Source organism: Nocardioides sp. NPDC023903 (genome assembly GCF_040639295.1).
Lineage (GTDB): Bacteria > Actinomycetota > Actinomycetes > Propionibacteriales > Nocardioidaceae > Nocardioides.
In genome coordinates, this window is the sequence record NZ_JBEZZS010000041.1 from 1 (window position 1) to 48,680 (window position 48,680).

The following is a 48,680-nucleotide window of genomic DNA, read 5'->3' on the forward strand; positions in this document are numbered from 1 at the left end:
GAGCATCTCCAGCACGGCGATGTCGCGCATCCCGACCGGCGTGCCGTCCTCGGCTGCGGTGATGGCGGCGGCGATGAGGGACTCGACCTCATCGGGGCGCAGTACGGGCGGAAGCGTCCGGTGGGCCTTGGGCGAGCCGAGCGCGGCGCCGGCGTCGACCTGCGCCCGGCCGGTCCGGACCAGCCATCCGCAGAAGACCCGGGCCGCGGTGGCCCTCCGGGCCAGGGTCGTACGTGAGTGGCCGGTCGTCTGCTGCTTGGCCAGCCAGCTGCGCAGCGTGCGCAGGTCGATCGTCTCCGGCTCGGTGCGGCCCATGCGGCCGGCGTGGTCGAGCAGGCTGCGGATGTCGCCCAAGTAGGCCCGGACCGTGTGGTCGGAGAGGCCGCGCTCGGCGCTGAGGTGTCGCTCGTAGTCCCCGAGCAGCGCGGCGTAGACCTCGGGGATCTCCGCTTCTGCGGACTCGCCTTTCGGGTCTGCGTCGGGATCAGCGCTCACCGGCCCAGGATAGGTCTTGGGCCAGGGCGTGTCTGGCAACTCGGCGTCGAGTCGAGCGTCGTCCAGCGCGTGGCCTGGCAAGGCGGAGGAGGGAGGCGGCCCGGTGTTGGCCGTCGACCGACGACAACGCCGCCAGGGCGCGTGATGGGCGGCGGTCGGCCGGCGCATCCGAGTTGCTAGACACGCCCTAATCAGGTGCGAGCCGCGCCTGGGGCCAACTGCCACCCCTCGGGGAACCGCTCGGCGAGACCGAGCGCCTCGAGTCGCGACAGCGCGGTGCCGGCCGTCTTCGGGTGTAGGCAGGCCGACCTCGCGATGGCGAGCTGTGACGAGGGGCTGCTCACCGGGACCGCGTCGAGGACCTGTTTCTCGGTGGAGGTGAGCGAGTCGCGGCGGCGTACGGGACCTCGGGGCTCCTCGGGGACGGCCTCCCCCATGTCACCGACGAGCTCGCGTACGTCGAGACCGTCGGTGACCAGGACGCCTTTGCCGCTGCGTACGAGCTCGTGGGTGCCGACCGAGGTCATCGCGCCCACCTGACCCGGCACCGCCATCACGGGCGTGTTGATGCTGTAGGCCCAGTGGGAGGTGTTGAGGGAGCCGCTGCGCGCTGCCGCCTCGACAACCACGGTGCCCCGGGCGAGGGCGGCGATGATCCGGTTGCGGGAGAGGAATCGATACCGGGTGACCGGGAACCCGGGCGCGATCTCCGAGATCACCGCTCCGCTCTCGGCGATCGCATCGAGCAGGCGCCGGTTGCGCAGCGGGTAGGGGACGTCGACACCACCCGCGAGCACGGCGACGGTGCTCCCCGGCGGCCCGGTGAGGGCGCCCCGATGTGCGGCCGCGTCGATGCCGACCGCAGCCCCGGAGACCGTCACGAAGTCGTTGACCGCGAGGTCCGCCGCGATCCGGGCCGCGGCGTCGGCTCCGTAGGCCGTCGCATCTCGGGAGCCGACGATGGCAACCGACCGGTCGAGGTCGCTGAGCAGGAGCGGTCCCCGCACCCACAGGCCGAGAGGGGTGCCGGTGCGGTATTGAAGAGGCTCCTGACCGGCGAGCCGCTCGACCTGAGTGGGCCACTCCTCGTCGCCGGGGATGACGTAGCGGAACCCGGCGTTGGTCGCCCGCTCCAGGTCGCGGTCGGGGTGGATCTGCGCCAGCCGCAATCTCGCTTCGAGCCCGTCTTCGCCGAGATCGGGATCCTCCTCGGCGAAGCGCCGGTAGACCTCGGTCGCAGTGGATCCGACCATGCAGGTGTCGAGCAGTGGCGTGCCGGGTTCGATCAGCTGGGTCAGCGCGATCCGGGCCAGGCGCTCGCGCTCGAGGTCGGTGAAGGACGGTGCGACGGGCGCCGCGGTCATGCCGACCTCCCTTCGAAGGTCGACACCGTGAGGGAGCCGCCGTTGCGCAGCGCGAGCGCCGTCTCGGTCTCGGTGACGCCCGGCCAGTCGACCCCAGCGAGGTCGGCGACCGTCCATGCGAGGCGATGCACCCGCACCGCGCCGCGACGGGTCAGGGCACCGGAGAAGATGCGCGAGTCGATGAGCGCCTCGGCCGACGGTGGCAGCGGCCAGTTGTCGCGTAGCGCGATCCCGCTGGCCTGGCCGTTGAGCCGCCACCCGAAGTCGGCGTAGCGCTCGCGTTGGCGGCGCCTGGCCGCCGTGACCCGTTCGCGGATGTCGGCACTGGTCTCCGAGCCCCACGGATCATGGTTCTGCTCGGACATCGGCCGCAGCGTGCGGATGATGTCGATGCGGTCGGTGATCGGTCCGGAGACCTTGCGCTCATAGGACTGGCGCTCGTTGGACCGGCAGATGCAGCCGTCCTTGGTGATCGAGGCGTCGAAGTTGCCGCACGGACACGGGTTGGCGGCGAGCACGACGAGGGCGCGCGCCGGGAGCGTCACGGACTCCTCGCCGCGCGACACCGTGATGTCGCCGCTCTCCAGCGGCTCGCGCAGGCACTCGATGACGTCGCTCTTGAACAACGGGAACTCGTCGAGGAAGAGCACGCCGGCGTGGGACAGCGAGACCTGGCCCGGGCGGACCCGACCGGTGCCACCGCCGACGATGCCGGGCTTGGAGGCGTCGTGGTGCGGGGCCGCGAACGGCGGGCGGGTCAGCAGCCCCCGGTCGACGTCGAGCACCCCGGCCAGCGACTGCACCGCCATCACCTCCAGCGACTCCTCACGGGAGAGATCGGGCAGGATCGTCGGGATCCGCTCGGCGATCGAGGTCTTCCCGCAGCCCTTGGGCCCCTTGAGCAGCAGGTGGTGTCCACCGGCGGCCGCGACCTCCACCGCATAGCGGGTCTCGGGCATACCGCGCAGGTCGGACATGTCCATGTCGTCGAGCCTGCGGTCGCCCCGCCAGCCGAGCAGGCTGCCGCCGGTGCCGGTCGCGACCGGCGGCGCGTCGGGCACCGGCTCGCCGCGCAGCTCGGCGACCACTTGGCCTAGCGACCGGAACCCCAGGATCTCCATCCCGGGCACCATCCGCGCCTCGGCCACCTGTGGCTCCGGCACCACCACCCGGGCGATCCCGGCGTGGGAGGCGGCGAGCACCATCGGGAGCACGCCGGAGGTCGGCCGCAGCCCACCGTCGAGCGCCAGCTCACCGATGAAGACCGTGCGTTCCAGCCCGATCGTCTCGAGCTCGCCGCCGGCTGCGAGGATCGCCAACGCCATCGCGAGGTCGTAGTGCGAGCCGCCCTTCCGCAGGTCGGCCGGCGAGAGCAGCACCGTGATCCTCTTGGTCGCGGGCCACTCGAGGTCTGAGTTGATGATCGCCATCCGGACCCGGTCGCGCCCCTCGGCCAGCACGCTGTCGGCACGGCCGACCAACGTCACCCCCACCAGGCCGGGCGAGACATCGGCCTGCACGTCGACCAGGTGGCCGACCGCGCCGCGAAGAGCGACGCCATGAGCTCGCGCGTATCCCATCACAGGCCCCTGACGTGCTCGACCAGCGCCGAGCCACGGGGTGCGTGCATCACCGCGACCAGATCGATCCGGATCCCCGGAGCGCGCACGTCGTGCTGCTGCAGCCAGGCGATCGCCAGCCGCTTCAGCCGGTCGAGCTTGGTCTTGTCGACCGCCTCGTGCGGAGTGCCGCACCCGTCATGGCTGCGGGTCTTCACCTCGCAGACTACGAGGGTGTCACCCTCGCGCAGGACCAGGTCGATCTCCCCATCGGCACATCGCCAGTTGCGGTCGAGCACGGTCATGCCCGCCTCGACCAGATGCCTCTCGGCGACTGATTCGCCGTAGTTTCCCAGCGCGATCCGCGCCGGCGCCGTTGAACTCATCATGGACCTCCTGTTCTTCGGCTTCGAGGTCCAGACTCATCGCAAGCACCGACAATCCGGGCTGGTTCCGGGGCGCCTGGGGATAACCCAGGATCGAGATCGCCCTGTGGACAGCAACTGGCCCGAGATCAGCCGACCGTCAGTCCAGCGGCTGGTCGATGTCGGTCGGGTTGAGCGTCTCGACGTTGACGTCCTTGAAGGTGAGCACCTTGACCGCCTTCGCGAATCGGGCCGGCCGATACATGTCCCACACCCAGACGTCGTTCATCGACACCTCGAAGTAGACGTCCCCCGAGTCCGTACGCGCTCGCACGTCGACCTGGTTGCACAGATAGAAGCGGCGGTCGGTCTCGACGACGTACTTGAAGATGCCGACCACGTCGCGATACTCGCGGTAGAGGGTCAGCTCCATCTCGGTCTCGTACTTCTCGAGATCCTCCGCGCTCATGCTTTAAGACTCTAGAGCCAACACAGGCGAGGAGCCGGGAAGACTCCACGAGCGGCGGTGATATGCCGACGGCCCCAGGCGCTCCAGCGCGGCGATGTGGGCGGGCGCGGAATAGCCCTTGTTGTCTGCCCACGCGTAGTCGGGATACTCGTCGTGGAGCGCGACCATCAGCGCGTCGCGGGAGGTCTTCGCCAGGATCGAGGCGGCGGCGACGGCGGCACACTTCATGTCGGCCTTGATCATCGTCGTCACCGGCGGCACCTCGACCTCCTCCACCATCTGGGAGACCTCACCGAAGAGCCCCTCCTGCACCGGCGGAGTCAGATAGTTGTGGTTGCCGTCGAGCAGCAGCGCGTCGGGACGTACGTCCAGGGCACTCAACGCTCGCTGACCGGCCAGCCGCATCGCGGCCATGATCCCGACCTCGTCGATCTCGGAGGCCAGCGCGTGTCCGACAGCGGAGTCGACGGCCCAGCGGCGCACCTTCGGCGCGAGCATCTCGCGAACCTCAGGGGTGAGCAGCTTGGAGTCGCGTACGCCCTGGGGCGCTGTGCGGGTCGCCTCGGTGATCACCACGATCCCGATCGAGACCGGCCCGCAGAGCGCGCCGCGCCCCACCTCGTCAACCGCACCGAGATGCGTGACGCCGTCGCGCAGCATGGACCGCTCGACTCGCAGGGTTGGCGCAATGCTCACTGTGACGGCACGTCCTCGAAGCTCTCGGGCCGGTGGATCCACTTCGCCCGGTCCAGCGGCCAGCCCAGCGCGACGACCTTGCCGACCACGTTGTCCTCCGGCACCCAGGGCACCAGCGCGCAGTCGGTCTCGTTGGCCGTGCACATGTGTACGGTCGAGTCGGCCGAGTTGGCCCGATTGTCGCCCATCACGAACAGCGACCCCTCGGGCACCGGACCGGCCTCCCAGTGGCGGTTGCCGGGCATCGGCCCGAAGCACTCGCCCTCCTTGTTGGGGCGGCCGCACTTGGTCTGGGAGGGCCGAGCGTACGGCTCCTCGATCGGGACGCCGTTGACGATCAGCCGACCCTGCTTGTCGCAGCACTCGATGACGTCGCCAGGGACCCCGATGACACGCTTCACCAGGTGTCCGCCCTCGGGGTAGAGACCGATGACCGCGAGCGTCTTGCCGAGAATGTTGCTGGGGCCTGCCGACTCGTCGACACCGAGCCAGGAGCCCGGGTCGGAGAAGACCACGACATCGCCGCGCTGCGGCGTGCCCGAGAGCCAGTAGGACGGCTTCTCCACCAGCACCCGGTCGTCGGTCGCCACCGACGGGCCGCCCTGAAGCCCAGGCTCCATGGACTCCGAGGGGATGTAGAAGGCCTGCACGAAGAGAGCCTTCACGACGATCGCGACCAGCACGGCCAGCACGACCAGGACGATGCCCTCCTGCCAGGCCGAGAGGCGTGGCTTGTGCTCCTCCTCGCGGCGTGGGCCGTTGGTCGGGCCCGGCCGCTCAGAGGCCCAGCGCGGGGCCTGAGGCGAAGACGAGAACGACCGCGATCCCCCCATATCGGGCCCGTCCCAGCGGGCCTGGGGCCCGACGCCGACGGAAGGATCGCGGTCGTTCGAAGTCACGCGGTGAGTCTAGAGACTCCCTCCACAACGAGCCTCATCGACTCGCTACGGTTCAGGGGCCTCTCAGGCTTCGCGGCGCTCCTTGATCTTCGCCTTCTTGCCGCGCAGGTTGCGCAGGTAGTAGAGCTTCGCGCGACGGACGTCACCACGGGTGACGACCTCGATCTGCTCGAAGATCGGGGAGTGCAGCGGGAAGGTGCGCTCGACACCCACGCCGAAGGAGACCTTGCGGACGGTGAAGGTGCGGCCGATGCCGGAACCGTGGACGCGGATCACGACGCCCTGGAAGACCTGGACGCGGGACCGGTTGCCCTCGACGACCTTGACGTGCACCTTGACGGTGTCACCGGCGCGGAACTCCGGCAGGTCGTCGCGCTTGGCGACGTTGCCGACCTCAGCGAGTACGTTGCTCATCATTTTCTCCTCACGCTCGCCACAGGCCGATCGCGGTCATCCATGCCCTGGTCAGGGCGATCTTTGGCGGTGGTCCAGCCACGCTGGCCGGCGGCGTACGGTTCCCCCTGTGGCAGGAGCCCGTCGCGACACCTCCGGGTGTCATCTTCGGAGCGTGCTTCGGCCGACTGGACCGGCCCACAAGTCTGCCACAGCGCCGTGGACCGCCGGGAATCGAGACGTACGCGGCACCCGCGCCCCGTGCGAGGATGCCCCCGTGACCGACACCGACTGGCCACCGCACACCTACGTGACGCGCCCCTACAAGCAGCGGATCCCGCGCGGTCCGCGCGTGGACCGGCTGCTGCGCGAGGTGACCGTGGCGCTGCCGCCCCACATCGCCGACCTCGACCTGGCGCTGGAGCGGCCGGTGGCGGCGATGACGACCGCCAGCGCGGGCGCGCTACGTCATCTCGACCTGGTCCACGGCCGGACGATGGACGGGCTCAACCACCTGCAGCTGCGCACCGAGGCGATCGACTCCTCCAAGATCGAGCACGTCGAGGCGAGCCTGGCCGACTACGGTCGAGCCCTGCTCGGCATCGGCGCCAACTCCTCGGCGATCTCGATGGCCTCAGCGACGCAGGCGATGCAGCGGCTGATCAGCGAGGCCGACACGACCCGCAAGATCACCTTCGACGCGATCCTGCGCGCCCACCGGGACCTGTTCGTACGCCACCCCGACGAGGCGGCCAACGCCGGCCGGTTCCGCGTCGTGCAGAACTGGGTCGGCGGCTCCGACTACGCGCCCCGCGACACCCTCCACGTGCCGCCGCCACCAGAGACGGTCGTCGAGTACATCGAGGACCTGGTCGCCTTCGCGAACCGGGACGACCTCTCCCCCATCGCGCAGGCGGCGATCGTGCACGCCCAGTTCGAGTCGATCCACCCCTTCATCGACGGCAACGGCCGGATCGGGCGGGCGCTCATCCACGCCGTGCTCCGGCGACGCCGCGCCTCCCGCCATCTGGCCGTCCCGATCGCCTCGGCGCTCGTCGCCCACCGCGACCGCTACTTCGCCGCCCTCAACGACTACCGGGCCGGCACCGCGTCCACGATCATCGCCATGCTCGCAGCCTCGACGACGATCGCGACCACCGAGTCGTGGAAGACGGCCGAGACGCTGGAGAGCATCCGGCGCGGCTGGGGCGAGGCGGCCGGCGACCCACGGCCCGGGTCGGCTGCGTACCGTCTTCTCGACCTGCTCACCGAGGAGCCCATCCTCAACGCCGAGCTGGTCACCAAGAGCCTCGGGATCGAGGACCCCACCGAGACGATCGACGGCCTGGAGCAGGCCGGGGTCCTCACCCGCGCCAAGCGCACCCGCCGCTCCCCCGTGTGGGTCGCGCCGGCGGTTCTTGCCGAGGTCGAGGACCTCAGCGCCCGCATCCAGCACCAGGCCAGGCAGCTTCCGTACGGTCCACGCTGAGGTACGCCACGAGGCCCGCCCCGGCGAACCGGGACGGGCCTCGTAGAACCCTGAAGAGGTCAGCCGACCTCTTGGTAACCGGGCTCGTGGATGGCGAGGTCGATACCGGCGACCTCGTCCTCCTCCTTGGCGCGGAAACCGATCGTCTTCTCGATCGCCATGCCGACCACGTAGGCGACGATGAACGCGAAGGCGATCACGGCGAGCGAGGAGCCGAGCTGCTTGATCAGCTGGTCGAAGCCGCCACCGAAGAAGAGGCCGGTGCCGCCGACCTGGGCGAAGAAGCCGATGTAGATGCAGCCGATGAAACCGGCGACCAGGTGGATGCCGACGACGTCGAGGGTGTCGTCGAAGCCGAGCTTCCACTTCAGCTCGACGGCAAGGCAGCACACGACGCCGACGAGGAGGCCGAGGAGGATCGCCCAGATCGGCGCGATGTGGGCACACGCCGGGGTGATCGCGACCAGACCGGCGACGACACCGGAGGCGGCGCCGACAGCGGTGGACTTACCGTCCTTGAACTTCTCCACGATGATCCAGCCGAGGAGACCTGCGGCCGGGGCGATCAGGGTGTTCAGGAAGATCAGCGTGGTCTGGCCCTGGGTGGTGCCCGGGACGCCGGTGTTGAAGCCGAACCAGCCGAACCAGAGGATCGCGGTGCCGATCAGGACCAGCGGTACGTTGTGAGCAGCCGTCTCCTCCTTGGAGAAGCCGACCTTGCGCTGACCGAGGACGAGCGCCAGCGCGAGCGCGGCCGCACCGGCGGCCTGGTGGACGATCGTGCCACCGGCCCAGTCGAGCGCGCCCCACTTGCCGATCCAGCCGATGTAGTCGCCGTCGGCGTTGAGGGCCCACACCCAGGCCTGGCCCGGGAAGTAGACGACGGTCGCCCAGATGCCCGCGAAGAGCAGCCACGGCCAGAATTTCGCCCGGTCGGCGATCGAACCCGAGATCAGCGCCACGGTGATGATGGCGAACGAGCCACCGAAGGCGAGGCCGCCGAAGAAGTTGGTCGACTCCTCGACCGGCGTACCGTCGTCGAACTCGGTGACCAGGTCGCTGAAGGCGCTGGTCAGGCCGAAGTCCTGGAACGGGTTGCCGAAGAAGTTCGTGATGCCGGACTCGGAGATGGTTCCGATGCCGCTGAAGCCGTAGAGCACCCACAGCAGGGTGATCAGGCCAAGGGAGCCGAAGCTCAACATCATCATCGACACGACACTCTTCGACTTCACGAGGCCGCCGTAGAAGAAGGCAAGACCAGGAGTCATGAAGAGCACGAGTGCCGTACACAGCAGCTGCCATGCAAGATCGGTAGTCATTCGTACCTCATAGGGTCGGGGTTCGGATCGCGTGAGCCGAGCACACGTTTCGCCGGATCCTGTCGAGCCCTCGTTTCGGTAACAAACTCTTTATGTTACAGACACGTAACAGGCCACTGATGTATGTGACTTGTTATCTACTTGCTCGCCTGGGTTTGGTGAGGATCACAGCTCCGGGCGGCGCGTCGAGGTCCCGGCGCAGCCGGAAACCCGCCTTCTTGTAGATCTTCTGGTTCCGCTCGCTCTTCGCTCCAGTGAAGAGCGAGTAGGTCGTTGCGGTCGCCGGGGCCACGGCCTGGATGTGATCCAGCAGCTGACGCCCTAGACCTCGTCCCTGCATGTCCGGGGCGGTCATCAGCCGGCCGATCTCCCATACGTCGCCCTCGAGCCGGGCACGGACCGAGCCGACCAGCCGCCCGGCGGAGCGGACCACGTAGACGTCCTGCGTCTCCAGCGCGCGCTCGGTGTCCTCCAGCGACTCGTGCAGCGGCGGGATCGCGACGCCGGGGTTGTCGTGCATCTCCTGCACCCAGCAGGCGAGCTGCAGCGTGTGCAGCTCGGGGACATCGGCGCGTACGGCGGGCACGATCTCCCACTCGGTGGCGGCCTGGGAGGCGTGGAGCAGGTCGGGGCGGCGTACGGCGGTCCGGGCCACCGCCTGGTCGTGGCGCCACTGGGCGATGCGCTTGTGGTCACCACTGAGCAGCACCTTCGGGACTTCGAGGTCACGCCAGGAGGAAGGCTTCGTGTAGACCGGGTACTCCAGCAGGCCGTCCTCGTGGGACTCCTCCACGAGCGACTCGGCGTTGCCCATGAACCCGGGGAGCAGGCGTACGACGGCCTCGGTGATCGCCATCGCGGCGACCTCTCCCCCGTTGAGCACGTAGTCGCCCAGGGAGATCTCGCGGACCTCGGCGCGGGTCGCGGCGTGGTCGAGCACACGCTGGTCGATGCCCTCGTAGCGGCCGAGCAGGAAGACCAGCCTCTCCCGGGTCGACAGGTCGCGAGCCAGGGCCTGGGTGAACGGCTCACCGCTCGGCGTCGTCACGATCACGGTCGCGCCGTCGATCGCCAGCTCGTCGAAGGCCTCACCGAACGGCTCGGGCTTCATCACCATCCCGGCGCCACCGCCATAAGGCGTGTCGTCGACGGTGCGGTGGCGGTCACGGGTCCAGGCACGTACGTCGTGGACGTGCATCTCCAGCAGCCCCGACTCGATCGCCTTGCCCGGCAGGCTCAGCCGGAGCGGCGCGAGATAGTCGGGGAAGATGGTGAGGTAGTCGAGCCTCACCGGGCGTCGTCCTCGTCCTCGGCGAAGGGCGTGACCAGGCCGGGGCGGTCGGCGATGACGACCTTCCTCTCGGCGAGGTCGACGACCGGCACCAGCGCCTTCACGAACGGCACCAGCGCATCGCGGCGGTCAGGAGTACGGATCGTCAGTAGGTCCTGCGCTCCGCCGTGGACCAGCGCCTTCACCGTGCCCAGCTCGCGGCCCTCCTCGTCGAAGGCGGTCAGGCCGACGAGCTGATGGTCGTAGTACTCGTCGGGGTCCTCGGGAGTCTCCTCGGCCGGGACGTCGGCGAAGAGCAGCGTGCCGCGAGCGGCCTCGGCCTCGTTGCGGTCGGTGATCTCCTCGAAGGCGACCTGGAGCACCTGCCCGTGCCAACGGGCGCCCTCCACGGTCAGCTGCTTGGCGGCGTACGCCGATCCCTTCGGCGGCTGCGCCCGCAGCACCGTGCCCTCGGCGAACCGACGGTCGGGCTCGTCGGTGCGCACCTCGACGGTCACGAACCCCCGGATGCCATGCGGCTTGCCGATCCGTCCGACCAGCACCTCGATCAACTCCACAGGAGTGACATTAGGGGCTGCGGGGCGCGGTGCAGGAATCACCGGTTAACCGGTGATTCCTGCACTTCTCAGGCGTTGCATTGCCAGAGAAGTGCAGGTTTACCCGGTTAACCGGGTAAACCAACGGGCGCCACCCCCGAAGGAGTGACGCCCGTTGTGCGTTGATGCAGCCGGTGCTCAGCGACCGCCGTCGACATCGACGAAGTCGATCCGTGCGCCGCCCTTGCCGGCCAGCGCAGAGATGACCGTACGGAACGCGGTGGCGGTGCGGCCGCCGCGGCCGATCACCTTGCCGAGGTCGTCGGGGTGGACCCGGACCTCGAGGACGGAGCCGCGACGAAGCTGCTTGTCGCGCACGCTCACCTCGTCCGGGTTGTCGACGACTCCTCGGACGAGGTGCTCGAGAGCTTCGGCGAGCATGCTGCTCAGGCCTCGGCCTCGGCGGCCGGGGTCTCCTCGGCCTTGGGCTCCTCGGCCGGAGCCTCCTCGGCCTTGGGCTCCTCAGCCTTGGGCTCCTCGGCCTTCTTGGCGGACTTCTTCGTCACGGCCTCGGCACCGGCGGAGGCGTGAGCCTCGGCGAGGGCCTTGTTGAAGAGCTCGAGCTTGTCGGGCTTCGGCGGGGCGACGCGGAGGGTGCCCTCGGTGCCCGGGAGGCCCTTGAACTTCTGCCAGTCGCCGGTCACCTTGAGGATCGCCTCGAGAGCCGGGGTCGGCTGGGCGCCGACGCCGAGCCAGTACTGGGCGCGCTCGGAGTCGACCTGGATGAAGCTCGGCTCCTCCTTGGGACGGTAGAGACCGATCTCCTCGATGACAGCGCCATCGCGCTTCTTGCGCGAGTCGACGATGACGATGCGGTACTGCGGAACCCGGATCTTGCCCAGGCGCTTCAAGCGGATCTTGACAGCCACTGTTGGTGGTATTCCTTTGGAATCGAATATGGGTGAAGAGGCCCGTGTCGGTGTGGGGACACCCGTCAGGCAACTTCGGCGGGCACTGTTGCGCTGGGTGAGAGGGTCCCTGCGCACAGGACACACAACTCAGTTTGCCAGAGGTGCCCGGAAGCGGCGAAATCTCAGGCGTAGACCTTCCCCCGGAGTACGACGGCGGTCGGCCGGGCGAGGACGGTGAGATCGTCGAGGGGGTTGGTGTCGTAGACGACGAAGTCGGCGGGGTCGCCCTCGGCGAGGCCGGGGTTGTGGCCGAGCCACTCCCGGGCGCGCCAGGAGGCGGCGCCGAGGACGACGTCGGCCGGAAGACCGAGCCGGTGCATGGCGACGACCTCCGTGGGAAGTACGCCGTGCAGCTGGTCCCCCGCGCCGTCGGAGCCCGCGTAGAGGGCGACGCCCGCCTCGTACGCGCTCATGATCGTCTCGCGACGCCGGGCGTAGAGGTCCTCCATGGTGGCGGCGTACGTCGGGAACTTGGGTGCCGCGGCCGCGGCGAGGTCGGGGAAGATCTCCAGCTGGGCGACGGTGGGTACCAGGGCGGTGCCCTGCTCGGCCATCGCCTCGACGAGGTCGGGGGTCAGGCCCGTGCCGTGCTCGATGCAGTCGATCCCGGCCTCGATCAGGCCGGGCAGGACCTCGTGGCCGAAGCAGTGGGCTGTGACCCGCGCGTCGTTGTCGTGGGCGACCTTGATCGCCTCGGCGAACGACTCGGCAGGGAAGGACGGCTTCAGGTCCCCCTCGGCACGGTCGATCCAGTCGCCGACGAGCTTGACCCAGCCGTCACCGGAGCGGGCCTGCCGCTCGACGGCCTCGGCCAGGCCGTCGGGCTCGACCTCGTCGGCGTAGTTGCGCATGTAGCGCTTCGTACGTCCGATGTGGCGGCCGGCGCGGATCAGCCGAGGAAGGTCCTCGCGGGACTGCACCCAGCGGGTGTCGGCGGCCGAGCCAGCGTCGCGGAGGAGCAGCGCGCCGGCGTCGCGGTCGGCGATCGCCTGGGCCTCGGCGGTCTCCTGGTCGACGGCGCCGTCGGGCCCGAGCCCGATGTGGCAGTGGGCGTCGACGAGACCGGGCACGATCCAGCCCGACGCGCCGGTCTCCGCCCCCGACGGCCGCTCGTAGGTGATGCGGCCGTCGAGGACGTAGAGGTCCCGCACCTCTCCATCGGGAAGGACCGGGCCGGAGAAGCGCAGAGCAGTCATGTGACGCAGGTTACCTAGTTGCCCGGCACCTTCACGCCAGCAGCCTCGAGGATCGGGAAGTGCTGGGCGAGCGGGATGACCTGGCCGGTGACGACGTTGCTCTCGTCCCAGCCGATGGAGGTCGGTACGCCGACGAGCTCGCCGTCGTCGTTGACCGCGGCGCCACCGGAGTTGCCGCTGGAGATCCGGGCGGTGACGTCGAAGACGGCCCGCTCCTCCCCCTCGAAGGAGAGGATCGTCGCCACGTTGCCCTCGGCGACGGTCGGCGGCTGGAAGAGCACGCCCTCCTTGTCCGCGAAGCTCTCCTTCGGGAGCATCGGGAAGCCGATCGTGGCGATGAAGTCGCCGCGGTCGACCGCGTTGGAGTCGCCGAGCGAGATCGTCGGCAGGTCCAGCGAGGACGGGTTCACCGGGTTGCCCTCGGCGTCGGCGATGATCTGCACGACCGCGCTGTCGACCTCGCCGTCGGACTCGATGACCTTGGCGACGTAGTCGGGCTCGCCGACCTTGTAGCCCTCGGCCGGGTCGGTCAGGTGGATGTTGACGACCTCGGGCGAGACCTCGCCCTTGGCGGCGTACTCCGGGATCTTCGCCGGGTCGGCGACGTGGGCGTTGGTGAGGATCTTGCCGTCCTCGGTGACGATCGACCCGGATCCCATCGCGATGGTGTCCTCGGTCGGCGCGTAGGTGATCCAGACGGCGGCCCGCTGGGCGCTGTTGAGCTCGTCCTTGGTCAGGCCGGTGTCCTGGGCGGCCGACTCGCCGCCGGGCACGACGAACATCGCAACCACCAGCCCGATGACCACGACCGCGGCCGCGGCGCCGATCCCGCCCCACAGCAGCAGCTTGTTGCGGCGCTTGGCGGCGGCGCGGGCGACCTCGACCTCGGCCGCGTAGATCGGGATGACCTTGAGGATCTCGCCAGCGACCGGGTGACCGAGGCGGATCTCGGTCTCCTCGTCGATCTCGTGCCTGACCAGCGGCTTCCCCTTGAGGAAAGACCCGGTCTGGGAGCCGTTCTCGAAGGTCCAGCCGCCTGGCGTGGCCACCAGCCGGGCGTGCTGGCGCGAGACGCCCTGGTCCTCGAGTACGACCGAGTTGTCGGCCGCGCGGCCGATGGTCACCGTGACCGGGTGGCGGAAGCGGTGCTCCTTGCCCTCGGCGACCAGCAGCAGGTCGGGTCCGGTCGGCTGGGTCGGCGGCTGCCCGGGAGCTGACGGGCGTGCCATCCCGGGAGCGATCGTCATCTCGGAGATGTCGTCGGGCCCCGCGGGCGCCGGGGGCGCGGGCGGCTGATGGCTGAACGCCGCCGGGGCCGCTGCCGGCACTCCCGAGGGCGGGGCCGCGGTGGCGCCCGGCATCGCCGGCGGAGGCGGCGGCGCCGGCGCCTGCGCGCGCGGGGCACCCGCCGCCACCGGTGCGTCGTCGAGGGTGACCGTGATCGTCGAGCCCGGCCCCACCGGTCCGAGCTGGATCTCTGTCGCCCCGGTCAACGGCACCTCGGTGACGCGGCTGCCGGAGACGTACGTCCCTCCGGCGGAGCCGACGTCGACCAGCTTCCACCCGGACGGGTCCGGGCGCAGCTCCGCATGAGCGCGGGAGACCGAGGAGGACGAGAGCACCACGTCGGCATCAATCGAACGCCCTATTCGGACGATCTTGTCGGGCGGGAAGCTGAGCGCACGTCCCGATACGTCTACGCGAAGCGTCTGCATGCACGAATCATGCACCGAAACGGCCCGATCCAAGCGTCGCGAATCGAAGATTCGTCGAACTCGGACCGGGCCATTTCTCTATCGGTGGGTCTTCAGGCCGTGTCCGTACGCAAACAGCGGGTCATAGTCGGAATCGCCGATGTTGATTGGCTCCTGGTCGACCGTGCGGGGCCAGGTCACCGGGAGCTTTCCGGTGAACGGGCGCTTGCCGAAGAGCACGTCGGCGACACCCTTGCCCTCGCTGCCGGGCAGCCAGGAGGCCACCAGAGCGTCGATCTGCCCGAGAAGTGCGGGCGGGATGATCATCGGACGCCCGGAGACGACGAGCACCGTGCAGGTCGCCGCAGCCGCGCAGACCGTCTCGATCGCCGCAGTGTCGGCCTCGCTGAAGTGCATCGTCAGCGCCGGCCGCTGCACGCCGTTCTCGCCCGGGTCGTAGCCCCAGCGCGGGCCGCCGATGTCACCGAAGCCCTCGGCGTACGGGTGCTCGCCGACGACCACCACACCGTGTGCCCCGGCCGGGACCGGCGCGGAGGCGTCGGGCGAGTGGGTCACCTCGCCTCGGGCCGCGGACTCGATTCCGTCGAGGATCGTGTCGCCGGGGATCTGGTGGGTCGAGTTGCCCTGCCAGGTGATCGTCCAGCCACCGGCCTGGTCACCGATGCTGTCGGCCTTGCTGCCCGCGACATAGACGTCGTCGCCACCGGAGAGCGGCAGCGTGTGCCTGTTCCGGAGCAGGACCTGCGACTTCGCCACCGCCTCGCGCGCGACGCGACGGTGGGCGGCGCTGCCGATCTCGTCGATGTTGCGCCGGTCGGTGAACGGCTTCTCGAAGAGGCCGAGATCGAACTTCGCGGTGAGGATCCGGGAGACCGCGTCGTCGATGCGGGCCATCGGGACGTCGCCGCTCTCGACCGCCGTGGTCAGCGTGTCGATGAACTGCGGGTAGCCGACGGTGTCACCGGAGAACGGCTCCATGAACATGTCGACGCCGGCGTTGACCGAGATGGCCACCTGCTCGGCGTACGTCCCCGGGATCTGGTGGATCGCCCGCCAGTCGGAGATCACCAGGCCGTCGAAGCCCTGCTTCTCCTTCAGCCAGCCCGTGACGAGCTCCTCGTGGGCGTGCATCTTGAGCGGGTTGCCGAGACCGTCCTCGGTCCAGTCGACACTGGAGAAGGACGGCATCACCGAGCCGACGTCGTGCTTCTTGATGGCGGTGACGTACGGCGAGAGCGCCAGCTTCTCGAACTCGGAACGCGAGGCCTGGGTGATGCCCTGGTCGATGGTGTAGTCGCCCTCGCCGGTGCCAAAGGTCGTGAAACCGTCGCCGGCGAAGTGCTTCGCGGTGGCCAGGACGCGGTCGGGATCGTCGAGCTCACCCTTGTCGCCCTGGAAACCCTCGATCATCTGCGCCATCTGCGCGGCGAGCTTCGGGCTCTCCCCGAAGGATTCGTACGTCCTCCCCCACCGGTCGTCGCGGGCGACGCAGATGCACGGGGCGAAGGTCCACTGCGGCCCGGAAGCGCGGGTCTCCTCCGCGGTGATGTGCCCGATCCGCTCGGCGAGCTTCGGGTCGCGGGTAGCGCCGAGACCGATGTTGTGCGGGAACACGGTCGCGCCGTTGAGGTTGCCGTGACCGTGGACCGAGTCGACGCCGTAGAGGAGCGGGATCCCCAGCCGGGTCGAGAGCGCCTGCTCCTGGAAGGCGTCGACCGTGTCGGCCCAGGCCTCCGGGGTGTTCTCGGCGGGGGTCGAGCCGCCGCCGGACAGTACGCTGCCGAGCCCGAGCTCGGCGATCTGGCCGGGGTTTCCGGCGACGTCCGCGCGCTCGGCCTGGGCCATCTGGCCGACCTTCTCGGCCAGCGTCATCCGGGCCAGCAGATCGGCGACGCGGGTCTTGGTGGCGAGGCGTGGGTTCTTGTAGGGCAGTGCGTGGTCCGACCGCGTGAGTGCATCGGTCGTGGACACGGTGGGTGACGCTGCGGTGGACGCTGGGGCTACGAGGAGCGTGGCGCAGAGCAGGCCGGCGAGAGCCGAGGCTCCGCCGATCGCGCCGCGCTGTCTGTGTGATCGCACGGGACAGGCCTCCTGAGAGTGATCTGTCGGCACCTCGGCGTTGGGGTGCCGCGGCTCGTGAGAGCGCTCCCAGCGTGACGGCGATCACAATCACGGTCAATGGCTACGCGTGCGTAACCCCGTGATTTCCTCAGATCTGGTCAAGCAACCAGGACGGTCCCAGGGCCGTGGCGCCGCCACAACGGGCCTGGAGCAGCCGGTCGGCGGTCACCAGTGTCACCCTGTCGCCCTTCTCCAGCGCCTCGCGGACGACACCGACGATCGCGGCGTCGCCGTCCTTGGGTGCGTGGACCGTGTGCACGTGGGCGTCCTTGCCGGGACGTACGCCGCCCTTGGCCTGTCCCTCCAGGACCAGGACGATCCGGTCCTGCGGGAGATCGGCGACGAGCAGCGCCTCGTGCAGCCGGCGCGCCGCGCCGGCACGGTCCTTCCACCAGCCGTCCGGGCGGGCGCCGACGACGTTGGCGCCGTCGACGACGAGCACCGTGCTCACCTGGAGGGGCCTCTTACTTGAGGAACTTGGAGAAGTCCGTGGGCAGGTTGAGCTCTGCCGCGGCCTTCTCGTAGTCGATCTCCTCGCCACCCGGCATACCGAACGGGTTGGCTGCGGCCGGCTTCTTCTCGGAGTCCGCCTTCGCCTGCTGGGCGGCCTTGGCCGGGTTGCCGGACTTGCGCGCGCCCTTGCCCTTCTTCTTCTGGGCCACCTGCTTGGCGCCGGCGCGCTTGCCGAAGCTGGCACCGGGCGCGCCGGGCATCCCGGGCATGCCGCCACCGGAGGCGAGCTGCTTCATCATCTTCGACGCCTCGGTGAAGCGCTGGATGAGCTGGTTGACGTCGGAGACCTGGCGGCCCGAGCCCTTCGCGATGCGGGCGCGGCGGGAGCCGTCGAGGATCTTCGGGTTGGCGCGCTCGGCCGGGGTCATCGACTGGATGATCGCCTGGATCCGGTCGATCTCGCGCTCGTCGAAGTTGTCGAGCTGCTCGCGGAACTGGCCCATGCCCGGCAGCATGCCCATCAGCTTCGACATCGAGCCGAGCTTGCGCAGCTGCTGCATCTGCTTGAGGAAGTCCTCGAGCGTGAACTCGCCGGTCGCGATCTTGGCCGCGTCCTTCTCGGCCTGCCCCTGGTCGAAGGTCTTCTCGGCCTGCTCGATCAGGGTGAGCATGTCGCCCATGTCGAGGATGCGGCCGGCCATCCGGTCGGGGTGGAACAGGTCGAAGTCGGTCATCTTCTCGCCGTTGGAGGCGAACATGACCGGCTTGCCGGTGATCTGGACGATGGAGAGCGCCGCACCACCGCGGGCGTCACCATCGAGCTTGGTGAGGACCACGCCGTCGTAGCCGACGCCGTCGAGGAAGGCCTGCGCGGTGTTGACCGCGTCCTGACCGATCATCGCGTCGACGACGAAGAGGACCTCGTCGGGGTTGACCGCCGCCTTGATGTCGGCGGCCTGCTTCATCAGCTCCTCGTCGATGCCGAGGCGGCCGGCGGTGTCGACGATGACCACGTCGTGGAGCTTGCGCTTGGCCTCCTCGACGGCGTCACGAGCGACGTCGACGGGGTTTCCGACACCGTTGCCAGGCTGGGGCGCGTAGACGGGGACGCCGACGCGCTCACCGTTGACCTGGAGCTGGTTGACCGCGTTGGGGCGCTGCAGGTCGGCGGCCACCAGGAGCGGCGCCTTGCCCTGCTCCTTCAGCCACAGCGCGAGCTTCGCGGCCAGAGTGGTCTTACCGGCACCCTGCAGACCCGCGAGCATGATGACGGTCGGGCCGGTCTTGGCGTAGCGGAGCCGGCGGGTCTCGCCACCCAGGATCGTGACCAGCTCGTCGTTGACGATCTTGACGATCTGCTGAGCGGGGTTCAGCGCCTGGCTGACCTCCTCGCCGCGCGCCCGCTCCTTGACCCGGCCGACGAACTCGCGCACCACCGGCAGCGCGACGTCGGCCTCGAGCAGCGCGATGCGGATCTCGCGTGCGGTGGCGTCGATGTCGGCATCGGTGAGGCGGCCCTTGCCCCGAATGTTCTTGAACGTCGTGGCGAGCCGGTCGGAGAGCGTGGCGAACAAAGCGGTCCTTCAGCAGAGTGGTTGTCCTGCCAAGACTAACGAACTGTTGTGTGTGGGGTGCTATTCGGCAGGCGCCATCGGGGGTACGACGCTCACCGAGCTACCTCGGTCAGCTCTCGAGCGCCGCGCGGACCGCATGGGCCGCCTCGGCCGCCCGATGCTCGGCGAGGGCTCCGGCCGAGGCCTCCTGGAGGTAGAAGACGTCGACGGCCTGCGGGCCGAGGGTGGAGATGTGGGCGGAGCGGACGGCGATCTCCATCCGCGCCAGCGCGACGGCGACGGTGTAGACGACCCCCGGTCGGTCGATGGTGCGCACCTCGAGGACCGTGGCCTTGCTGGATGCCTCGGGGCGTACGACGACCGAGGGCTCGTTCCTGCGCGCGGCCGCGCTCGGCGCCAGCCGGGTCGCCGGGTCGAGGCGGCCCTCGGTGATGGCGGAGAAACGGGTACGCAGCACCGCGGCGTCGACATAGGAGTCGTCGAGGTCCCACACGCTGACCCCGAAACCTCCCTGCTGCCAGGCACGACATGCCCGGACCGGCAGCCGCGCGACCGCGAAGGTGGCGGCCAGGTCGGCGAGCAGGCCGAGCCGGTCGGGCGCGATCACCCACACCCGGGCGCCGTCGGCGAGCGGCTCGGCGCGGAAGGAGGTCGAGCCGGAACGTACGCTCTCGGGGATCTCCACCGCGGCCTGCGGCCGCTCTCCCGCGGCAATGCCGGTGTCGAGGACGCGCGCGGCCCGGTGGGCGAGGTCGAGGATGAGCCGCGACCGCCAGCTGGTCCAGGCCTGGGTGTTGGTCGCCCGCGCGTCGGCCTCGGTGAGCGCGGTGAGCAGGGCGAGCGCCTCGGCGTCGCCCATCGTGTCCACCACGAGGTCGACGGTCGCCGGGTCGTCGGGGTCACGGGTGGTCGCGGTCGTGGAGAGCAGCAGGTGCCAGCGCACCAGCAGCGAGATCAGGTCGACCTCCTCCTCCGGGAAGCCCATCCGGGTGGCGATCCGTCGGGCGATCGGCTCCCCCGCGACGCTGTGCTCGGTCAGCGACCCCTTGCCGATGTCGTGGAGCATCGCCGCCACGAGCAGCACATCCGGTCGGGCCACCCGCGGCAGCAGCGCGACCGCCTCGATGCAGGTCTCGATGGTGTGCCGGTCGACGGTGAAGCGGTGGATGATCGAGGCGTGCGGGAGGAGCCGGATGCGCTCCCACTCGGGCAGGATCCGGGAGACCGCGCCGGTCTCCTCCAGCGTCTCCCAGACCGCGAGCAGCCCACGCCCGGCCCCGAGCAGCCGTACGAAGAGGTGCCGCGCCTCCTCCGGCCACGGCTCGGCCAGCGCCGGGGTGTCCCGGGCCAGTCGCGCGGCGGTCGGCGGCGCCAGCGCGACCCCGTGCTCGGCAGCCAGCGCCGAGGCGCGCAGCAGCATCAGCGGATCCCGCGACGGGCGCGCTCCCGGCCCGAGCACGACCTCACCCGAGGCCAGCGCCAGACCGTTGCCGAGCGGCGCGAGCTTCGGGCGGCGCGGCGCTCCGGGTCGCGAGCGTTCCAGGACCCCGTCCACCCGTCGCCACGCCAGGCGGGACAGGTGGGTGAGGCGGCGGCCGATGGTGCGTACGTGGGCCTGTGCGGTGCGGGCGTCGGCCAGCTCGAGCCGTTCGGCGAGCTCGTCCCACATCTCCGGCACGACCCGGTCGGTGGCCCGACCGCCGATCTCCTGCACGAGATCACGTACGTCGAGCAGGGCGCGGCGGGACTTCTCCAGGTCGACCGCGGGCACGTCGACCAGCCAGGTCGCCACGATCGCCTTGATCACCACCGCGTCCCGCAGCCCGCCGTACATCTCCTTCAGGTCCGGCACCGAGGCGTGGGCGAGCTCACCGGCGCGCCGGTGTCGCTCCACGCTCATCGTCCTCAGCTCGGGCAGCAGGGCCCGGGCGTGCTTGCGCCAGTGCGCCAGCATCGTCGTACGCAGCCGCAGCACGAGCCCGCGGTCGCCGGCCAGGTGCCGGATGTCGAGCAGCCCCAGGGCGACCCGGAGGTCGCCGGTCGAGGAGGAGAGCATCTCGGAGAAGGACCGCACCGAGTGGTCGAGCTTGGGCGCGGTGTCCCAGAGCGGATACCAGACCTGCTCGGCCACCGAACCCGGCGCGACGGCGTCGTCGTGCACCAGGACCACATCCCAGTCGGAGAAGGGCGCGAGCTCCCCGCGCCCGTATCCCCCGACCGCGACGAGGGCGACCCCGACCTCGGGGCCGCCCGCCGCGGCGTACGCCTTGGCGCACTGCTCGTCTGCCTCGGCTGTGCGCTCCGCCCGGCCCTCAGCGGTCACGCTCAGCCTCCTTCATGGATTCAGATCGCGGCGTCGTCGCGGTCGCCGGTGCGGACGCGCACGATGGTCTCCAACGGGGAGACCCAGACCTTGCCGTCGCCGATGCGCTCGGTCTTCGCCGAGGTCTCGATGGCGCTGACCACGGACTCGACCTCCTCGTCGGGCACGGCGATCTCGATGCGGATCTTCGGCACCAGGGCGACGTCGTACTCAGCGCCGCGGTAGACCTCGGTGTGACCCTTCTGCCGGCCGTAGCCGGAGACCTCGGAGACGGTCATGCCGGTGACACCGACAGCTTCGAGGGCGACGCGGACGTCTTCCCACTTGTGGGGTTTGATCACTGCGGTGACGAGCTTCATTTCTCTCCTCCGGTGGGATTCGATGGACCGGCACTCGGACTGAAGCCTAGTCAGAGGGCCTCGGCATCACGTGCACCGGTCCGTACGCGGACAACGGACTCGATCGGGCTGAGCCAGACCTTGCCGTCGCCGATCCGTCCGGTCTGTGCGGTCTTCACGACGATGCCGACGACGTCCGCGGCATCCTCGTCCTCCACGACGATCTCGATGCGGATCTTCGGCACCAGGGCGATGTCGTACTCCGCACCGCGGTAGACCTCGGTGTGACCCTTCTGCCGGCCGTAGCCGGAGACCTCGGAGACGGTCATGCCGGTCACGCCGAAGGCCTCGAGGGCCTCGCGCACGTCCTCCCACTTATGGGGCTTGATCACTGCGGTCACGAGCTTCACGAGAGGGCGCCTCCAGAGGTCCTTGATCCTGTCATCTTCGCCGCCACCTTCACCCGGGGACGTTTCGACACCCCGAAGCGTCTGTTTCCACTGTGTAACAGACCATTTCCCTGTACGTCGCCGAAGCATCGAAACAGCCCGCAAATCACCCGTGCCGAAGCCGCGCGGCGCCACCAAAGGTCGCTACCCTCGTCGCATGTCGCACTACGCCGTCGAGATCGACCTCGATCACCGCAACACCAGCCATGTGCAGGTCCTCGACCTGGCTGAGTCCGCCGCCGCGGCGGGCGGCGGGAAGCGGGTCCTCGATGTCGGCTGCTGGACCGGTGAGATCGGCCGGATCCTCACCGAGCGCGGCTGCACCGTCACCGGCATCGAGATCGACCCCGAGGCGGCGAGCCTGGCCGAGAAGGTCCTGGAGCGCGTGGTCGTCGCCGACCTCGACGCGACTCCGCTGACCGAGATCGTCGAGCCCGGCTCCTTCGACGTGGTGATCTTCGCTGACGTCCTCGAGCACCTCGTCGACCCGCGGGCGGCGCTCGAGCAGGCCCGTGACCTGCTCGCCCCCGGCGGCCGGGTGGTCATCTCGATCCCCAACGTCACCCACGGCTCGGTCCGCCTCGCCCTGCTCCAGGGCCGCTGGCAGACCACCGACACCGGACTCTTGGACCGCACCCACATCAAGTTCTACTCACGCGAGGGGCTGCTGCAGCTCTTCACCGAGGCTGGCTACGCGATCGAGGACCTGCGCGGCACCACCGCCGACCCGCTCAACGTCGAGGTCTCGGTCGACCCCGGCCTGCTTCCCGAGGTGGCCGTGGAATGGGTACGCCAGCAGCCCGACGCGCTGGTCTACCAGTTCCAGCTGTCCGCCCGACCGCTTGCCGACGGCGAGTCGGCGCCGGCCGCGCCCGAGCTCGTCCAGGCCGCCCCGGCCGACGAGGTCCGGCTCCGCGACGTACACACCCAGAAGTTCGAGGAGGTCACCCGCTCCCGGCTGGCCACCCGCGACCACATCCTCGGCATCCAGGCCTCCGCCAACTCCGCCCAGGCGCGGGTCGGCACCCTGTCCAAGCAGCTGCGCGAGGCCCGCGAGGTCAACCGGCGCCGCCGCGAGCGCATCGAGCGGCTGCGCGGCAAGGTCGGCGCCCTCGAGGCCGACCTGACGTACGCCACCCGCCACCCGGTGCGGAACTTCGGCCGACGAGTCGTCCGCCGCCTCCGCCGCGCGGCCCAGAGCTGACCCCGGCGGATCGCCGAGTCGGCTCATCCTGACCAAGATCTCCTCCGAGTCGGCTCGTTACAACGCGCCGACTCGGCGGATTTTTCGGTCAGTTTGCGCCGACTCGGCGATCAGAGCCGGGTCAGCGGACTCCGTTGGAGTACGCCTCGCGTACATGCTCGTAGTTGCCCCAGCGGTTGTTGATGAAGTCCTTCTCCCAGTCGTGGACCGCGTTGTCGCGGCTGATCGACTCGAAGTGGAAGAGGGTGACGTCGTGGAGCCAGACCAGGCGCAGACCCAGTGAGCGGCGCACCTTGAGGCACAGGTCGACGTCGTTGTAGTTGACCGGCAGCCGCTCGCTGAAGCCACCGGCGTCGAAGAAGACCTCGCGCCGCATCGCGACGCAGGCACCGGTCAGCGCGGAGGTCTCCCGGTTGATGTGCAGCTCGCCGTGGTTGCCCCGCTCCTCGGGGCGCGCGCGGTAGTAGGCGTGGGTGATGGTGCCGCTGCCGTAGACCAGGCCGGCGTGCTGGATGCGGTAGTCCTCGAAGAGGAGCTTCGGGCCGGTCATGCCGACGTCCGGCTCGCGCAGCGGCGCGATCAGGTTCTCGATGACGCCCTCGGAGTAGGCCTCCATGTCGTCGTTGAGGAAGACCAGGACGTCACCGGTCGCATGCGCGGCGCCGACGTTGCACTTGGCGCTGAAGCTGAACTTCTCGGTGAACTCGACGAGCTTGATGTCGGCCCCCTCGATCGCCCGCAGCGCCGCCAGCACCGGGGCCGGGGTTGGGGTGTCATAGACGATCACGAACTCGACGTTGCGGTGCTTGGTGGAGGCGACCACGGAGCGTACGGTCTCGACGACCATCGCGCGCTTCTCGCCCCACACGATCGCGCTGGTGCCGATGGTCGGGATGATCACGCTGACCGGGGTGTCCAGGTCGGGCTCTCGCTCGACCCGGTAGAGCCCGGGCGAGACTCCGTGCGAGGCCGTGGCACGGATCCCGAGCCGGTCGAGGTGGGCCTGGACGGCGCGTACGCCGGCGTCCCAGGCGTACGGCTTGGCCTGGTTGTCAGCGGCGGCGGAGCCCGGCACCTGGCGCCAGTGGTAGAGCGCGCCGGGAACGTGGACGATGCGCCGCGCGCGCTCGCTGACCCGCAGGACGAGGTCATGGTCCTGGGAGCCGTCGAAGCCCTCCTGGAAGCCGCCGACCTCCTCCACGACCGAGCGGCGGAACACCGAGAAGTGGGTGCAGTAGTTGTGGTGGCGCAGCCGCTCCGGGGACCAGTCGGGCTTGTAGTAGGCGTCGCGGAGCTCGCCGGCGTCGGACATCAGGTCCTGGTCGCTGTAGGCGTAGTCGAGGTCCTCGAACCGGTCGTAGGCGCGGACCATCTTCTCCAGCGCGTTCGGCTCGAGTACGTCGTCGTGGTCGAGCAGCGCGATCAGCTCGCCGGTCGCCTCGGCCAGCGACGAGTTCGAGGCGGCCACGATGCCGCCGTTCTCGGCACGCTCCACGATGCGTACTCGCGGCTCCTTCGCGGCCAGCTCGCGCAGCCGCGGCAGCACCCAGGGGGCCGGCGAGCGGTCGTCGCTGAGGACCCACTCCCAGTCCTCGTGGGTCTGGCCGAGAACCGACGCGATCGTGTCCTCGAAGGCATCGGCGGGCGGGTTGTAGACGGCGGTGATCAGCGATACCCGGGGCGATGGCATGGTCTTCAGCCTATGACCCTCCACGAAGGTTCGCGGAACCCGACACGGGGCGCGCGACCGTTTGGGGGATGGTCGACACCTCAACTTCTCGGAGGGTTCACCGAGTGTCTGGAGGGAGACGGCAGCCGCCCCGGAGGGAGGGACGGGGGCGGCTGCCGAGTCAGGTGTGGCGTACTTCAGAGGCGTACGTCAGTAGCGCAGCGCACGCAGGTAGGAGTAGCCGACATCCGCGGTGTGGAGCGGGCTGATCTCCGGGGTGTCGTTCTCGACGATGTACTCCTCGACCTCGTGGGCCGCGAAGACCTTGGCGAAGTCGATGAAGCCGGTGCCGAGGTCGACGTGGTCGCCGGTGGTGGGGTTGCGGTCCTTGACGTGGTACTGCCGCACCCGCTGCGGGCCCGACTTGATGGTGTCGATCGCGAAGTCGACGGCATCGTCGTTGGACAGGCCCTGGTTGACCCCGCCCGTCACGGCCCAGTAGATGTCGATCTCGAGGTGCACCAGACCCGGGTCCAGCTCGGTGGTGAGGATGTCCCACGGGGTCACCCCGCCGCCGAGATCGGTCGTGAACTCGTGGGCGTGGTTGTGGTAGCCGTACGCGATCCCGTAGCGCTTCGCCGCCGCCGCCTCGACGTTCATCTGCTCCGCCCAGGTCTGCCAGTCCGAAAGCGAGTTGGAGGCGAGGTAGGGCACCACCATGTAGCGCTGGCCGAGGGTCGCGGCGTTCTGCAGCTTGGTCTGCAGCTCGGCGGGGGTCGCGCTGATGCCGTCGTGGGACGAGGAGGCGCGGATGCCGAGGCCGTCGTAGAAGGCCCGCAGCTCGGCCGCGGTCTTGTCGAAGTAGCCCAGCGCCTGCTCCACCCGCGGGTAGCCCATCTCGGCGATCGAGGTCAGCGTCGCGTCGAAGCCCGGGTCGCCCCACAGGGCGTCGCGGACCGTCCACAGCTGGATGCTGATCCGGCCCGGAGGCACCCGGCACCCGCCCCGCTTGGCCGCCACGGCAGCACCGGCCGGCGAGAGCAGACCCGGCACGGCCGCCAGTGCGGCACCGCCGGCGACGGCGCCCAGGGCGCCCTTGAACATGGAGCGACGGCTCAGGCCGCGCTCCTCCAGCGAGCGGCGCAGCGCGCTCTCACCATCGAATCCGTAACACATGGGGGTTTCCTCTCGGGGTTGTCGAACTCTCGGTGGTCGAGTCAGTCGGTGGTGCTGAAGGCGGAATCGAAGGAGGCATCAGGGGCGTCGAAGGCGAGCCGGCGGACGAACTCGAGCGCCTCGGGGGCACCGACGAGGCGGTCCATGCCAGCGTCCTCCCACTCGACCGAGATGGGGCCGTCGTAGCCGATGGAGTTGAGCATCCGGAAGCACTGCTCCCACGGGACGTCGCCGTGGCCGGTGGAGACGAAGTCCCAGCCGCGGCGCGGGTCCGCCCAGGAGAGGTGGGACCCGAGCCGGGCGTTGCGGCCGTTGCCGGTCTGCATCTTCGTGTCCTTGCAGTCCACGTGGTAGATCCGGTCGCGGAAGTCCCACAGGAACCCGACCGGGTCGACCTGCTGCCAGACCATGTGGCTGGGGTCCCAGTTGAGCCCGAAGGCCTCCCGGTGGCCGATCGCCTCGAGCGTCGCGACGGTGGACCAGTAGTCGTAGGCGATCTCGGAGGGGTGGACCTCGTGGGCGAACCTCACCCCGCACTCGTCGAAGACGTCGAGGATCGGGTTCCACCGGTCGGCGAAGTCCTGGTAGCCGGCCTCGATCGCCTCCTGGGAGACGGGCGGGAACATCGCGACGTACTTCCAGATGGAGGAGCCGGTGAAGCCGACGACCGTCTTGACCCCGAGGTTCTTGGCCGCCCGGGCGGTCATCTTCATCTCCTCGGCCGCCCGCTGACGTACGCCCTCGGGGTCGCCGTCGCCCCAGATCTTCGCGGGCAGGATGTCTTTGTGGCGCTGGTCGATCGGGTCGTCGCAGACCGCCTGGCCCTTGAGGTGGTTGGAGATCGCGAAGACCTTGAGGTTGTGCTTCTCCAACAGGTCCAGCTTCGCCTGGACGTACGACTCGTCCTCGGCGGCCTGCCAGACGTCGAGGTGGTCCCCCCAGCAGGCGATCTCGAGGCCGTCGTAGCCCCACTCGGAGGCGAGGCGGCAGACCTCCTCGAACGGCAGGTCGGCCCACTGTCCGGTGAAGAGCGTGATCGGTCGGGTCATGGTGTTGTTGTCCTTCCTCAGGAGAGCAGTTCAGGGGAGCAGGGATGCAAGCAGGTCGCGGACCTCGGTGGCCTCGAACCGGTCGCGTTTGACGGAGGCGTCGGAGCAGACGAGCACCGGGCCGTGCTCGGGGTCGTCCGGCAGCCGGCCATGGCTGCCGGAGACCGGGGCGGGGTCGAGCGGCACCACGCTCATGGCGTAGCGCAGCCCGGCCGTCTTGCGGGCCAGCGTGGTGGCGGCACGCAGCTTGACCCAGCGGTCCTCGGGGTCGAGGAACAGCTCGGCGGGGTCGTAGCCGGGCTTCTTGTGGATCTCGACGCCGCGCGCGAAGTCGGGCGCGTTCGCGTCGTCGAGCCAGTAGTAGTAGGTGAACCAGGCATCCGGCTCGGCCACCAGGACGAGCTCGCCGGCGCGCTCGTGGTCGAGTCCGTACGCCGCCTGGCCGGCGCGGTCGAGGACCGCGGCCACCCCGTCGAGACCTTGCAGCAGGTCGCGCACCTGGTCCAGGTCGGCGGGGTCCTTGATGTAGACGTGGGCGATCTGGTGGTCGGCGACCGCGAAGGCCCGCGACGTCCACGGGTCGAGCAGCTCGCCGGTGGCGTTGTGGTGGACGTGCAGGAGGCCCTCGCGGCGCAGCAGCCGGTTGACGTCGACCGGGCGGGTGGCTCGGGTGATGCCGTACTCGCTCAGCAGCACGACGCGTACGCCTGCGGCCTCGGCGTCGTCGAGCAGCGGCGTCAGGGTGGCGTCGACATCGCGGGCGGCCTGGACCGCCTGCGGGCTGTCGGGGCCGAACCGCTGCAGGTCGTAGTCGAGATGCGGGACGTAGACGAGAGTGAGGTCGTGGTCGGGCATGACCTTGCGGGCGGCCGCGACGATCCAGGCCGAGCTCTTGATCGAGGCCGTCGGACCCCAGTAGGTGAACAGCGGGAACGGGCCAAGCTCCGAGGTGAGGGTGTCGTGGAGCTCGGGCGGCCAGGTCCAGCAGTCCGGCGACTTCTTGCCGTCGGCGTGGTAGGCCGGGCGCGGGGTGACGGTGGTGTCGACGTCGGCGCCCATGGCGTACCACCAGCAGATGTTGGCGACCTTCGCGCCGGGCCGCCGGCGGCGTACGACGTCCCACAGCTTCTCGCCCTGCACCAGCGCGTTGTGCTGGCGCCACAGGAGCACCTCGCCGAGGTCCCGGAAGTACCAGCCGTTGCCGACGATGCCGTGGTCGCGCGGCAGTGCGCCGGTCAGGAAGGTCGACTGGACCGAGCAGGTGACCGCGGGCAGCACCGTGCCCAGCTCGGCGGTGAACCCCGACTCCCCCACCTGCCGCACCCGCGGCATGTGCTGGAGCAGCTCGGGGGTCATCCCGACCACGTCGATGACCAGCAGCTTCTCACCAAGGTTGTAGCTCATGCCGATGCCTCCTGCAGCTGTTCGAGACCGGCCTCGAGGAGCCGGTCGCCGGTCCAGGCCAGCTCGGCCGCAATGCCCGCGACCAGGCCGGCGTCACCGTCCGGGCGGACCTGCTCGGGCAGTACGCCCCAGGTGTAGGTCTCGACCTCGAGGTGGTCGGTGTGCGCCACCGGGCCGCCGAGAAGCGCGTCGAGCGTGCCCGCGAGGTGGTCGCGGGTGCTGCGCAGCGGCGGGGCCGGGTCGGCGTGGAGAGGTACGTGGAAGTGCACCCGCCACGGATGCTCGGCCGGCAGCGGACGATGGCCGGCGAGCGCCTCCGGCAGGTCGTCACGGCTGTCCACCCGCGCCCCGCGCGGCTCGCGGGTCTGGTGCAGGAAGCGGTCCTCGGCGTAGGAGGCCAGGGCCTCCCGGGTCGCCGGGTCGCTCGGGTCGTCGGCGTGCAGCGCCGCGGAGACCTGGACCTTGACGACCGGCAGTCCGGCCACCCGCAGCCGGTCGAGCGCCTCGGTGGCGTCCTCGAACTGGGTGGCGAGGTGGCAGGTGTCGACGCAGATCCCGAGGTGGTCGGGGGCCAGCCCGGCGAGCCGGGTGACCGCGTCCCGGGTCGTCTCCACGACACAGCCGGGCTCCGGCTCGAACCCGACCCGGATCAGCCGGCCGTGCTCGGCCTCGATCCCGGCCAGGCCGTCGGCGAGCTCGCCGATCAGCTCGCGGGCCGCCCGGTCGCGGTCGGTGAACCACGGGGTGCGCCATCCGAGCGGGAGGGTCGAGATGCTGCCGCGTACGGCATCGTCGGGCAGCAGCGCCGCCAGCACCCGGGCGCAGTCGAGGGTGTAGTCGAGGCGGCGCCGGGTCGACCAGTCCGGGGAGTAGACATCGCGCTTCACGACCGGGGCGTGGAACCCGGCGTACGGGAAGGCGTTGAGGGTGACGACCTCCAGGCCGTGGCGGTCCAGGCCGGCGCGCAACCGGTCGAGCGTGGCCGGGTCTCCGGCCAGCTCGTGCGCCGTTGCGGCGGGCAGCCACAGGCCCAGGCCGAGCCGCTGCACGCCGAGCCTTGCGCGTACCTCGCCGGCGTAGCGGCGGAGCTGGTCGAGGATGCCGTCGACGTCCTCGGCGGGGTGCACGTTGCTGCAGTAGCCGAGGTGGACGACCGTGCCGTCGCGGTGCCGGAACCTCATGCCCGCTCACCTCGCAGCAGCGAGTTGCCGGCGAAGGTCGCGCCCTGGTCGGCCGCAGGTACGTCGAGCAGCAGCCGTCCGCTCTGGCCGAAGAACTCCACCGGGTTGCGCCAGAGCACCCGGTCGACATCGTCCTCGGTGAAGCCGGCCGCCAGCATCGCCTCGCCGGTCGCCCGGGTGCGCAGCGGGTCGCTCTTTCCCCAGTCGGCGGCGGAGTTGACCAGCACCCGGTCGAGACCGCGGCGCTGGAGGATTGCGACCATCCGGTCGGGGTCCATCTTGGTGTCGGGATAGATCGAGAAGCCCATCCAGGCGCCCGCCTCGTCGACGACGTCGACGGTCACCTCGTTGAGGTGGTCGACGACGACCATCCCGGGCTCCATCCCGGCCGCCTCGACGAGGTCGAGGGTGCGGCGGGTGCCGGCCAGCTTGTCGCGGTGGGGCGTGTGCACCATCGCGGGCAGCGCGAACTCGCGGGCCAGCTCCAGCTGGCGGCTGAACGCCTTCTCCTCGTCCTCGGTCATCGAGTCGAAGCCGATCTCGCCGACCGCGACGACCCCGTCCTTGGCGAGGTAGCGCGGCAGCAGGTCGAGCACCGGAGTGCAGCGCGGGTCGTTGGCCTCCTTCGGGTTGAGCGCGATCGTGCAGTGGTGGGCGATGCCGAACTGCGAGGCCCGGAACCGCTCCCAGCCGACCAGCGCGTCGAAGTAGTCGACGAACGAGTCGACGCTGGTCCGCGGCTGGCCGAGCCAGAAGGCCGGCTCCACCAGGGCGCGGACGCCGGCGGCGTACATCGCCTCGTAGTCGTCGGTCGTACGCGAGCTCATGTGGATGTGCGGGTCGAAGATGCGCATCAGGACTCCCGAGCGGTCTGGGTGGGGACGGGAAGGAAGGGCAGGGCGTCGGCGGGCACCTCACGGCCGGCCGCGCGCCGCTCGGCGGCGTAGTCGGCGACCATCCGGCGCAGCTCGTCATCGGATCCGTCGGGTCGGTCGAGGCCGGCCACCAGGCGAAGAGGTACGCCGACGAAGAGGCACTTCAGGACGGCCTGGCGCCACGCGGCGGGATCGAGACGAGCGGCGTACGTCCCCAGGGCGGCCGCCACCAGGCGCGGGTCGTTGGTGCGCAGCGCGTCGTGAAGCAGGTCGACGGCGCGGTCGCCGATCAGGTCCTCGAGGTGGCCGAGGCCGAGCAGGACCGCCCGCCGCTCGTCGGCGTCGCCGAAGCGGTAGAGGTCGTGCACCTCGGTGCTCAACGTGTCGCCGTCGCCCGCCAGGCCACGGCCGAGCGCCATCAGCAGACTCACGCGTACGTCGTCCTCGACCCGCTCCGCGCCGGGCTCCGGCGAGGTGCCCGGCGTGCGGCCGATCTCCCTGGCCGCGGCCGGGAAGCGGGTCCTGATCCGGGTGGGGTCGGCTTCGATCTCGGCGCACCACTCGGCGAGGAGCTTCTCGTTCATGCGCCCACCTCCTCGGGTCGGGGAAGGCCCTCGAGGGTCTCGCGCAAAAACGCCAGGGAGCGCTCGGCGACGACCGGGGCGGCGTGGGACTGGCGGGGCAGCTCGAGCGCGGCCAGCCCGGTGTAGCCGATCTCGACGAGGGTGCCGAGCGCGGCGGCGAAGTCGACCTCGCCGGTGCCGAGCTCCAGGTGCTCGTGGACGCCCTCGACCATGTCGTCGACCTGCACGTTGGCCAGCAGTGGACCGGCCAGTCGGATGGTCTCGGCCATCCCCCGCGGCTCGTTGCACACCACGTGACCGAGGTCGAGGGTGACCCGCAGCAGCTCCGGGTCGTCGAGGCGCGCGCGCAGCTCGAGCACGGAGTCGAGGGTGTCGACGAAGTGCCCGGGCTCGGGCTCGACGGCGCACACGACGCCGCGGCGGGTGGCGAGGTCGAGGACGCGCCACACGCCGTCGCACAGCCGTCCCCAAGCGCGGTCCTCGTCGACGCCGTCCGGCAGGGTGCCCGACCAGAACGAGACCGCCTCGGCGCCGAGGTCGGCGGCCACCTCGACCGCCCGGTGCAGATAGTCGACCCGGCGGCTCGCGTCCGGGCCCGGGTGAAGCAGGGTCGGGTAGTGCTTGCGGAGCGGATCGAGGATGTAGCGAGCGCCGGTCTCGATCACGACCGACAGGCCGAGCTCGTCCAGCCGGCGGCCGACCTGGGCGACCCGGCCGGCCAGGTTCGGCCGGAAGGGGTCCAGGTGAAGGTGGTCGAGGGTCAGCGCGACCCCGTCGTAGCCCAGCGCGGCCAGGAGGCTCAGCGCGTCCTCGAGCCGGTGGCTGTGCATGCCGTTGGTGCCGTAGCCGAACCGCAACGTGCTCGTCGCGCTCATGTCGGTGACACCACCTTCGAGGCGGCCTTGACGATCGGGCCGGCGGCCAGCAGCGCGACCGCGGCCAGCGGCGAGCGGCGGGCGACGAGCGCGGCCTGGAGCGGGATCATCCCGCGGATCCCGGCGCCGGTGGCCCGCCGGACCGTACCGGCATCCGGCGATGAGACCGCGGCGAGCTGGGCGGAGCCGACAATGTGTGCGTACGTCGCGGCGAGGGCGACGGGGAGCGCCGCCCGCCCGTGGCCGGCCGCCGCGGCCGCGGTCAGGACCGTGACGCCGCCGGCCAGACTCGCGGTGCGCGGCTGAGTGCCATGGACCTCGCCCCGGCTGAGCAGGGTGACCCCTGCGGTGTGGGCGGCGAGCAGACCAGCCGGCACCAGCCCGGCCCGCGTACGTCCGCTCGCACTCGCCCCGAGGAGCACATCGAGACCTCGGGCCGCGGCCATCGCGACCGGCCCGGCCGAGGTGTCCTTCAGGACGGTGTCGTAGGCCCACACCGTCCCGGCCAGGGCGGCCGCTGTCACCGCGGCCGGACGCCCTCCGGCGAGTCCGGCCAGCCCGACACCCGCTGCGGTCAGCCCGACGGCCACCCCCAGCGCCTGCCGCGGGCTGACTCGGCCCGACGGGATCGGCCGCTCGGGGCGCTCGACGGCGTCGAGGTCCCGGTCGGCCCAGTCGTTGAGCGCCATCCCGGCCCAGTAGAGCGCCACCGAGGCGGCCGGCATCGCGACCGCGCGCGCCCGCAGCGGACCGGCCGCGGCCGCCCCGGCCAGGGTGTCCCCTGGCACGGTAAGGGCCGCCGGCAGCCGGACCAGCTCGGCGAAGGCTCGGGCGCGAGACGTCATGCGCCCACCCGAGCGCACCACGCGACCAGCTCTTCCCACTGCGTGCCGAGCCGGTGCTCGGTGGAGCCCGCCGGGTCCTTGAAGAAGAACCCGAACGGAAGCGGTCCGCTCTCACCGACCTCCTGCGCGCGCAGGACGAGCCGGGCCAGGTCGAGCACCAGGGGCGCGGCCAGCGCCGAGTCGCAGCCGCTCCAGGTGAACTGAAGCGACATCCGCACGCCGAGGAACCCCTCGAAGGAGACGTGGTCGATGGCGGTCTTCCAGTCGCCGTGGTCGGGGACGTAGTCGATGTGCATCGGCCCCTCCACCGGGTGACCGAGCATCGCCTCCAGCCCCTGAGCCTTGGTGACCAGCTTGCTCTGCGCGTTGGCGGGGTCGGCGAGCGTGGCCCCGTCACCGCCACCGAGCATGTTGTAGGAGGCCCAGGCGTTGACCTGCAGCGCCCGCGTCGAGAACATCGGCGCCAGCGCCGACTTCAGCAGCGTCTCCCCGGTCTTCCCGTCCGAGCCCGCCCACGGGAGCCCGGCCCGCTCGGCGAGGGTGACGAGCACCGGCAGCCGTGGTCCCGGACTGGGTGTGAACGAGACCACCGGGCAGCCGGCCCGGTAGGCGGCCAGGACGTAGACGGAGCTGGCCGGCAGCGGGGACTCCCCCGCGGCCAGCGCCGCGTCGAGGACGTCGGGGTCGGCGAGCGGTCCGCCGTCCGCGACCTCAGCCGGCGGCTCGGTGCTCGCCACATCCACCACGACCACCCGCTCGAGCCCGTGCTCCTCGCGGAAGGCCACGAGATCGGCGGTCAGGCGTTCGACCGCAGCGCCTTGCGGCTCTGCGCCCGCCGGGTCATAGCCCGTACGCAGCCGCCCCTCGACCTCTTCCAGCTCACCGGCGACCGCCGGCAGGATCCCGGCGGGAACGACCCCGCCCGCGGCGAGCCGCTCGGCCCGCTTCAGCAACGGGTCCGCCCGCAGGTCGTGCCCACCGATCACCAGGTCGTCCAAGGAGGGCAGCCCGGCGGCGGCGATCTCCGGCTGCTCGGCGACCAGCCCGACGCGTCCGGCGAGCCCGGCCCGGACGGCCAGCGCGCCGACGGTCGTCGTGACACCCACCGAGCCGCAGGCACCGACCAGCCAGAGCCCGACTCTCCCGCTCATCTGTCCGCCTCGCAGCGGAACCGCTCGACCCCGGCGACCATCTCGATGCCGCCGAGTACGTGGGAGAGGAACTCCGGCTCGATGAACGACTCCGAGGTGTGGCCCATGCCGGTGTAGAAGGCCCGGCCGCCGTCGTAGCGGTGGCACCAGGCGATCGGGTGCGGGTCGCCCATGGCGAACCGGCCCGGGTTGTAGCTGGTCTCGTCGAGGTCGGCGAGGACCCGGATCGAGTCGGCCGGACGGTCGCGGAAGCTGTACCACTCGTCCCAGCGCGTCCACCTCTTCGGCAGCTCGGCCGTCGCGGCGGTGTTGTGCGCGTGCACCTTCACCGTCGCGGTCTGCTGGGCGGGGTGACCGGCGAAGTAGGCACCGACGAGGCCGCCGTACCAGGGCCAGTCGTACTCGGTGTCGGAGGCGGCGTGCACGCCCACATAGCCGCCACCGTCCTGGATGTAGCGCTCGAACGCGGCCTGCTGCCCCGCGTCGAGCACGTCACCGGTGGTGGAGAGCCACAGCACCGCCTCGTACGCCGCCAGGTCGGTGTCGTTGAACACCGCCGCGTCCTCGGTGGCGGTCACCGTGAAGCCGTTCTCGGCCCCCAGCTTCTCGATCGCCGCGATGCCGTCAGGGATGGAACCGTGCCGGAACCCGGCGGTCTTGGAGAACACCAGGACGTCGTACGTCCCGGCTGCCTCGCTCACGTCGGAGCGGTCGGCACTCGCGGCCGGCGCCGGTGACAGGCCCGGGGCGAAGGCGGCCACCGCCACCAGCCCGACTCCCGCAATCAATGTCCGGAACCTTCTCGATCCGTGCTTCATGTGCGTATCCCTTCTGTGCTCAACGGTCTGAACAGGCTGGAATCGGCCGAGCGGCCCCGGGTGGATCAGGTGGGGATCTCCTGCCACGTTCTGGTGTCGGAGCTGGTCTCGACCGCGGCGAGAACGCGCTGCACCTGGAGTCCGTCGGCGAACGTCGGCGTCGGCTCGGTGCCCTCGCCGAGCGCCCGGACGAGGTCGACGACCTGGTGGGTGAAGCCATGCTCGTAGCCGAGGCCGTGGCCCGGCGGCCACCAGGCCCCCACCCACGGGTGCTCGGGTTCGGTGACGACGATCCGGCGGAAGCCGCCCTCGGCCTCCGGCAGTGTCGCGTCGTGGAAGTGCAGGACGTTCATGTCCTCGAAGTCGAAGGCCAGGCTGCCCTTCGACCCGTTGATCTCGATCCGGATCGCGTTCTTGCGGCCGGTGGCGAAGCGGGTGGCCTCGAAGGAGCCGACCGCTCCCCCGGCGAACCGCGCCAGGAAGAGCGCGGCGTCGTCGACGGTGACCGGACCGCGTTCGGCACCGGCGGTGGCGGAGAGCCCGGAGGAGGTCTCGGCCACCGGGCGCTCCTTGACGAAGGTCTCCAGCATCCCGGAGACCTCCAGGATCCGGTCACCGGTGATGTGCTGGGTCAGGTCGATGACGTGGGCGCCGATGTCGCCGAGCGCACCCGAGCCGGCCTTGGTCTTGTCGAGGCGCCAGCTCAGCGGGGACTCGGGGTCGGCCAGCCAGTCCTGGAGATACTGTGCCCGCACATGGTGGATCTCCCCGAGACGACCGTCGGCGACCAGCTTCCGGGCCAGGGCGATGGCGGGCACCCGGCGGTAGGTGAACCCCACCATCGCGCGCACTCCACGCTCGGCGGCCACCGCGGCGGCCGCGGCCATCCGCTCGGCCTCGGCCACGCTGTTGGCCAGCGGCTTCTCGCACAGCACGTGCTTGCCCGCCTCGAGCGCGGCGATCGCGATCTCCGCGTGGGTGTCGCCGGGCGTGCACACGTCGACCAGGTCGACGTCGTCGCGGGCGATCACGTCGCGCCAGTCGGTGACGCTCTCCTCCCAGCCGAACCGGGTGGCGGCCTCGGCCACGCGAGTAGCGTCACGGCCACAGAGGACCTGCATCCGCGGGGTCAGGGGAAGGTCGAAGAAGCGGTGGGCACTTCGCCAGGCGTGGGAGTGGACGGCACCCATGAAGGCATAGCCGATCATCCCCACCCCGAGCGTGGCGTTCTGCTCGGTCATCGGAACTCGATCCTGTGTTTCGGTGGTGTCGCTCCGCGCCCGAGCGCGGAGCGATCTTGCGGTCTGACTGGGTCGGGCTCGATCAGGACTCGAAGGCCGTGGGGAGGAACTCCTCCACGTTCTCCTTGGTGACGACAGGCGCGTCCAGCTGGATGGTGCGCGGCACGGTCACCTCGACCAGGTCGGACATGGCCTTGTCCTGCGCCAGGAGCCGGGCGAGCTTGATGCCGTCAGCGGCCTGGGTGGAGGGGTAGATGACCGTCGCCTTGAGGACGCCCTTGTCCGACTCGATCTCGCGCATCGCGTTGGCCGAGCCGGCGCCGCCGACCATCGTGAACTCGTCGCGACCGGCGTTGTTGATCGCGGCGAGGACGCCGACACCCTGGTCGTCGTCGTGGTTCCACAGGAAGTCGAGCTTCGGCGCGGCCTGGAGCAGGTTGGAGGCCGCCTTCTCGCCGCCCTCGACGGTGAAGTCGGCGGCGACCCGGTTGTCGACGTCGAGGCCGCACTCGCCCAGCGCGTCCTTGAAGCCCCGGCTGCGGTCCTGGGTCAGCGGCAGCGAGTCGATGCCGGCGATCTCGGCGACGACGGCGTCCGTCTTGCCGTCGGCCTGCCCACAGACGTACTCACCGGCCGAGACACCCATGCCGTAGTTGTCGCCGAGCACGGTGACCCGGGCGGCGTTGGGGTCGTTGAACTCACGGTCGACGTTGATGACCGGGATGCCGGCCTCCATCGCCTTGAGCGCCACCGGCGTCATCGCGGCGCCGTCGAAGGGCAGCAGCACGATGGCGTCGACCTTGTCGTTGATGAAGGTCTCGACCTGGCTGATCTGCAGGCTGACGTCGTTGGTGCCCTCCGCCAGGCGCAGGTCGACGTCCTCGTAGGAGTCGGCGGCGGTCTTGGCCTGCTCGCTGATCGCACCCATCCAGCCGTGGTCGGCGGCGGGGGCCGAGAAGCCGATGACGACCGTGTCGCCCTTCTCGTCGTTGGAGCCGGCCTTGGCGTTGGAGGTGCCACCGACGTTCTCGGACTTCTCGGGGGTGTTGCTGATGCACGCCGAGAGGGCGAGCACCGAGAGGCCTGCGACGACGATTTTTGCTGTGGACTTCAGTTTCATGGAAGTGCTCCTAGATCGTGCGAGGTGGAGAAGGGATTGGTCCGAGAGCCGTGGACGGCTGGCTGGATGGCGTCGGGCGGTCATGACCCTGGCTGTCGTGAGAACCGCTTCTGCAGCAGCACGGCGGCGATGATGATCAGGCCCTTGGTGAAGGCCTGAGCGGAGATCGAGAGGTTGTTGATCACGAACACGTTGGTGAGGGTCGTGAAGATCAGCACCCCGAAGACGGTGCCGACGATGGTGCCGCGCCCGCCGGCGAGCAGGGTGCCGCCGATGACGACCGCGGCGATGGCGTCGAGCTCGTAGAGCCCGCCGTGGGTGGCGCTGCCGGTCGTGGTGCGGCTGACCAGCATGATCGCGGCGATGCCGCAGCAGACCCCGACGAGCACGTAGAGGAGCACGGTGTGGCGGCGTACGTTGATGCCGGCCAGGCGCGAGGCCTCCGGGTTGCCGCCGATGGCCAGGGTGCGCCGGCCGAAGGTGGTGCGGTTGAGCACGACCCAGCCGATCACGGCCACGATGACGAAGATCCAGACCAGGACCGAGATCCCGAAGATGTCGCGGGAGAACGCGTCGGTGAAGCCCGGCACGCTGACGATCTGGGTCTTGCGCGCCGAGATGATCTCGGCCAGACCGCGGGCGCTGGCCATCATCGCGAGCGTCGCGATGAACGGCACCACCCCGCCGTACGCCACCAGCAACCCGTTGATCAGACCGGCACCCGCGCCGACCAGGAGGGCCGTGGTGACGATGAAGATCCAGTGATAGTCGTTGGCCATCGCCTGCGTGGCCAACGTGGTGCACCAGACCGAGGAGAGCGCGACCAGCGCGCCCACCGACAGGTCGATCCCGCCGCCGGTGATGACGAAGGTCATCCCGATGCTGACCACGCCGATCACCGCGGCCAGGCGCAGGATCGTCATCACGTTGTCGACCGAGGCGAACCGTTCACCACCGGTGGCGATGCCGATCACGGCCAGCAGGCCCAAGGCCAGGACCAAGCCGAGGTTGTGGCCCGCGCCGCTGCGCAGCAGCTGGCCCAGACCACGGGGCTCGGCCCGGCGGGCCGCCTCCTTCTCCACCCGAGCCGTGTCCTCCTGGGCCACAGCAGCGTTCGTTGGCGTGTCGCTCATGCGACCTCTCCTTCCATCACGAGGTCCAGGACCTTCGACTCGTCGATCTCGGTGGCGGGTCCCTCGTGGACGACGGAGCCCTCGCTGATGACGAGGACCCGGTCGGCGAGACCGAGCACCTCCTCGACCTCGCTGGACACCACGACCACGGCGACACCTTCGTCGGCCAGGCGGCGGACGAGGTTGTAGATCTCGCTGCGTGCCCCGACGTCGACGCCCCGGGTGGGCTCGTCGAGGAGCAGCACCTTGCAGTCGCGCAGCAGCCATCTGGCGAGCACGACCTTCTGCTGGTTGCCGCCCGACAGGTTGCGGACCGGCCGGTCGACCCCGGCCGGACGTACGTCGAGCGAGCGGCTGAGCTCCTCGGCGGCGCGGCGCTCGGCGCCGCTGTCGAGGAAACTGCCCTTGGAGAACCGGTTCAGGGACGAGACCGTCACGTTGCGGTAGACCGCCTGGTCGAGCAGCAGCGCCTGGCTCTTGCGCTCCTCGGGGGCGAGGCCGATCCCGGCAGCCACCGCGGCGCGTACCGAGCCACGGCGCAGCCGGCGGCCGTTGACGGTGACCGTGCCCGAGCTGGAGCGGCGGGCGCCGTAGACGGTCTCGAGGATCTCCGAGCGGCCGGAGCCGACCAGGCCGGCCAGACCGACGATCTCGCCGGCGTGGACGCGGAGATCGATATCGTGGAAGCGGTCGCCGGACAGGCCGGTGGCCTCGAGCACCGGCGTGCCGTCCCGACCGGGTGCGATCGCGGGGCGCTCGGGGAAGACGTACTCGATCTGGCGGCCGGTCATCAGTGTGATCAGCTCCCGGGTCGGGGTCTCCTCGACCGAGAGCCCGGTGGCCACGGTGCGGCCGTCCTTGAGGACCGTGATCCGGTCGCCGATCTGGCGGATCTCCTCGAGGCGGTGGGAGATGTAGATGATCGCGACGCCCTCCGCGGTGAGGCCGCGCATGACCCGGAAGAGGTTGTCCACCTCCTCCTGGTCGAGAACCGCCGACGGCTCGTCGAGGATGAGCAGGCGGGTGTCGTGGGACAGCGCCCGCGCCATGCTGACGATCTGCTGACCGGCCGGCGAGAGGTCACCGACCAGGCGGTTCGGGTCGACCTCGCTGTGGCCGAGCCGGGCCAGGAGCGTACGCACCCGCTGGGTCGCCTCCGCGCGGCGGCTGAACCCGGCGGTGGCGAGCTCGTGGCCGAGGAAGATGTTCTCGGTCACGGTGAGCCCGGGCACCAGGTCGAGCTCCTGGTAGATCGTCGAGATGCCGCGCTTCATGGCGGCGACCGGCGTGGTCAGCCGGACCGGCTCGCCCTCCCAGAGGATCTCCCCCTCGTCGGGCTGGTACGCCGCCGAGAGCACCTTGATGAGGGTCGACTTGCCGGCGCCGTTCTGTCCGAGCAGGCAGTGCACCTCCCCCGCGCGGACGTCGAGGTCGACGCCGCCGAGGGCGAGCACGCCGGGGAACCGCTTCACGATCCCGGTCATCTCGAGCAGTACGTCACCCCCGTCTGCGCTGGCGGCGGGGCCGTCCGGCGACGGCTTCGGGGTCTGGGTCATCGGGTTCCTCCGTGCAGTTCGGCGAGGGCGGTGGGGTCGGAGAGCAGCGGCTCCAGGGAGACCAGTGCGCCGCCGCGAACCGCGGCGGTCGGGCCGAAGGCTGAGATCGCGACCCGGGTGCCACCGGCACGCGGCGCGAGGACGTCGGCGGCGAGCCGTGCCTCGACGGCCGGGCGCAGCCACTCGCCGAGCACGGCGAAGTAGCCGCTGAGTACGACGGTCCCGGGGTTGAGCGTGTTGACGAGGATGGCGGCGCCGGTGCCGAGCCAGGTCCCGACCTCGTCCAGCGCGGCCAGGGTGCGGCCGTCGGCGAGCCGGGCCCGCTCGACCAGGGTGGCGAGTCGCTCCTCCAGGGTCAGTACGGGGTCGCGGACCGGGTCGTCGGGGTCGGTGGCCGCCTCGAGGAGCGCCCGCAGGCCGACCACGGTCTCCCAGCAGCCGGTGCGGCCGCAGCCGCACAGACGCCCGCGAGGGTCGACCGGGAGGTGGCCGATCTCGCCGGCCCAGCCGTGCCGGCCCGGGGCGACCCGGCCACCACTGACGATCGCACCGCCCAGGCCGACCTCGCCGTAGAGCACCACCATGTCGGCGCGGTCGGCGTCGGTGGGGTCGAGCTCGGCGGTGGCGGCGAGGGTGGCCTCGTTGGCCACACGCACTGGCGGGACCGGCGCGGCCGTGGCCGCGAGCCGGCGGCGTACGTCCTCGGCGGCGTCGATGTCGCGCCAGCCGAGGTTGGGAGCGAGAGTGACGCGCTGGGTTGCGGTGTCGACGAGGCCCGCGACTCCGACGGTGATGCCTGCGACGGTGGCGCCGGCGGTCCGTGCCTCGGCGAGGGCGTCGTCGACCAGGCTGGCGAGCTCGGCCAGCACGCCCTCGGGCGGAAGGCTGCGGCCGTCGATGCCGCGGCGGAACTCGGCGATCACGGACCCGGCGAGGTCGACGGCGACGACGGCGAGGTGGTCGACGTTGATCTCCGCGCCCACGCCGCACACCGAGCTGCCGACGAGCCGGACCTGGACGCCGGGGCGGCCGGCGCCGCGGCGGTCGGCGTCCTCGCAGGAGACCAGCCCGAGCTCGGCGAGCTCGTCGACCAGTCCGGTCGCGACGGTGCGGGTCAGCCCGGTCTCCACGGCGAGGCGTCCTCGCGAGCGCGGCCCGCGGTCGCGCAGCGACCGCAGGAGCAGGCCCATGCGGGCGGCCCGGACGGCGGCCGGGTCGGCGGTGGCGGAGACCCGCACGGTGATGTCTGCGTCGCGCACGGGTGCCTCCTGTCCGGGGTGTGGTCGCCCATCACGGGCGCAGCCTGTGATGGCAGTCACAGAATTCGGTGACTGAGAGACAAACTAGTGACCGCGCTCACGTTGTACAACCCTTTCGCGGCGGTTTCTGCAAAGTTTCTGTCGAACTTTGAAAAGTTATTGGACAAAGTAGTCGAAAGGGGCACCCGGCCAGAGTTGGCCGGATGCCCCTTTCGGGTCGATCGCGAGGGTCACTCGCTGGGTGCGATCACCACCTCGTCGGTGCCGGTGAGCGCCGGGATGTCGCCGTCACCGGGGTCGGTGTACTCCGCCACGAAGACGGCATTCAGGTCGTCCTGCCCGGGGTCGTGACCACCGGGGACGGTCGTCACGATCGAGCCGCTGCAGCCGTTCGCGGTGGACTGCGGGTGCCCGTGCTCGTCGTGGCCCAGGACGTACGTCACCGAGACCCGGTCGCAGTCGACGGCCTGGTCATCGGTCACCTCGACCTGGAACTGCACGGTGTCACCGAAGTGGAACGTCTCGCCGGGCGCCGGGCTGGTCGTGAGGGTCACCACCGGGACGTCGTTGCCGACGACGACGTCGACGTCAGCCGAGGCGTGCTTGCCACGACCCGCCTTGCCCTTGTCGGTGACGGTCAGGGTCGCTCGGTAGGCCCCCGGCTCCTCGTAGGTGTGGGTGGCGGTCTTCCCGGTGGCGTCGAAGGTGCCGTCACCGTCGAAGTCCCACTGGTAGACGAGGCGGTCACCGTCGGGGTCGGTCGTCCCGGCGCTGTCGAAGGCGACGGTCAGCGGCGGCTGACCGGCGGTCTTGTCGGCGCTGATGACCGGCTTCGGGCTGTGGTTGCCGGTCCGGGCGATGTAGTCGATCCGGGAGACCTGGGCCTCCTCGTTCTCGCTGAAGAACCCGTCGCCGTACTCGAGCATGTAGAGCGAGCCGTCCTTGCCGAACTCCAGGTCCATCACGTTGTCCGTGGCGAACGTGGAGAGCACGGACTCGATGCCGGTCAGCTCGCCATCGGCGTCGAGCCGCATGCCCTTGATGTAGTCCCGGCCCCACTCCGCGAACAGCGGAACGCCGTCGTAGTACTCCGGCCAGGCACCGGAGAGCGGGTCCTTCGTGGCCGACTTCTGGAAGTCGTACGCCGGGCCTGCCATCGGGGCGATGCCGCCCGTACCGAGCTCAGGGAACTGCTCCGACTGGCTGTAGGTGTACCAGACGGTCGGCTGGGTGACCGGCGGGAGCTCGGTCAGACCGGTGTTGTGCCGCGAGTCGTTGACAGGGGCGTCACAGTCGAACGCCGGCCCCGAGGTCCCGGTCGCGAAGTCGTAGTCGCGGTAGGGCATCTCGGCGGTCGCGCACAGCGGCCAGCCGTAGTTGGCCGGCTCCGTGACGACGGTCCACTTGCCCTGACCCGCCGGCCCGCGCTCCGGGTTCGCGGAGGAGGCGTCGGGCGAGTAGTCGGCCACGAAGACGCGGTCGGTCTCCCGGTCGATCTCGATCCGGAACGGGTTGCGCAGGCCCATCGCGTAGATCTCCGGGCGGGTCTTGTCGGTGCCCGGCGCGAACAGGTTCCCGGCGGGGACGGTATAGCCGCCGCCTGCCTTCGGCTTGATCCGGAGGAGCTTGCCGCGCAGGTCGTCGGTGTTGGCGGCCGTACGCCTCGCGTCGAAGGCGGGGCTGCGGTTCTCGCGGTCGTCGAGCGGGGCGTACCCGTCGGACTGGAACGGGTCGGTGTCGTCGCCGGTGGCGAGGATCAGGTTGCCTGCGGAGTCGAAGACGATGTCGCCGCCGACGTGGCAGCAGCGACCGCGGTCCACCGGTACGTCGATGATCTGCTGCTCGGTGGACAGGTCGAGCTTGCCGCCGGCGTACTTGTAGCGTGAGAGCCGGATCGCGCCCTTGAAGGGCTCGAAGTCGGCGGGCGTGCCGTACTCGGGGGCGTCACCCTCGTTGACGTCCGGCGTGGCCGGGTCGTCGACAGGGGTGTTCATCGGCGGCGAGTAGTAGACGTAGACCCACTTGTTGGTCCGGCCGTTGTATCCGGGGTCCAGAGCGATGCTCTGCAGACCCTCCTCGTCGTGCTGGTAGACGTCGAACTCGGCTGCGACGCTGTTGACGCCGGTGTCGGCGTCGTTGAGCCACACCTTCCCGGCCCGGGTCGTGTGGAGGACGTCCCCGTTGGGCAGGACCGCGAGGTCCATCGGCTCACCGGGGCGGTCGTTGAGGGTCACCTTCTCGAAGTCGGTGTCCGGCGGCGGGGAGCCCGTGGGGGCCGCGTCCGCGGACGTCGTGAGGGGCAGAACCAGGAGGCCGGAGACCACGGTGGTGGCGACGCTCCAGAGGGTGAATCTGCGCACGGTCCATCTCCTTCTCTCGCTGTCATGGGAGGGGAGCGAGATCGTCCGCGAACGTATCGATGTGACGCCGATCACGTCAAGTGACTTGCGTACTTTCGCAAGATGATTTCGAAAGATGGGACGATAGTGCACCTCTGGAGAGGTCGAGAGTGGGGTCTACGCCTCGCCGCTGCTGGGCGCGTAGACCGAGGCGCTGATCAGGTGCGCAGCGCCGATGACGCCGCCCTCGTCACCCAGCTCGCTGAGCACGATCGGGAGGTTGCCGGTCGCCAGCGGCAGCGAGCGGCGGTAGGTCACGCTGCGGATCTCGGCGAGCAACCCGTGACCGAGCTTGCTGACCCGGCCGCCGATGACGATCAGGCCGGGGTTGAAGAACGAGACCAGGCTGGCGAGCACCTGCCCGATGCGGTGGCCGCTCTCCCGGATGAGCTGGACCGCCTGGGCGTCGCCGCGGGCGACCGCGATGGCGATGTCCTCGGCGCTCAGCTCGCCCTTCTCCGCGAGCAGCTCGGCCAGCACCGGAGAGCGTCCGGAACGGGCCGCGGCGAGCGCCTCGCGAGCGAGCGCCGCCCCTCCGGAGAACGCCTCCAGGCAGCCGGTGTTGCCGCAGGCGCAGGTGGGCCCGAAGTCCTCGACGCGGATGTGGCCGATGTCGCCGGCACAGCCGTCGACGCCGCGGTAGAGCTCCCCGTCGACGACGATCCCGCAGCCGATGCCGGTGCCGATCTTGACGTACAGGAAGTCACGAGCGGTCCGGGCGACACCCGCGTGCTGCTCCCCCGCCGCGAGGACGTTCACGTCGTTGTCGAGCACGACCGGGCAGCCCAGCTCCCGGGCGACCGCGTCGCGCACCGGGTAGCCGTCCCAGCCCGGCATGATCGGCGGCGACACCGACACGCCGCGATGGAAGTCGACCGGTCCGGGTACGCCGATACCGGCGCCCATCGGCTCGCTGACGTCGTGCTCGTCCAGGAGCGCGCGGACCTCGTCGAGCGCGGTCGCGAGCACCTTCTCCGGGCCGCTGCGGATGTCGCACGCCCGGGTGCGGGTGCCGATCACCGACAGCCGCCCGTCGGTGAGGCCCACCGACATGCTGGTGGCGCCGATGGAGATGCCGACGAACCGGATGTCCGGGGCGAGGTCGACCAGGGTCGAGCGCCGGCCGCCTCGGGAGGCCGCCGGGCCAACCTCGTGGGCCATGCCCAGCTCGGTGAGCCGTCCGACCTCGGCCGCGATCGTGGTGCGAGAGACGTTCAGCCGGTCGGCGAGCTGAACCCGCGACAGCGGGCCCTCGTCACGTAGCTGGGCGAGCAGTCGTGCCTGCATGGAGGTCTCGGCCCGGCCGGCGAGTGAATGGCGCATACCGGCGATCCTGCCATGTGGCACAGGGAGTCAGCCCAGGAGCGCGTCGACGAATGCCTCAGGGGTGAACGGGGCCAGGTCGTCGGGGCCTTCACCAAGGCCGACGAGCTTGACCGGAACTCCGAGCTCGCGCTGTACGGCGACGACGATGCCGCCCTTGGCGGAGCCGTCGAGCTTGGTGAGGACGATGCCGCTGACGGCGACGGCCTCGCTGAAGACGCGGGCCTGGATGAGGCCGTTCTGGCCGGTGGTGGCGTCGAGGACGAGCAGGACCTCGGTGACCGGGGTCTGCTTCTCGATGACGCGCTTGACCTTGCCGAGCTCGTCCATCAGGCCGGCCTTGTTCTGCAGCCGTCCGGCGGTGTCGACGATGACGGTGTCGACGCCGGTGTCGAGGCCCTCCTTGACCGAGTCGAAGGCGACGCTGGCCGGGTCGGTGCCCTCCGGGCCGCGTACGACCTCGACGCCGACGCGCTCGCCCCAGGTGGTGAGCTGCTCGGCGGCGGCGGCACGGAACGTGTCGGCGGCACCGAGGACGACCTTGCGGTCCTCGGAGACCAGGATCCGCGCGAGCTTGCCGGTGGTGGTGGTCTTGCCGGTGCCGTTGACGCCGACCATCAGCACCACACCGGGGGCGCCGTCGGCGCCGCTGACCTGGAGCCGGCGGTCCATGCCGGGGTCGACCAGCTTGATCAGCTCATCACGCAGCGCCGCCTTGACGTCGACCTTGCCGCCCTCGACGCGCAGCCGGGTGCGCAGCCCCTCGACCAGCTCCTGGGTCGGGGTGACGCCGATGTCGGCGGTGAGCAGCAGATCCTCGATGGACTCCCAGGTGTCCTCGTCGAGCCGGTCGGACGAGAGCAGGTTGAGCAGGCCGCGGCCCAGCGCGTTGGAGCCGGCCAGGCGCTGGCGCAGCCGCACCAGGCGGGAGGCGGTGCTCTCCGGCTTCTCGATGACCGGCGCGGCGGGCTCCGCCGGCACCGTCTCCGGCTCGGCCTCCCCGACCGTCGGCCCCTCTACGGTCGGCGCAGTTGGGCGGGAGATGACATCGGTCCCCGCCTCGGTCGGCAGCGAACGGTCCTTACGGCGCCGGGTGCTGGCGACCAGACCGACGATGCCGCCGCCGATGATCACGACAGCGGCGACCGCGATGATGACGATGAGGGTGACCATTTCCATGGGCCTCATCCAATCAAACTAGCGCTGATTTTCCGTAGTTCCTGGCTTGCGCTCACCGAACAGCTCGGTGAGGTGGTCCTCGCGGCGGGTCTGCAGGCGCGTGGCCGGGCTGAGCGTGGGGGCCGTGTCGACGGCCCGCTCCATCGCGTTGCCGAGCTTGGTGGCGTACGGCATCTTCTGTCCGCGGTGGGGGAAGACCGTGTAGACGATCACGAGTCCGGCCAGCGCGACGATGAGGAACATCGCCACGAAGATGACAACGATGGTCAACACTGGCTCGGCCAGCCCCCTTCTGGATACGCACGGACGGCGTCCACCCTTGCACACCCCGACCCCGGAGCACACAACGGCACGCGCGGGCGCACGCGCTCGAGGCGTCCCGTCGTACGGCGCGGGATCTCGACAACGTACACCGGACCGGTAGTGTTTCACGGCATGAGGATCATCGGGACAATGATGGTCCGGGACGAGGTCGACATCGTCGCCGCGATGATCGAGCACCACCTGGACCAGGGTGTCGACACGTTGATCGTCACGGACAACGCGTCGGTCGACGGCACCACCGAGGTGCTCGAGCGCTACGCCGCCACGGGACGGGTCGAGCTCCACCACGACCCCGTCCACGAGAAGCAGCAGGGCAAGGTCGTCACCTCGATGGCCCGACGTGCCCGCACCCACTTCCGCGCCGACTGGGTCCTCAACCTCGACGCCGACGAGTTCCTGGTCCCGAAGGACAAGGGCCTGACCGTACGCCAGGCGCTCGAGGCCACTCCCCTGTCGCTGAACGCGTTCACCGTCGAGGTGGAGAACCTCGTCGGCCCGCCCGCCTGGAAGGGCGGCGGCATCAACCGGCTCCAGTGGCGTGACCGGCGTACCGACGAGCGCCTCGAGGCGGTCGGGCTCCACGCCCACCCGACGCCCAATGCGATCCACCGCGGCGAGTCGGACATCAAGGTCGTCCAGGGCAACCACTTCGTCTCGCTGATGAGCAACGGCCAGCCGGACGACGAGGTCGCCCTCGAGGTGCTCCACCTGCCCTGGCGCTCCTGGGCCCAGCTCGAGCGCAAGGTGATCAACGCCGGCAAGGGCTACGAGGCCAACCCGGACCTGAAGCCGAGCCCGCGCCACCACGGGATGCGCGACTACCAGCGCTATCTCAACGGCACCCTGCAGGACGCCTACCTCGCGCGCACGCCCACCCGAGCCGAGCTCGCCGCCGGCGCCTTCTCGGGCGACTACTCGTTCGACGACTGGCTGACCTACCACCTCCACATCGTGCTCGGCCGTTCGCTCATCCCCGACCTGATGCGTGACGTGCTCGACCCCGAGAACGACAAGGCCGTGCCCGACGACGAGCACGCCCTCGGTGCCGAGCGCGGCCGGGCCGCCCTCGCCGCTGAGCCGTACATCCCACCCCGCAAAAGCTGAAACTCTCTTCTCAGGAGGACCTGTCTTGCCCACGTTCAGGGGCGCCGTACGCCGCGGCCTCGCCGCCGCAGGTCTGCAGACCGTCCGTGCCGCCGATGCCGAGGCCGCGCGCCTGCACGATCGGATCGACGAGCTCAAGCAGCGCAACCAGAAGCTGCGTACGAAGGTGGAGGGGCTGCAGGGCGACCGAAACCGCACCACCGCGGTGCCCGCCATCCCCGGCCTGGACCGGCTCGAGCTGCGTCGCGAGCAGGTGCTCGCCGGGGTCAAGCCCGACGCCCTGATCCTGGAGATCGGCCCCGCGCACAACGCGATCCTGCCCAAGCGGGACGGCTATGACGTACGCATCGTCGACTACCTCGACCGCGAGGGCCTGGTTCAGCGCTATGCCGGTTTCTCCCAGTACAACCCTGACGACATCGAGGAGGTCGACTACGTTTTCCGGCCGGGAACTCCCTGGTCAGAGATGATCCCGGAGCGTTTCGACCTCGTCGTGGCCTCTCACGTCATCGAGCACACGACCTCGATGATCGACTTCCTCAACGAGTGCGAGAAGCTGCTCAACCCCGACGGCGTGCTCGCCCTGGTCATCCCCGACCACCGCTACTGCTTCGACCGGTTCCGTGAGCGCGCCTCGCTCTCGCGCGTCATCGACGCCTCGCTCTACCCGACGTCTGTGCACACCATGGGCGCGGTCATCGAGGAGCGGCTCAACGCGGCCAAGCACGGTGGCATCACCGCCTGGGGTCCGCGCCACAAGGGCGACTACACCTTCGCCCACGGTCTGGAGGCCGTGAAGGCGAGCGGTGCGGAGGCCCAGCGCGGGGAGCGCTACATCGACACCCACAACTGGGTCTGCACCCCCAACCACCTCCGCCTCCTGCTCCAGGACCTCGCCGACCTCGACCTCATCTCGATGCGGGAGACCTCCTTCCACGACACCGTCAAGCACGAGTTCTTCATCAACCTCTCCCCCACCGGCGAAGGCACCGGCCTCACCCGCGAGGAGCTAGTGGTCCTGGCCGACGACGAGCGTCGCGTACTCGACCAGGCAGTCTTCGAGAAGTAGCCGAGCCTGGGTGGAGCCGAGTCGGCGCAACTGCACGCCTTGGAGCGAAGCGAAGCGAGCGAGGCGTGCGGTTGCGCCGACGCGGCGCGTGATACTCTAAAAAAACGCGGAGTAGCCCCGAAAAAGC

The 48,680-nt window shown here is 70.3% G+C and carries 45 protein-coding genes and 1 pseudogene; 4 read left to right on the forward strand and 42 right to left on the reverse strand.

Annotated elements, in window-relative coordinates; all coding sequences use genetic code 11:
- From AB0F44_RS26565 to rplS, 8 genes are all read right to left on the reverse strand, one after another.
- Window positions 1-495 (reverse strand): site-specific integrase (locus AB0F44_RS26565; protein ID WP_357359850.1); only part of this gene is annotated, 495 nt, incomplete at its 3' end.
- Window positions 496-686: 191 nt separating this feature from the next.
- The gene (gene dprA, locus AB0F44_RS26570) at window positions 687-1,859 is read right to left on the reverse strand and encodes a DNA-processing protein DprA (protein WP_357359852.1); all 1,173 of its coding nucleotides are present in this window, start codon (window positions 1,857-1,859) and stop codon (window positions 687-689) included.
- Window positions 1,856-3,439: a YifB family Mg chelatase-like AAA ATPase gene (locus AB0F44_RS26575; protein WP_357359854.1), complete on the reverse strand. Its 1,584-nt coding sequence runs from the start codon at window positions 3,437-3,439 to the stop codon at window positions 1,856-1,858. Before AB0F44_RS26575 ends, dprA begins: the two co-directional genes overlap by 4 nt.
- Window positions 3,439-3,804: a YraN family protein gene (locus AB0F44_RS26580; protein WP_350661730.1), complete on the reverse strand. Its 366-nt coding sequence runs from the start codon at window positions 3,802-3,804 to the stop codon at window positions 3,439-3,441. Before AB0F44_RS26580 ends, AB0F44_RS26575 begins: the two co-directional genes overlap by 1 nt.
- A gap of 139 nt (window positions 3,805-3,943) precedes the next feature.
- Complete coding sequence (locus AB0F44_RS26585) at window positions 3,944-4,252, reverse strand: DUF2469 domain-containing protein (protein WP_045550889.1); 309 nt, start codon at window positions 4,250-4,252, stop codon at window positions 3,944-3,946.
- Window positions 4,253-4,255: 3 nt separating this feature from the next.
- The gene (locus AB0F44_RS26590; RefSeq protein ID WP_357359856.1) at window positions 4,256-4,948 is read right to left on the reverse strand and encodes a ribonuclease HII; all 693 of its coding nucleotides are present in this window, start codon (window positions 4,946-4,948) and stop codon (window positions 4,256-4,258) included.
- A complete protein-coding gene (lepB, locus tag AB0F44_RS26595) occupies window positions 4,945-5,847 on the reverse strand; it encodes a signal peptidase I (protein WP_357359858.1) in 903 nt (300 codons plus the stop codon). Before lepB ends, AB0F44_RS26590 begins: the two co-directional genes overlap by 4 nt.
- A gap of 63 nt (window positions 5,848-5,910) precedes the next feature.
- Window positions 5,911-6,261 (reverse strand): 50S ribosomal protein L19, encoded by a 351-nt coding sequence (rplS, locus tag AB0F44_RS26600; RefSeq protein WP_350661736.1) that lies wholly within the window; start codon window positions 6,259-6,261, stop codon window positions 5,911-5,913.
- A 256-nt stretch (window positions 6,262-6,517) separates the two neighbouring features.
- Here rplS and AB0F44_RS26605 point away from each other — a divergent pair, with 256 nt between their 5' ends.
- The gene (locus tag AB0F44_RS26605; RefSeq protein WP_357359860.1) at window positions 6,518-7,729 is read left to right on the forward strand and encodes a Fic family protein; all 1,212 of its coding nucleotides are present in this window, start codon (window positions 6,518-6,520) and stop codon (window positions 7,727-7,729) included.
- 59 nt (window positions 7,730-7,788) lie between these two features.
- Here the strand turns inward: AB0F44_RS26605 and AB0F44_RS26610 are convergent, their stop codons facing one another.
- The 14 genes and pseudogenes from AB0F44_RS26610 to AB0F44_RS26675 form a co-directional block, all read right to left on the reverse strand.
- On the reverse strand, window positions 7,789-9,048 hold the full coding sequence (locus AB0F44_RS26610; RefSeq protein WP_357359862.1) for an ammonium transporter: 1,260 nt from the start codon (window positions 9,046-9,048) through the stop codon (window positions 7,789-7,791).
- A gap of 133 nt (window positions 9,049-9,181) precedes the next feature.
- Window positions 9,182-9,568, reverse strand: a complete 387-nt coding sequence (locus tag AB0F44_RS26615; protein ID WP_357359921.1) for a GNAT family N-acetyltransferase — start codon at window positions 9,566-9,568, stop codon at window positions 9,182-9,184.
- A gap of 102 nt (window positions 9,569-9,670) precedes the next feature.
- A pseudogene (gene trmD, locus AB0F44_RS26620) lies at window positions 9,671-10,339 on the reverse strand (tRNA (guanosine(37)-N1)-methyltransferase TrmD); the annotation flags it as partial.
- On the reverse strand, window positions 10,336-10,896 hold the full coding sequence (rimM, locus tag AB0F44_RS26625) for a ribosome maturation factor RimM (protein ID WP_357359864.1): 561 nt from the start codon (window positions 10,894-10,896) through the stop codon (window positions 10,336-10,338). The gene rimM and the pseudogene trmD, both read right to left, overlap by 4 nt.
- A 177-nt stretch (window positions 10,897-11,073) precedes the next feature.
- Window positions 11,074-11,316 carry an RNA-binding protein gene (locus AB0F44_RS26630; protein WP_008363327.1) on the reverse strand — a complete coding sequence of 81 codons (243 nt, stop codon included), beginning with the start codon at window positions 11,314-11,316 and terminating at the stop codon, window positions 11,074-11,076.
- A gap of 5 nt (window positions 11,317-11,321) precedes the next feature.
- Window positions 11,322-11,804 carry a 30S ribosomal protein S16 gene (rpsP, locus tag AB0F44_RS26635; RefSeq protein WP_357359866.1) on the reverse strand — a complete coding sequence of 161 codons (483 nt, stop codon included), beginning with the start codon at window positions 11,802-11,804 and terminating at the stop codon, window positions 11,322-11,324.
- A 164-nt stretch (window positions 11,805-11,968) separates the two neighbouring features.
- Window positions 11,969-13,042 (reverse strand): amidohydrolase family protein, encoded by a 1,074-nt coding sequence (locus AB0F44_RS26640; RefSeq protein WP_357359868.1) that lies wholly within the window; start codon window positions 13,040-13,042, stop codon window positions 11,969-11,971.
- 14 nt (window positions 13,043-13,056) lie between these two features.
- Entirely contained in the window at window positions 13,057-14,757 is a 1,701-nt protein-coding gene (locus AB0F44_RS26645; RefSeq protein ID WP_357359870.1) for an FHA domain-containing protein, read from the reverse strand.
- A 78-nt stretch (window positions 14,758-14,835) separates the two neighbouring features.
- Window positions 14,836-16,728: a glycoside hydrolase family 3 protein gene (locus AB0F44_RS26650; RefSeq protein WP_357359872.1), complete on the reverse strand. Its 1,893-nt coding sequence runs from the start codon at window positions 16,726-16,728 to the stop codon at window positions 14,836-14,838.
- A gap of 238 nt (window positions 16,729-16,966) precedes the next feature.
- Window positions 16,967-17,329 carry a hypothetical protein gene (locus AB0F44_RS26655; protein ID WP_350661757.1) on the reverse strand — a complete coding sequence of 121 codons (363 nt, stop codon included), beginning with the start codon at window positions 17,327-17,329 and terminating at the stop codon, window positions 16,967-16,969.
- 13 nt (window positions 17,330-17,342) lie between these two features.
- Window positions 17,343-18,905: a signal recognition particle protein gene (gene ffh, locus AB0F44_RS26660; RefSeq protein WP_357359875.1), complete on the reverse strand. Its 1,563-nt coding sequence runs from the start codon at window positions 18,903-18,905 to the stop codon at window positions 17,343-17,345.
- 109 nt (window positions 18,906-19,014) lie between these two features.
- Window positions 19,015-21,228 (reverse strand): [protein-PII] uridylyltransferase, encoded by a 2,214-nt coding sequence (locus AB0F44_RS26665; RefSeq protein ID WP_357359877.1) that lies wholly within the window; start codon window positions 21,226-21,228, stop codon window positions 19,015-19,017.
- 20 nt (window positions 21,229-21,248) lie between these two features.
- Window positions 21,249-21,587: a P-II family nitrogen regulator gene (locus tag AB0F44_RS26670; protein ID WP_008363338.1), complete on the reverse strand. Its 339-nt coding sequence runs from the start codon at window positions 21,585-21,587 to the stop codon at window positions 21,249-21,251.
- Window positions 21,588-21,637: 50 nt separating this feature from the next.
- Window positions 21,638-21,976, reverse strand: coding sequence for a P-II family nitrogen regulator (locus tag AB0F44_RS26675; protein WP_141803747.1), 339 nt, complete (start codon window positions 21,974-21,976; stop codon window positions 21,638-21,640).
- A 196-nt stretch (window positions 21,977-22,172) separates the two neighbouring features.
- Between AB0F44_RS26675 and AB0F44_RS26680 the strand changes: the two genes are divergently transcribed.
- Entirely contained in the window at window positions 22,173-23,219 is a 1,047-nt protein-coding gene (locus AB0F44_RS26680) for a class I SAM-dependent methyltransferase (RefSeq protein WP_357359879.1), read from the forward strand.
- Between the two features lie 121 nt (window positions 23,220-23,340).
- On the opposite strand, the gene AB0F44_RS26685 is transcribed toward AB0F44_RS26680, so the two are convergent.
- The 20 genes from AB0F44_RS26685 to AB0F44_RS26780 all read right to left on the reverse strand — a co-directional run bounded on the left by AB0F44_RS26685 (window position 23,341) and on the right by AB0F44_RS26780 (window position 46,326).
- Window positions 23,341-24,909, reverse strand: coding sequence for a glycosyltransferase (locus AB0F44_RS26685; RefSeq protein WP_357359881.1), 1,569 nt, complete (start codon window positions 24,907-24,909; stop codon window positions 23,341-23,343).
- A gap of 189 nt (window positions 24,910-25,098) precedes the next feature.
- Complete coding sequence (locus AB0F44_RS26690; RefSeq protein WP_357359883.1) at window positions 25,099-26,064, reverse strand: sugar phosphate isomerase/epimerase; 966 nt, start codon at window positions 26,062-26,064, stop codon at window positions 25,099-25,101.
- Window positions 26,065-26,105: 41 nt separating this feature from the next.
- Window positions 26,106-27,113: a sugar phosphate isomerase/epimerase family protein gene (locus tag AB0F44_RS26695; protein ID WP_357359885.1), complete on the reverse strand. Its 1,008-nt coding sequence runs from the start codon at window positions 27,111-27,113 to the stop codon at window positions 26,106-26,108.
- Between the two features lie 30 nt (window positions 27,114-27,143).
- A complete protein-coding gene (locus AB0F44_RS26700; protein ID WP_357359887.1) occupies window positions 27,144-28,517 on the reverse strand; it encodes a nucleotide pyrophosphatase/phosphodiesterase family protein in 1,374 nt (457 codons plus the stop codon).
- Entirely contained in the window at window positions 28,514-29,698 is a 1,185-nt protein-coding gene (gene eboE / locus AB0F44_RS26705; protein ID WP_357359889.1) for a metabolite traffic protein EboE, read from the reverse strand. The genes AB0F44_RS26700 and eboE overlap by 4 nt, the downstream gene beginning before the upstream one ends.
- The gene (locus AB0F44_RS26710) at window positions 29,695-30,552 is read right to left on the reverse strand and encodes a TatD family hydrolase (protein ID WP_357359891.1); all 858 of its coding nucleotides are present in this window, start codon (window positions 30,550-30,552) and stop codon (window positions 29,695-29,697) included. The genes eboE and AB0F44_RS26710 overlap by 4 nt, the downstream gene beginning before the upstream one ends.
- A complete protein-coding gene (locus tag AB0F44_RS26715) occupies window positions 30,552-31,157 on the reverse strand; it encodes an EboA domain-containing protein (RefSeq protein ID WP_357359893.1) in 606 nt (201 codons plus the stop codon). The genes AB0F44_RS26710 and AB0F44_RS26715 overlap by 1 nt, the downstream gene beginning before the upstream one ends.
- Window positions 31,154-32,032: a sugar phosphate isomerase/epimerase family protein gene (locus tag AB0F44_RS26720; RefSeq protein ID WP_357359895.1), complete on the reverse strand. Its 879-nt coding sequence runs from the start codon at window positions 32,030-32,032 to the stop codon at window positions 31,154-31,156. Before AB0F44_RS26720 ends, AB0F44_RS26715 begins: the two co-directional genes overlap by 4 nt.
- On the reverse strand, window positions 32,029-32,877 hold the full coding sequence (locus AB0F44_RS26725) for an SCO3242 family prenyltransferase (RefSeq protein WP_357359897.1): 849 nt from the start codon (window positions 32,875-32,877) through the stop codon (window positions 32,029-32,031). The genes AB0F44_RS26720 and AB0F44_RS26725 overlap by 4 nt, the downstream gene beginning before the upstream one ends.
- Complete coding sequence (locus AB0F44_RS26730) at window positions 32,874-34,028, reverse strand: inositol-3-phosphate synthase (RefSeq protein WP_357359899.1); 1,155 nt, start codon at window positions 34,026-34,028, stop codon at window positions 32,874-32,876. Before AB0F44_RS26730 ends, AB0F44_RS26725 begins: the two co-directional genes overlap by 4 nt.
- Window positions 34,025-34,846 carry a ThuA domain-containing protein gene (locus tag AB0F44_RS26735; RefSeq protein ID WP_357359901.1) on the reverse strand — a complete coding sequence of 274 codons (822 nt, stop codon included), beginning with the start codon at window positions 34,844-34,846 and terminating at the stop codon, window positions 34,025-34,027. The genes AB0F44_RS26730 and AB0F44_RS26735 overlap by 4 nt, the downstream gene beginning before the upstream one ends.
- 65 nt (window positions 34,847-34,911) lie before the next feature.
- Window positions 34,912-36,087 carry a Gfo/Idh/MocA family oxidoreductase gene (locus AB0F44_RS26740; RefSeq protein ID WP_357359902.1) on the reverse strand — a complete coding sequence of 392 codons (1,176 nt, stop codon included), beginning with the start codon at window positions 36,085-36,087 and terminating at the stop codon, window positions 34,912-34,914.
- Window positions 36,088-36,169: 82 nt separating this feature from the next.
- The gene (locus tag AB0F44_RS26745) at window positions 36,170-37,207 is read right to left on the reverse strand and encodes a substrate-binding domain-containing protein (RefSeq protein WP_357359904.1); all 1,038 of its coding nucleotides are present in this window, start codon (window positions 37,205-37,207) and stop codon (window positions 36,170-36,172) included.
- A gap of 80 nt (window positions 37,208-37,287) precedes the next feature.
- Window positions 37,288-38,340 (reverse strand): ABC transporter permease, encoded by a 1,053-nt coding sequence (locus AB0F44_RS26750; protein ID WP_357359906.1) that lies wholly within the window; start codon window positions 38,338-38,340, stop codon window positions 37,288-37,290.
- The gene (locus tag AB0F44_RS26755) at window positions 38,337-39,896 is read right to left on the reverse strand and encodes a sugar ABC transporter ATP-binding protein (RefSeq protein ID WP_357359908.1); all 1,560 of its coding nucleotides are present in this window, start codon (window positions 39,894-39,896) and stop codon (window positions 38,337-38,339) included. The genes AB0F44_RS26750 and AB0F44_RS26755 overlap by 4 nt, the downstream gene beginning before the upstream one ends.
- Entirely contained in the window at window positions 39,893-41,155 is a 1,263-nt protein-coding gene (locus AB0F44_RS26760) for an ROK family protein (protein ID WP_357359910.1), read from the reverse strand. The genes AB0F44_RS26755 and AB0F44_RS26760 overlap by 4 nt, the downstream gene beginning before the upstream one ends.
- A gap of 230 nt (window positions 41,156-41,385) precedes the next feature.
- Complete coding sequence (locus AB0F44_RS26765) at window positions 41,386-43,515, reverse strand: PQQ-dependent sugar dehydrogenase (protein WP_357359912.1); 2,130 nt, start codon at window positions 43,513-43,515, stop codon at window positions 41,386-41,388.
- 156 nt (window positions 43,516-43,671) lie between these two features.
- Entirely contained in the window at window positions 43,672-44,877 is a 1,206-nt protein-coding gene (locus AB0F44_RS26770; RefSeq protein ID WP_350661803.1) for an ROK family transcriptional regulator, read from the reverse strand.
- 30 nt (window positions 44,878-44,907) lie between these two features.
- Window positions 44,908-46,065, reverse strand: coding sequence for a signal recognition particle-docking protein FtsY (gene ftsY / locus AB0F44_RS26775; RefSeq protein WP_357359914.1), 1,158 nt, complete (start codon window positions 46,063-46,065; stop codon window positions 44,908-44,910).
- A gap of 9 nt (window positions 46,066-46,074) precedes the next feature.
- A complete protein-coding gene (locus AB0F44_RS26780; protein WP_357359915.1) occupies window positions 46,075-46,326 on the reverse strand; it encodes a hypothetical protein in 252 nt (83 codons plus the stop codon).
- Window positions 46,327-46,491: 165 nt separating this feature from the next.
- Here AB0F44_RS26780 and AB0F44_RS26785 point away from each other — a divergent pair, with 165 nt between their 5' ends.
- Window positions 46,492-47,484 (forward strand): glycosyltransferase family 2 protein, encoded by a 993-nt coding sequence (locus AB0F44_RS26785; RefSeq protein ID WP_357359917.1) that lies wholly within the window; start codon window positions 46,492-46,494, stop codon window positions 47,482-47,484.
- Between the two features lie 25 nt (window positions 47,485-47,509).
- On the forward strand, window positions 47,510-48,553 hold the full coding sequence (locus tag AB0F44_RS26790; RefSeq protein ID WP_357359919.1) for a methyltransferase domain-containing protein: 1,044 nt from the start codon (window positions 47,510-47,512) through the stop codon (window positions 48,551-48,553).
- Window positions 48,554-48,680 lie beyond the last annotated feature (127 nt).

Excerpts from the sequence above, each read along its gene's own strand:
- AB0F44_RS26645 (WP_357359870.1), bottom strand. The coding sequence starts at position 14,757 with ATGCAGACGCTTCGCGTAGACGTATCGGGACGTGCGCTCAGCTTCCCG.
- AB0F44_RS26725 (WP_357359897.1), bottom strand. The coding sequence starts at position 32,877 with ATGACGTCTCGCGCCCGAGCCTTCGCCGAGCTGGTCCGGCTGCCGGCG.
- ftsY (WP_357359914.1), bottom strand. The coding sequence starts at position 46,065 with ATGAGGCCCATGGAAATGGTCACCCTCATCGTCATCATCGCGGTCGCC.
- AB0F44_RS26580 (WP_350661730.1), bottom strand. The coding sequence starts at position 3,804 with ATGAGTTCAACGGCGCCGGCGCGGATCGCGCTGGGAAACTACGGCGAA.
- eboE (WP_357359889.1), bottom strand. The coding sequence starts at position 29,698 with ATGAGGTTCCGGCACCGCGACGGCACGGTCGTCCACCTCGGCTACTGC.
- AB0F44_RS26685 (WP_357359881.1), bottom strand. The coding sequence starts at position 24,909 with ATGCCATCGCCCCGGGTATCGCTGATCACCGCCGTCTACAACCCGCCC.
- AB0F44_RS26740 (WP_357359902.1), bottom strand. The coding sequence starts at position 36,087 with ATGACCGAGCAGAACGCCACGCTCGGGGTGGGGATGATCGGCTATGCC.
- AB0F44_RS26670 (WP_008363338.1), bottom strand. The coding sequence starts at position 21,587 with ATGAAGCTCGTCACCGCAGTGATCAAACCCCACAAGTGGGAAGACGTC.
- AB0F44_RS26680 (WP_357359879.1), top strand. The coding sequence starts at position 22,173 with ATGTCGCACTACGCCGTCGAGATCGACCTCGATCACCGCAACACCAGC.
- AB0F44_RS26695 (WP_357359885.1), bottom strand. The coding sequence starts at position 27,113 with ATGACCCGACCGATCACGCTCTTCACCGGACAGTGGGCCGACCTGCCG.
- AB0F44_RS26745 (WP_357359904.1), bottom strand. The coding sequence starts at position 37,207 with ATGAAACTGAAGTCCACAGCAAAAATCGTCGTCGCAGGCCTCTCGGTG.
- AB0F44_RS26575 (WP_357359854.1), bottom strand. The coding sequence starts at position 3,439 with ATGGGATACGCGCGAGCTCATGGCGTCGCTCTTCGCGGCGCGGTCGGC.
- AB0F44_RS26710 (WP_357359891.1), bottom strand. The coding sequence starts at position 30,552 with ATGCGCATCTTCGACCCGCACATCCACATGAGCTCGCGTACGACCGAC.
- AB0F44_RS26785 (WP_357359917.1), top strand. The coding sequence starts at position 46,492 with ATGAGGATCATCGGGACAATGATGGTCCGGGACGAGGTCGACATCGTC.
- AB0F44_RS26615 (WP_357359921.1), bottom strand. The coding sequence starts at position 9,568 with ATGCACGACAACCCCGGCGTCGCGATCCCGCCGCTGCACGAGTCGCTG.
- AB0F44_RS26720 (WP_357359895.1), bottom strand. The coding sequence starts at position 32,032 with ATGAGCGCGACGAGCACGTTGCGGTTCGGCTACGGCACCAACGGCATG.
- rplS (WP_350661736.1), bottom strand. The coding sequence starts at position 6,261 with ATGAGCAACGTACTCGCTGAGGTCGGCAACGTCGCCAAGCGCGACGAC.
- AB0F44_RS26730 (WP_357359899.1), bottom strand. The coding sequence starts at position 34,028 with ATGAGCGGGAGAGTCGGGCTCTGGCTGGTCGGTGCCTGCGGCTCGGTG.
- AB0F44_RS26770 (WP_350661803.1), bottom strand. The coding sequence starts at position 44,877 with ATGCGCCATTCACTCGCCGGCCGGGCCGAGACCTCCATGCAGGCACGA.
- AB0F44_RS26610 (WP_357359862.1), bottom strand. The coding sequence starts at position 9,048 with ATGACTACCGATCTTGCATGGCAGCTGCTGTGTACGGCACTCGTGCTC.
- AB0F44_RS26630 (WP_008363327.1), bottom strand. The coding sequence starts at position 11,316 with ATGCTCGCCGAAGCTCTCGAGCACCTCGTCCGAGGAGTCGTCGACAAC.
- AB0F44_RS26700 (WP_357359887.1), bottom strand. The coding sequence starts at position 28,517 with ATGAGCTACAACCTTGGTGAGAAGCTGCTGGTCATCGACGTGGTCGGG.
- dprA (WP_357359852.1), bottom strand. The coding sequence starts at position 1,859 with ATGACCGCGGCGCCCGTCGCACCGTCCTTCACCGACCTCGAGCGCGAG.
- AB0F44_RS26750 (WP_357359906.1), bottom strand. The coding sequence starts at position 38,340 with ATGAGCGACACGCCAACGAACGCTGCTGTGGCCCAGGAGGACACGGCT.
- AB0F44_RS26755 (WP_357359908.1), bottom strand. The coding sequence starts at position 39,896 with ATGACCCAGACCCCGAAGCCGTCGCCGGACGGCCCCGCCGCCAGCGCA.
- AB0F44_RS26715 (WP_357359893.1), bottom strand. The coding sequence starts at position 31,157 with ATGAACGAGAAGCTCCTCGCCGAGTGGTGCGCCGAGATCGAAGCCGAC.
- AB0F44_RS26585 (WP_045550889.1), bottom strand. The coding sequence starts at position 4,252 with ATGAGCGCGGAGGATCTCGAGAAGTACGAGACCGAGATGGAGCTGACC.
- AB0F44_RS26690 (WP_357359883.1), bottom strand. The coding sequence starts at position 26,064 with ATGTGTTACGGATTCGATGGTGAGAGCGCGCTGCGCCGCTCGCTGGAG.
- AB0F44_RS26735 (WP_357359901.1), bottom strand. The coding sequence starts at position 34,846 with ATGAAGCACGGATCGAGAAGGTTCCGGACATTGATTGCGGGAGTCGGG.
- AB0F44_RS26640 (WP_357359868.1), bottom strand. The coding sequence starts at position 13,042 with ATGACTGCTCTGCGCTTCTCCGGCCCGGTCCTTCCCGATGGAGAGGTG.